The organism is Haloquadratum walsbyi J07HQW2 (genome assembly GCF_000415985.1).
Classification (GTDB): Archaea; Halobacteriota; Halobacteria; order Halobacteriales; family Haloferacaceae; genus Haloquadratum; species Haloquadratum walsbyi_B.
The window spans coordinates 1,123,071-1,175,015 of record NZ_KE356561.1 but is presented as its reverse complement, the minus strand read 5'-3'; the positions used below and the strand labels follow the sequence as shown (position 1 = coordinate 1,175,015).

General features: G+C 47.1%; 37 protein-coding genes and 2 pseudogenes (1 of these 39 cut by a window edge). 17 read left to right on the top strand and 22 right to left on the bottom strand.

Translation table 11 applies throughout. The features are described 5' to 3' along the window. Positions 1-689, bottom strand: a 689-nt coding sequence (locus J07HQW2_RS05295; protein WP_021054374.1) for a glycosyltransferase family 2 protein, incomplete at its 3' end; no start/stop codon positions are given. Positions 690-845: 156 nt separating this feature from the next. On the opposite strand from J07HQW2_RS05295, the gene J07HQW2_RS05290 reads away from it, so the two are divergent. Continuing rightward, a complete protein-coding gene (locus tag J07HQW2_RS05290; protein WP_048075157.1) occupies positions 846-1,706 on the top strand; it encodes an alkaline phosphatase family protein in 861 nt (286 codons plus the stop codon). On the opposite strand, the gene J07HQW2_RS05285 is transcribed toward J07HQW2_RS05290, so the two are convergent. Then, positions 1,703-3,052, bottom strand: a complete 1,350-nt coding sequence (locus tag J07HQW2_RS05285) for a sulfatase-like hydrolase/transferase (protein WP_021054372.1) — start codon at positions 3,050-3,052, stop codon at positions 1,703-1,705. The two genes, J07HQW2_RS05290 and J07HQW2_RS05285, sit on opposite strands and share 4 nt — an antisense overlap. A gap of 683 nt (positions 3,053-3,735) precedes the next feature. Between J07HQW2_RS05285 and J07HQW2_RS05275 the strand changes: the two genes are divergently transcribed. From J07HQW2_RS05275 to J07HQW2_RS05265, 3 genes are all read left to right on the top strand, one after another. After that, positions 3,736-7,020, top strand: a complete 3,285-nt coding sequence (locus tag J07HQW2_RS05275; RefSeq protein WP_021054370.1) for an oligosaccharyl transferase, archaeosortase A system-associated — start codon at positions 3,736-3,738, stop codon at positions 7,018-7,020. Positions 7,021-7,296: 276 nt separating this feature from the next. After that, the gene (aglM, locus tag J07HQW2_RS05270; RefSeq protein WP_021054369.1) at positions 7,297-8,604 is read left to right on the top strand and encodes a UDP-glucose 6-dehydrogenase AglM; all 1,308 of its coding nucleotides are present in this window, start codon (positions 7,297-7,299) and stop codon (positions 8,602-8,604) included. A gap of 186 nt (positions 8,605-8,790) precedes the next feature. Beyond that, positions 8,791-9,774: a DUF368 domain-containing protein gene (locus J07HQW2_RS05265; protein WP_048075156.1), complete on the top strand. Its 984-nt coding sequence runs from the start codon at positions 8,791-8,793 to the stop codon at positions 9,772-9,774. 626 nt (positions 9,775-10,400) lie between these two features. On the opposite strand, the gene J07HQW2_RS05260 is transcribed toward J07HQW2_RS05265, so the two are convergent. Continuing rightward, positions 10,401-10,967, bottom strand: a complete 567-nt coding sequence (locus J07HQW2_RS05260; protein WP_021054366.1) for a class I SAM-dependent methyltransferase — start codon at positions 10,965-10,967, stop codon at positions 10,401-10,403. Positions 10,968-11,339: 372 nt separating this feature from the next. Between J07HQW2_RS05260 and J07HQW2_RS05255 the strand changes: the two genes are divergently transcribed. Beyond that, a complete protein-coding gene (locus tag J07HQW2_RS05255; RefSeq protein ID WP_021054365.1) occupies positions 11,340-11,555 on the top strand; it encodes an HEWD family protein in 216 nt (71 codons plus the stop codon). Between the two features lie 102 nt (positions 11,556-11,657). Here J07HQW2_RS05255 and J07HQW2_RS05250 read toward each other — a convergent pair whose 3' ends face one another. The 8 genes and pseudogenes from J07HQW2_RS05250 to J07HQW2_RS05215 form a co-directional block, all read right to left on the bottom strand. Beyond that, positions 11,658-12,362 (bottom strand): HAD-IIB family hydrolase, encoded by a 705-nt coding sequence (locus J07HQW2_RS05250; protein ID WP_021054364.1) that lies wholly within the window; start codon positions 12,360-12,362, stop codon positions 11,658-11,660. Between the two features lie 182 nt (positions 12,363-12,544). Further along, on the bottom strand, positions 12,545-13,795 hold the full coding sequence (locus J07HQW2_RS05245) for an FAD-dependent oxidoreductase (protein ID WP_021054363.1): 1,251 nt from the start codon (positions 13,793-13,795) through the stop codon (positions 12,545-12,547). Between the two features lie 220 nt (positions 13,796-14,015). Next, positions 14,016-14,484: pseudogene (locus tag J07HQW2_RS05240) on the bottom strand (PTS-dependent dihydroxyacetone kinase phosphotransferase subunit DhaM). Next, a complete protein-coding gene (dhaL, locus tag J07HQW2_RS05235) occupies positions 14,484-15,227 on the bottom strand; it encodes a dihydroxyacetone kinase subunit DhaL (protein ID WP_021054360.1) in 744 nt (247 codons plus the stop codon). Before dhaL ends, J07HQW2_RS05240 begins: the two are co-directional and overlap by 1 nt. Beyond that, positions 15,220-16,227, bottom strand: a complete 1,008-nt coding sequence (dhaK, locus tag J07HQW2_RS05230; protein ID WP_021054359.1) for a dihydroxyacetone kinase subunit DhaK — start codon at positions 16,225-16,227, stop codon at positions 15,220-15,222. The genes dhaL and dhaK overlap by 8 nt, the downstream gene beginning before the upstream one ends. A 203-nt stretch (positions 16,228-16,430) precedes the next feature. Beyond that, complete coding sequence (ileS, locus tag J07HQW2_RS05225) at positions 16,431-19,592, bottom strand: isoleucine--tRNA ligase (RefSeq protein WP_021054358.1); 3,162 nt, start codon at positions 19,590-19,592, stop codon at positions 16,431-16,433. Between the two features lie 298 nt (positions 19,593-19,890). Beyond that, on the bottom strand, positions 19,891-20,349 hold the full coding sequence (locus J07HQW2_RS05220; protein WP_021054357.1) for a DUF7992 family protein: 459 nt from the start codon (positions 20,347-20,349) through the stop codon (positions 19,891-19,893). A gap of 135 nt (positions 20,350-20,484) precedes the next feature. Beyond that, complete coding sequence (locus tag J07HQW2_RS05215) at positions 20,485-21,018, bottom strand: bifunctional nuclease family protein (RefSeq protein WP_021054356.1); 534 nt, start codon at positions 21,016-21,018, stop codon at positions 20,485-20,487. A 358-nt stretch (positions 21,019-21,376) separates the two neighbouring features. Between J07HQW2_RS05215 and J07HQW2_RS05210 the strand changes: the two genes are divergently transcribed. From J07HQW2_RS05210 to purM, 3 genes are all read left to right on the top strand, one after another. Further along, positions 21,377-23,041 carry a TraB/GumN family protein gene (locus J07HQW2_RS05210; protein WP_048075155.1) on the top strand — a complete coding sequence of 555 codons (1,665 nt, stop codon included), beginning with the start codon at positions 21,377-21,379 and terminating at the stop codon, positions 23,039-23,041. 85 nt (positions 23,042-23,126) lie between these two features. Further along, a complete protein-coding gene (locus J07HQW2_RS05205) occupies positions 23,127-23,801 on the top strand; it encodes a zinc metalloprotease (RefSeq protein ID WP_021054354.1) in 675 nt (224 codons plus the stop codon). 791 nt (positions 23,802-24,592) lie between these two features. Further along, positions 24,593-25,624 carry a phosphoribosylformylglycinamidine cyclo-ligase gene (gene purM / locus J07HQW2_RS05200; RefSeq protein ID WP_021054352.1) on the top strand — a complete coding sequence of 344 codons (1,032 nt, stop codon included), beginning with the start codon at positions 24,593-24,595 and terminating at the stop codon, positions 25,622-25,624. Between the two features lie 258 nt (positions 25,625-25,882). Here purM and J07HQW2_RS05195 read toward each other — a convergent pair whose 3' ends face one another. The 3 genes from J07HQW2_RS05195 to J07HQW2_RS05190 form a co-directional block, all read right to left on the bottom strand. After that, the gene (locus tag J07HQW2_RS05195) at positions 25,883-26,428 is read right to left on the bottom strand and encodes a CBS domain-containing protein (RefSeq protein ID WP_021054351.1); all 546 of its coding nucleotides are present in this window, start codon (positions 26,426-26,428) and stop codon (positions 25,883-25,885) included. 261 nt (positions 26,429-26,689) lie between these two features. Continuing rightward, positions 26,690-26,812, bottom strand: a complete 123-nt coding sequence (locus J07HQW2_RS17860; RefSeq protein WP_303703979.1) for a hypothetical protein — start codon at positions 26,810-26,812, stop codon at positions 26,690-26,692. Positions 26,813-27,111: 299 nt separating this feature from the next. Beyond that, on the bottom strand, positions 27,112-27,471 hold the full coding sequence (locus tag J07HQW2_RS05190; protein WP_021054349.1) for a DUF555 domain-containing protein: 360 nt from the start codon (positions 27,469-27,471) through the stop codon (positions 27,112-27,114). 377 nt (positions 27,472-27,848) lie between these two features. On the opposite strand from J07HQW2_RS05190, the gene J07HQW2_RS05185 reads away from it, so the two are divergent. Then, entirely contained in the window at positions 27,849-28,028 is a 180-nt protein-coding gene (locus J07HQW2_RS05185) for a hypothetical protein (RefSeq protein WP_021054347.1), read from the top strand. A 401-nt stretch (positions 28,029-28,429) separates the two neighbouring features. Continuing rightward, a complete protein-coding gene (gene psmB / locus J07HQW2_RS05180; protein ID WP_021054346.1) occupies positions 28,430-29,161 on the top strand; it encodes an archaeal proteasome endopeptidase complex subunit beta in 732 nt (243 codons plus the stop codon). A gap of 283 nt (positions 29,162-29,444) precedes the next feature. On the opposite strand, the gene J07HQW2_RS05175 is transcribed toward psmB, so the two are convergent. Beyond that, the gene (locus J07HQW2_RS05175) at positions 29,445-30,977 is read right to left on the bottom strand and encodes a glutamate-cysteine ligase family protein (protein ID WP_048075493.1); all 1,533 of its coding nucleotides are present in this window, start codon (positions 30,975-30,977) and stop codon (positions 29,445-29,447) included. 200 nt (positions 30,978-31,177) lie between these two features. Here J07HQW2_RS05175 and J07HQW2_RS05170 point away from each other — a divergent pair, with 200 nt between their 5' ends. The 4 genes and pseudogenes from J07HQW2_RS05170 (at position 31,178) to J07HQW2_RS05160 (ending at position 35,482) form a co-directional block, all read left to right on the top strand. Next, positions 31,178-33,040 carry an ATP-dependent DNA ligase gene (locus tag J07HQW2_RS05170; protein WP_021054344.1) on the top strand — a complete coding sequence of 621 codons (1,863 nt, stop codon included), beginning with the start codon at positions 31,178-31,180 and terminating at the stop codon, positions 33,038-33,040. Between the two features lie 211 nt (positions 33,041-33,251). Beyond that, positions 33,252-33,401, top strand: a complete 150-nt coding sequence (locus tag J07HQW2_RS17855; protein WP_021054343.1) for a hypothetical protein — start codon at positions 33,252-33,254, stop codon at positions 33,399-33,401. A gap of 3 nt (positions 33,402-33,404) precedes the next feature. Beyond that, positions 33,405-34,622, top strand: a pseudogene (locus J07HQW2_RS19915) (RNA-guided endonuclease InsQ/TnpB family protein). Between the two features lie 143 nt (positions 34,623-34,765). Beyond that, positions 34,766-35,482, top strand: a complete 717-nt coding sequence (locus J07HQW2_RS05160; RefSeq protein WP_021054340.1) for an MBL fold metallo-hydrolase — start codon at positions 34,766-34,768, stop codon at positions 35,480-35,482. Between the two features lie 20 nt (positions 35,483-35,502). Here J07HQW2_RS05160 and thiD read toward each other — a convergent pair whose 3' ends face one another. From thiD to J07HQW2_RS05135, 5 genes are all read right to left on the bottom strand, one after another. Then, positions 35,503-36,333, bottom strand: a complete 831-nt coding sequence (gene thiD / locus J07HQW2_RS05155) for a bifunctional hydroxymethylpyrimidine kinase/phosphomethylpyrimidine kinase (RefSeq protein ID WP_021054339.1) — start codon at positions 36,331-36,333, stop codon at positions 35,503-35,505. Between the two features lie 372 nt (positions 36,334-36,705). Beyond that, complete coding sequence (gene thiM, locus J07HQW2_RS05150; RefSeq protein WP_021054338.1) at positions 36,706-37,572, bottom strand: hydroxyethylthiazole kinase; 867 nt, start codon at positions 37,570-37,572, stop codon at positions 36,706-36,708. Then, a complete protein-coding gene (thiE, locus tag J07HQW2_RS05145; RefSeq protein ID WP_021054337.1) occupies positions 37,572-38,243 on the bottom strand; it encodes a thiamine phosphate synthase in 672 nt (223 codons plus the stop codon). Before thiE ends, thiM begins: the two co-directional genes overlap by 1 nt. Positions 38,244-38,471: 228 nt before the next feature. Beyond that, positions 38,472-39,566, bottom strand: a complete 1,095-nt coding sequence (locus tag J07HQW2_RS05140; protein WP_021054336.1) for a DNA topoisomerase IV subunit A — start codon at positions 39,564-39,566, stop codon at positions 38,472-38,474. A 330-nt stretch (positions 39,567-39,896) separates the two neighbouring features. Beyond that, complete coding sequence (locus J07HQW2_RS05135; protein WP_021054335.1) at positions 39,897-43,784, bottom strand: ATP-binding protein; 3,888 nt, start codon at positions 43,782-43,784, stop codon at positions 39,897-39,899. A 171-nt stretch (positions 43,785-43,955) separates the two neighbouring features. On the opposite strand from J07HQW2_RS05135, the gene gyrB reads away from it, so the two are divergent. Together gyrB and gyrA are read left to right on the top strand one after the other, a co-directional pair. After that, positions 43,956-46,517: a DNA topoisomerase (ATP-hydrolyzing) subunit B gene (gene gyrB / locus J07HQW2_RS05130; RefSeq protein ID WP_021054334.1), complete on the top strand. Its 2,562-nt coding sequence runs from the start codon at positions 43,956-43,958 to the stop codon at positions 46,515-46,517. Beyond that, positions 46,517-49,081 carry a DNA gyrase subunit A gene (gyrA, locus tag J07HQW2_RS05125; protein ID WP_021054333.1) on the top strand — a complete coding sequence of 855 codons (2,565 nt, stop codon included), beginning with the start codon at positions 46,517-46,519 and terminating at the stop codon, positions 49,079-49,081. Before gyrB ends, gyrA begins: the two co-directional genes overlap by 1 nt. A 124-nt stretch (positions 49,082-49,205) precedes the next feature. On the opposite strand, the gene J07HQW2_RS05120 is transcribed toward gyrA, so the two are convergent. Next, positions 49,206-50,123 carry an NAD-dependent epimerase/dehydratase family protein gene (locus J07HQW2_RS05120; RefSeq protein WP_021054332.1) on the bottom strand — a complete coding sequence of 306 codons (918 nt, stop codon included), beginning with the start codon at positions 50,121-50,123 and terminating at the stop codon, positions 49,206-49,208. Between the two features lie 81 nt (positions 50,124-50,204). On the opposite strand from J07HQW2_RS05120, the gene J07HQW2_RS05115 reads away from it, so the two are divergent. Beyond that, positions 50,205-50,738: an Rrf2 family transcriptional regulator gene (locus tag J07HQW2_RS05115; protein ID WP_021054331.1), complete on the top strand. Its 534-nt coding sequence runs from the start codon at positions 50,205-50,207 to the stop codon at positions 50,736-50,738. Between the two features lie 370 nt (positions 50,739-51,108). Here the strand turns inward: J07HQW2_RS05115 and J07HQW2_RS05110 are convergent, their stop codons facing one another. Continuing rightward, positions 51,109-51,945 carry the 3' portion of an NAD(P)/FAD-dependent oxidoreductase gene (locus J07HQW2_RS05110; RefSeq protein ID WP_021054330.1) on the bottom strand. 360 nt of this gene lie beyond the right edge of the window, so 837 of the gene's 1,197 nt are visible here — the last part of the coding sequence; its start codon lies off the right edge, out of view; the stop codon is at positions 51,109-51,111.

Here is a 51,945-nt window from a genome sequence, read left to right as displayed (position 1 = left end):
ACCATAATTTCGGCTTTATGCATCATATCAGCGTTGGAACTCATTGAGTCTGCTCGCCGAGTATACACGGCGAGTGGTTCTGCAACTCGACCGGGGGTGTACTCGTGAAACAATCGAATAATTATGTGACGGTCCTCAACAGCAGGAAGAGATTCGTCAAAACATTCTGTCTCCAGACACCTTCGGCGGACCACAACGCTCAAGATTGGGACACCGCCCTCATATAAAAAATCAATGTGGTGTGTTTCTGGGTCGTTGATAGGGAGTGACTTAACTCGACGGCGAATTTTTTCTTTCTGTATATATACATCACTGTATACCAGATCAACACCGTTGTTGAGTACATCAAGTTGCCTGTCAAGTTTCTCCGGGAGCCATTTGTCATCAGCGTCTAAAAACCCGACATACTCTCCTTCAGCGAGGTCGATCCCTTTATTCCGAGCTGCCGCAAGCCCGGTCGGCTTCTGAAAACTATATTTAATCCAGTCAACCTCGTCTGCGAGAGATTTAAGCCAGCTAACGCCAGAACTGTCGATGAGAATCACCTCGACATGTGAATATGTCTGTGCAGCAATACTTCTTAAGGCTGAACCAATGTATTCGCTGTCCTCATACGTCGGTAAGATGACAGACACAAGAGGTCCATCCTCATCAGATCGTGTTTTTGACAAGGAGCCACGAATGCTCACGTATATTTAACAAGATACTGATTGTATAAATAACTATTTATATGTTCAGAAATCATCGTATATGTGAATTTCGGTCAGCGAATCAGGGACGCGTACTCGGAACTGTGTGAGAAATATGATGATCCGATATGGCGCCGGAGCCGAATCACTCAGCATGTGGTTCGACCGATACATCGGGTGTATCCGAGAGATAATAACACCACATCGGTTATCGAGGAAGACTGGGATACACTAATTATCCTCGACGCTTGCCGAGCTGACCTGTTCGAAAAAACAATTAATCTTGACCGTTTTGATCGCTATGAGCGGCGAGTCAGCGCCGGTAGCATGACCCGTGAGTGGGCGCAACACAACTTCGCTGGCAGAGAACTCGGCGATACAGTATATGTATCTTCGAATCCGTATATATCAACGATTGCAGGAGATGTCTTTCACGAACTACGAGAGGTGTGGCGAAACAAATTCGATGATGAGGAACGGACGGTTCTCCCGGACGCAGTCTCTGAAGAGGCTCGGCATGCTCATCTGGATAACCCCAACAAGCGTCTGGTCATTCACTATATGCAACCGCACTATCCTTTTATTGATCGACCGGATCTCAGGTTTCAGAGTTGGCATCCTGACGAAATAGTCGATGGAGATGCCGGCGGCGAGAGACCACATGACCCGTGGCAGGCTTTGGCGATGGGGCTTGTCGACCGTCAAACCGTTTGGGAGGCGTACGCCGACAATCTCAAACGAGGAGTAAATGAAGTGTTCACCTTCGCCGCTACTCTCAATGGAAAAACTATTGTAACCTCTGACCACGGCAACATGCTCGGCGAGCGGGCTTACCCAGTTCCGATTCGGTTATATGGTCACCCAGAAGGGATTCGTCATCCAGCCCTCACCGAGATCCCTTGGGCGGTCATCAACAGTGGAAAGCGCCGAGACATCACCGCCGAAGAGATAAAACATACCGATGCAATTGATTCACGGGTAGTCAAGAGTCGACTTCAGGATTTGGGCTATGTCTAAGCATATCCAAGATCCTCAAGCTGTCTTTTCACCGACGCCGGTAGTTTATTATCTGACCCATACTCACGATTATCGAGCGACTCAGCGTACGACTTGACGAGATTTAGCAAATCTGTCGTGCCCTTAGCTGGTGAATTAAATCCTTCCATCGTTTGGTAGCCATAGCCGCCCGCATCAACGACACCAAATAGCTTCTCATCGTATGGATCTGGGCTGTAACCAGCGTTTATAATTCTCTGTCGGTTCTGATGGCTAACCCCATGATACTCTGTGTAGATGGACCGGTCTTCGGGTTCGGATACACTACCCTCGCTGATTAACGCACGATTGCTGTCACCAGCCTGAACGCCGGTAAGTTCGGCAATCGTATGAAACACATCGGTGAGACTCACCGGTGTCGAAGTATTACCATTATGAATTTCATTCCCAGAGATAACGAGCGGGACATGTGTCAACTCTGGATAGAGACCATACGCATGTTGATAAAGACTGTGATGATCAAACAATTCGCCGTGGTCACTAAGCGTGATCACCACATCAAATGAGTCTCGTAGTTCTTCGAATATATTCTCATATATATCCGAGAGATACCGGACACTATCGTCGTATGCCTGTTTGAGTCGCTCCGGTGTTGCGCCTTCCGGTGGGTGACCGGTGATAGTAGCAAGCAGAGCTGCGAAAGTTGTCCAACTGCGGTCATCATCCCACTCCGTAGTCCAATACTCTCTTGGTGGATCGTATGGAGCGTGAGTCTCCATCAGATTGCAAAAAAGAAACTCATCGTCATCGAACTGAGTCGATTTAATCAATGACAGAGCTCTTTTCGCTCCGTCGTCGTCAGGATCTGAACGGACACCAAGGTCTCGAAGTTTGATGTCTAGACCGCGTCGAAGCGATGGAAGAGTCGCAATGTCACTGGACAGAATCTCTCTGAGTGCAGCCACATAGCGTGCTAATCCCTGTGATTGGTGTTCAGAAATAAATTCTTGCCAATCATAGACCTCCCGCTCCATATAATTGAGCCGGTAGCTGCCGTAGAACTCTTTGAAGCCTCTATCAAACCCAAAAATTGGCGAAATATTAGGGTTGGCCGAAAATGCCTGTGTTCGGTAACCTACCTTAGATAGCAATTTTGCGAGCGTTGGCTCCGGGCAATCAAGTGATTGATGTTTTGCGTGGACACCAATTTCGCCTGGTGAGTGACCGGTAAAGAGCGATCCGTGGACCGGGACTGTCCAGTTGGCTGGCGACCACGCCTGCTCAAATCGATGACCGGGGAGCCAACCGAACTCCTCGCGAAACGCGTCAAGCCGGAGCGTATCAAGCACCACGAGGGCGACATTCATATCAGAAGTAGTCTGATGATATTATAAATTCCTTATCATGACACGACTTCTCCCGAAATGAGCCTCTATGTCTGATGATAATCTTTACGGATAAAACGCTGATTTGTTCAGTAATCGATTTAAATCTAAAACATATAATAAAAACTAGAATTTAGTTATTATACTGTATCTTAATATTGTAGTGTTCCTGTGAGTGAGTTTTGAGTTAATGTTGGAATCAAATGTCAGGATTCGCAATTCAATCCTTTGCAGGTGCCGGATGTGCTTCCATAGACGCCTCAATCACCGTATCTACATCTTATCGATCATCTGCCAATCTTATATCTGCGTTGATCTAGTACTTTGAGTATAAACTTATCGTAGTTTTTTATCTGAATGAGCTTCCGTGCTCATGGATATGTTTCTATTTTTCAACAGTTCGTTACACAAAACTGTGTCACTGAATACAGACACGCAGGTGATGGGGCAGAATATCAATTTTTTATCATATCCCTCAATATTGGCTATCAAATTTGCTTCTCATCTACTCGATATACAAAAATCAATATTTCGAACTCCTGAATCAAAAACCGAACTTGGAGACAGTCCAGTTGATGTACATTATAATTATGATGGCGCTAACCAGATTGTGAATAACTCAATTCACAAGATTTATTCACGCTTTCCGAATCATTCAGTTTATAATGGGCTCGCGCAGCAAGACTGATGATAAAAATAGCCAGTCTCTTATTGATATACTCACAGACTGGTATCATCTCCCTGTACTCCTCCTCATCGTTGGCACGATGTTTGCCATCCGAGCGCAGACATACTCAAATTTCATTCGCGAGGGTGAGGTCTTCTTCTCCGGCAATGACGCATGGTATCACCTCAGAGAAGTTACGTACATCACAAACCACTGGCCTTCGCCGATACCGTTTGACGCCTGGACAGGATTTCCATACGGTCAGTGGGTCGGACAATTTGGAACGCTTTACGATCAGGTTATTGCGACCGTTGCTCTCCTGCTAGGAGTCGGATCGCCGACTCAAAAACTGATTGGAGAGATATTGTTGATCACCCCAGCAGTTGCAGGGGCACTCACGGCAATCCCAGTATTTTTGATCGCTAAATCGCTTTCTGGACGCATTGCTGGGATATTTAGTGCCGCCGTATTGATGTTACTCTCTGGAACATTCCTCAACCGTACTCTGGTAGGAGTTGCTGATCACAATGCGATTGAACCACTCATGATGGCTATCGCTGTCTTTGGACTCGTAATTGCTTTCCAGAAAGCAGAAGCAACGATGCCAGTTTGGGAAGTTGTTCGTGAAGAGGTGTTTGATAATCGTGAAATTGATTCGATTATGGAGCCTATCAACTGGAGCGTCATCGGGGGGGTTCTTACAGGACTATATCTCTGGACGTGGCCTCCAGGAGTGCTTGTGGTTGGCATTGTCGGTGTTTTCACAATCCTGAAAATATCAAGCGATGCCGTCAATGAGCGGACTCCAGAACCGACTGCATTCGCAGTGGTCGTCGCCATGATTATTGTTGCCGTCATGTCCTTCATCGCAATTGACCGCATTAACTTTGACACGACATCACTCTCATTACTCCAACCTATCGCTGCGATTGGCGTCGCCAGCTCAGCTATCGCCCTATCCTGGCTTGCCCGTGTATGGGAGCGAAAAAATATTGACGCATCATTATACCCCGTCGCTGTTGGGGGACTCGCGATTGCAGCGACAGGCGCTCTTTCCTTACTTCAGACTGGAGTGATTGATCTCGTTACTGGGAATCTTCTACGCATCGTTGGCTTTTCTTCCGGTGCGGCAGCACGAACGGTTGGTGAAGCACAACCATTTGTGTCACCGGGGTCGCTTCGACGATTCGGTGTCTCGATTCCTGGGCGGATTGCCGTTGAATATGGACTGACGTTCTTTACCGGTCTCGCTGCTGCGTTCATACTTCACGCAAAGCCACTGTTCAAAAAGGGGACGCAGCGAACATACGCGTATCTCGGTATTGGTGCTTCCATTATTGGGTTATTGTTCCTTGCAAGCTTTATTCCGGATGCACTCGGGACAATAACTGGTCTTAACGAGCAGGTTGCTGCTCTCCTCGTTGTCTCAGCAATTATTGGTGGTGCAACGTTTCTCGCATCGTATGACGGTGATAAGCTGTTCATCATTGTCTGGGCAGCGTTTATTACCGCGATGGCATTCACACAAGTCCGATTTAATTACTACCTTGCTATTGTTGTTGCTGTATTCAACGGGTATCTATTCGACCAGTTACTCGAATATCTTAATCTCAAACGCTCGGTCACATCACTCAGAAATGATATTGACGGATATCAAGTCCTCGCTGTTGGTGCTGCATTCTTATTGATTCTCGGTCCTGGACTTGCTGTCCCGATTAGCCTTGGAAATACTACTACATCTCCTGCGTGGGAAACCGCTCAAAACAATGGTCCCGGCGCAGTCACGGTTTGGGATGACTCACTCGAGTGGATGCAGGGGAATACCCCTGAAGAGGGTAATCTTGGTGGCGCTGGAAATGCCGATGAAATGGAATTATACGGAAGTTATGATTTCACAGATGACTTTGCGTATCCGGATGGCACATACGGTGTTCAGTCATGGTGGGACTACGGTCACTGGATTACTACCCGTGCCGAACGCATCCCGAATGCAAATCCATTCCAACAGGGAGCAACTTCCGCGGCGAACTTCCTCCTCTCAGCAAATGAAACGCAGTCACATACCGTACTCAATAAACAGAGTACCGAAGGTGATCAAACACGATACGTGATGGTTGATTGGCAGATGGCAACACCTGGATCAAAATTCGGTGCTCCAACGGTGTTCTATGATGCTGAACCCAATGTATCTCGGAGTGATTTCCTTCGACCAGTGTATCAATTCAATCAACAGGGTCGATTCAGTGGAACTACTTCTATCCGGTCAGAGCGTTTCTATAACAGTACAATGACGCGGTTGTATTATTATCATGGAAGTGCTCGACAACCGTCACCGATTGCCGTTGACTGGGAAGATCGTCGCGTCCAGACGAATGATGGTGGAAGCACCACAGTCGCTGCAAATCCTCGTGGAAATCAATCAACTGTTAGAACGTTCAACAGTATGCGAGAAGCGGAGGCATTCGTTGCAAATGATACCACTGCACAACTCGGCGGAATCGGTCCATTTCCAACACACCGCGTTGAGGCATTAGATCATTATCGTCTCGTTCATGTGAACAATCAATCAGCATCACGGTCAATCCTCCGAACGACCTATCGAGGTGCACAAGCTGCAGGTATCAACCCACGAACGACGGTGCCATCAGAACCAGCATATGTGAAAACATTCGAACGCGTTCCTGGTGCGACGATAGAAGGAACCAACGCACCGGCTAATTCAACAGTGACCGCACAGGTCGAACTCACTATTCCAAATAAAAACTCAACATTTACTTACACTCAACAGTCACAGACAACAAACTCAGGTACATTTAGTATGACTGTTCCATACTCAACAGTGGAGCATAATGAATACGGTCCCGAGAATGGATATACCGATATCAGTGTTCACGCGAATGACACTTATACAATCTCGTCTGCACCATCATTCAACGAATCTGGATATGTCGTTAGCTATCAAGCAAATGTCTCTGTGCCGGAAGGGCTCGTCAACGGTGATCAATCAGGAGCAATTGATGCCGAGCTTGAGCGTAACGCACGAGAACTGAGTATCGGTGGGTCTGGCTCCAGTTCTAATTCCGAGTCTGACTCTGAGACGGTGACAGGCGACGATGCATCTGGAAGCGGCGAGAGCAGTTCATCCGATGGTGACTCCACCGATTCGAGTTCAAGTTCAGGCGCAGACTCAACTTCAAGCGATGAAGGATCTAATTCGGAATCAGACTCACAGTCATCGCTGGACTCGCCCATCGATGATACGAGCGTGAAACGGGCAGACTAGATACTATCATCATTATCTTAGGGTCGGCATTAGACGGATGATAGTTACCATCTAATTGCGTAGTCGCAGTCTCTGAAGATGTGCCAACGCAGTCACACGGACATCACAATTGTGCTATCTATCTCATACATTAGAATGCACAATAGCAAATAATCATAATTCAGCGCACGTGTATCGTGATGACGACATTCTTACTGTCCGTCTTTGATACTCTCTCAGATCTCAGATCCACCAAAGTCGATATGCTCAAACAGGATGGGGCATACTTGATGTATAATGGATATTAGTATCGTTGGGAGTGGCTATGTTGGGACAACCGTTGCCGCCTGTTTTGCCGACCTCGGGCACACAGTGACAACTATCGATATCGATGATTCAATAGTTGCTGCTATTGAGGAAGGTGACACGCCGATTCATGAACCTGGATTGGATGAACTCGTTGCCGAACATGGTGGAGACCGATTACGTGCAACGACAGCGTATGATATCGTCCCTGAAACCGACCTCACGATGCTTGCACTTCCAACACCGTCTCAGGATGACGGTAGTATCGACCTCCAGTATATGAAAGCTGGCGCGGAGTCAGTGGGCGAAGCCCTCAAAAACAACAACTCAGGACAACCAGATCCACATCTTATCGTCACAAAATCAACCGTGATCCCAACGACAACTGATGAGCAACTTGCGCCCGCTATCGCTCACAGTGGTCTTGACCGCACGCAGGACTTTCTCGTCGCTTCAAATCCTGAATTTCAGCGGGAAGGAAGCGCTGTGGTCGACTTTCTCAATCCACATAAACTCGTCTTTGGAACAGCTGATGAACGTGCGCTTGAATTATTACACGAACTATATGAGCCGCTTCACGAGCAAGCAGATGATAATATCTCGATCGTCGAGACCGATGTTGCAGCAGCGGAGATGATTAAATACGGAAATAATGCATTTCTTGCAAGTAAAGTCAGTCTCATTAACGATCTTGGAAACGTCTGCAAGGAATTCGACGTAGATACATATGAGGTTGCAAACGCAATTGGACTCGATGATCGGATCGGGGCACGGTTTCTCCGAAGTGGGGTTGGTTTCGGCGGGAGTTGCTTTCCAAAAGACACGAACGCCATTATTGCTGCTGCAGAGAAGCGCGGATACACCCCACCAATGCTCAATGCCGCTCTCAATGTGAATGATACGCAACCTGAACGACTGCTTGAATTGCTGAAGAAACATACAACTATCACTGATCATCGAATTGCTGTGCTTGGGCTTGCATTCAAACCTGGAACAGATGATATTCGTCATACCCGCGCTGCGCCGGTCATCGACCGACTCTGTGATCACGGTGCTGATGTCGTTGCATATGACCCGGTTGCAATGACAAACATGCGTGAACAGTATCCTGAAATCACGTATGTTGAGACTGCTGCAGACGCACTCGCTGACGCGTATGGAGCTGTTGTGGTCACCGGCTGGGATGAATTCGCAGCGCTTGACACAGAATTTGATACAATGACAAACTCGGTCGTTATCGATGGTCGGCGAATCGTTAATCGCCGCGATGGAATTACGTATGAAGGATTGACGTGGTGAACGAACGCGCACTACCATCTGATTAATTTAGATTCACCAAACGATATGATAAATTGATTATCAAGTATATCAGTTATTGGATATAATATTTTGATAATATACTGCCCCGGTATGAAGATGATATGTCCCCGTATATGAGCGGATAAAACCGAAGATACAGAATACCTGCATATCGGATTTAAATATATGTCGAGTGATTCAGACGGGATATCATCTATGCCATGGTGGCTCGTCATCTATTTCAAAGGAATCTGTATGGGAGCAGCCGATGCAGTCCCAGGCGTCTCTGGAGGGACAATTGCACTCATTGTTGGAATCTATGAACGATTGATCACCGCTGTCACTGCGATTACTCCACTCCAAATACGAGCTATCCTCTTAGCCCCTCACCCTCGTTATCGCGATAGTGCATTCACTGCCCTTCGCACGATTGATATTTGGTTTCTCATTGCACTTGTTACAGGGATTTTTTCAGCAATTATTACACTCACACGCATTGTTCATGCTGGGATTGTCTCGTATCCGACAGTGACCTTTGGGTTCTTTTTTGGGCTAATTGCGGCCTCTGCATGGGTCCTTCGACAGTCACTCACCATTGACACATCTGGTCGAATTGCAGCAGCAGTAGGTGGATTTCTTATTGCGTTCATTGTCTCCGGGCAGGCTGCTGGCGCACTTGGTCAGAGCCTTCCTGTTACGATGCTTGCCGGTGCAGTTGCAGTAAGTGCGATGGTTTTACCTGGTATCTCAGGATCACTGCTACTCGTTATTCTTGGACAGTATGAGTATATGACGGGGATACTCTCAATATTCATTGACGCCACCGTGTCGGTACTTACTGGTGGATCACTTGCTCCATTCATACAGACTGGGACAGTCGTTGTTGGTTTTGTCTCTGGAGCTGTTTTTGGATTATTTAGTATTGCTCATGCCGTTCGGTGGGCGCTTGAGCGATATTATGAAGCGACATTTGCGTTTCTCGTTGCACTCATTGTCGGTGCACTTCGCGCGCCGATTGTTCGAGTCGGGACACGATTAAGTGCCGATTCTGGAGCTGGCTGGACTCCATCAGCAATTGCTCTTTTTACAACTACTGCGCTCATTGGTGTATTCATCGTTCTCTTATTAGAGCGTGCTGCTGGAATCGGTGATGTTGATATGAAGATGTAATATCAATCTGACGTGCTCATAAGAACGTCTTCAACAGCAGTGTATACTCAAATAACTCGACTATAATTAAATATCGAATTTAATATAAAAATCTATACTGTAATCTCATTCGCATGTATTCACAGTCAGAGGCGTATAATTGGCGACACCGGTCGCTAAGGAATATAATTGTTCAGGCAGAAGGAATCCAGACCGGGCTGTGGCAGGCACCCGTCGACTGACGACGTTCGATGCTGGCTGACAGGTAGTACCCGGTCCGGCATGGTAAGCTGTATTACTGATAGTAGTCGACGGGATAGGATAATTGTCGTGACGGCGTCATGTCCTTCATGAATAGCCGCCGAATGATAATGTCCTGTTGTAATCACTCCCGTGCGACGGCAATATTTTGCACTACGGTACTCCCACACGACTGACAGCGATCATCAGCGCTGGTAAAACGAGTTCCGCAGGATCGACACTCCCGTAATGATGACGTGGTGGCGTACGGATCAATTGTCCCGTGATATATCACCATACTCACTACAGCCTGATACTGGCATAAGAATATTTCCCTGATAGAACACAATATGGGCTATATCCATATGATTGCCTAATATTCTTGATGAGTGTACAAAATACGGAAGCTATCGACGACCAATATGAATAAACGTTTCAATTCGGCTTGTGGCATCAACAGTTGTGAATCCGGCGGCAGCGGACTCCCGCACAGCGTCGGCAAGTTCATATCGCTCTGATCGTGGTGGTCCGGATTCACCACTCCCACACTTCGACCAATCAACAGTGACAATACGTCCCCCTGGACGAATAACGCGAGCCAATTCAGAAAGTGCATCAGGATCAGCGAACTCATGATACGTCATCGTCGAAAACGCTGCATCAAGTTTGTTCGACTCAATTGGGAGTGAAGACGCTTCAGCGGTGACAAAGGAGACATTCGCTGGGTGCCCCTTCGTGCGGTATCTATCATGCATGCCCGATTGCACATCAACAGCATATACTAAATCTGCACATGGAGCGACTGCATCGGTGTAAAATCCAGTTCCACTCCCGATGTCAGCGATTACAGCATCGGTGTCGGTCGTTGGACCGATGTCAAGAGCAGCAAGCAGCTCCTCTCGCGAGCAGTATTCATACCGTCCTGGATCCTCAAGCGCGTCCGCTCGCTCAATATCAAAGGTGTGATGTCCCATGTAATCGCCTTGTATGGTATGCCGAAAACGCTGCCGTCTTGTCGTATCGGTATTATATTCTAAGTATATGTCAAATAAATACTATTTATATAATTACAGAAGAATATAATTTAGAATTCGTAATTAAAGATGTATATATACTATCATAAACCAGGAGATCCGCTCAGTTTAGCTATCTTGACCCTGAGACCTTCCGCTCAGATTAATTATCAATCAGAGATAGCGTACGGTAAGTTTATATAGCTAATCTATATAGTAAACTTTGAACTGTTAATATATGACATCACATGACATGCCGTCTGATAATTTCGTACATCACCGAATGAGGGCGGACGTGCATGACACATATATCCAACCCATACTATGAGAGTTATGACCTCACCTATCGATACCCCGGATGAACGAGTGTGTGAACGTTGCGGTCGAATCGAGCAATGGAACGATAACGCGATAGCATGGAGTGTTGCCGAAGAAGATGGCAACCCTATTGTTGGAAGCGTTTATTGTATTCATGAATGGGATATTAATGGAGCCTTTGTTCCTGTCTCCGACGTAGACGGAGACGCAGACGTAGATGTAGAAGCCTGATCAAATACTACATATTGAGCTGTTGATTATATACTAGTTGTAGAAGTAATATATATTTTAATTGGTTGACATATTTGGAGTTATTTAATATAATATGATTTCTTAGGAGGGTTCAGTCCTGTCTTGAATGCGATCAAGAACTGCTGCAGTTCCATCGAAATATGATTCCTCTAATACTTCATCAGCAGCCTCCTGAGCCGCGCTATCAGCATTTTCAACAGCGTATGACTGACCAGCCACTCGGAACGTCGAGACATCGTTTTCACTGTCACCAACAGCAACGAATGAGTTAGGATCAAGCGCTAACGTATCACAGACAGCATTGAGTCCGTCGCCCTTCTCAACACCTGGTGTCTTAAGATGATATGCATAACCCGTGTCAATAACTGTCAGATCAAATTCTGCAGCAACCTCACGAAGTAATTCTTCATCGGCTGAAAGATCGATAGCAATCTCGGTCTCACGCCACTTATTCACATCATCAAACGTGCCCCATCCAATATCACCACCACGCTCTTCAAACGCGACAGCGGCTGCCTGTGCCTGTTCACTATCTCCCTGATAAGAGACGGTCTCATCAGCGAGCACGACACCACCATTTTCTGCAATCACTGTCTGCTTGATCCCAAGGAAATGACAGAGACTCACTGGATACGGGAATGCTTTCCCAGTCGCCAGGACGATTGGTGCATCCCAGGATTGAACATATGCTGGAACACGCGGGTCTAATCGCCCTGGCGCGTCGGTGAGTGTCCCATCAATATCGAGCACAAGCGGCGGGACTGCCGCGTCCGGGTCAGTAAACATATATCATCGAAAAGAGCCTCACTGACAAAGTAACACCGCTTGACGAGCATCAGACAGTGACTCGTAATAATAATCTCGACAGTTTGTGATTCAAAAAGATGATGTCCTGATCCACAAATATCGACTTGCGTTTGGGTTTAGACCCAGACTCACACTCAGACCCAGACCCAGACGATCTCTTCTCAGTCTGCAGCGGACTCCGGTGGTGTAGCAGTTACGATATCTCGGTCGGTTGGATTGACCGCATCGAATTCACCAACTAACGCATCAAGTTGCTCTGGATTATCTGAGGCATACAATGATCGCTCATCTGTTTCACAAGATTCGTTCACACCGAGCTTTGTACAGATATGGTCACTCGCTTCTTCTGCCATCTGTCGATACGTGGTGAGTTTTCCACCAACAACCGAAGTAACATTTGCGGGTTCGCCACGCTCAGCATGATCGATGACGAAGAAGCCGCGTGAAATACCACGACCATCATCACGCTCGTCTTCATCAGGTTCATACAGTGGGCGGACACCCCACCAGGTTCGGACTTCCGGAGCATCTGCGATACTCGGGATCAACTCTGCGCATTCATCGACGGATCGCTCAATCTCCCAGTCAGCCTCCTCATAATCGTCTGGATCATCAACTGCAACACTCGTTGTCCCAAGCACGACTTCACCATCATGTGGAACGATAATGTCACCATCATCGGGGTCACGACACCGGTTCAAAACCGGATCAAGACCATCATGCTCGACGGAAATCATCACTCCGCGCGTTGGTTGCATTGAGACATCGATCCCAAGGTCAGCGCCCATAGTCTCTGCCCATGCTCCAGTCGCGTTAACAACCTGTGTTGCTTCAACGGTATCATTAAGCTCGCCTCCGACGTGCAACTCCGTAATTTCATCATCAGCAGTCGTGACCGACTCGACGGGTGCATGTGTGTAAATCGACGCGCCATGTTCACGAGCGTCTGCGGCATTCGCGACGACAAGCCGTGATGGATAAATAACCCCATCAGGGACGGTAAATGCCCGTTCAACGTCTTCTGTTAGTCCAGGAACGCGTTCATGTGCTTCTTCAGCACTAATCCTCTCAGTCGGGATATCTAGTTCATCACACGCATCGAGCTTTTCTTCAAAATACTCAGGATCATCTGATTCAAGTTGAATGAATAACCCTCCAGTCTCACGGATGCATCCTTCAGCGATATCTCTGAGGATCCGACTCTCGCGGATGCACTCTTCAGCACCAATCGGGTCAGACTCTGCATACCGACCACCACTGTGTAATAATCCATGCGAGCGCCCAGAGGTGCCTCCACCAAGTCCTCCACGCTCAAACAGTGAGACATCAACACCGCGAAGGGCTAAATCGCGAGCAATTCCGGCACCAGTTGCACCACCACCGATTATAGCTACATCCGTTTGAATCGTCATATAACACGTTGTGTGTCCCAATGGAAATACAATTAACGATTATGTCATCCAGTTCCTTACCGTGTAGAACACATTCATGGAGTGTATATATCATATAATATCTTACATAACGACCGTCTTGATACACAGTCACTGCTCAGTGAGATTAATATCAACGTAGCTCCCTTCTCAGGTATGAACCGAAGCATAGATACGCAAACCACACACTCATCGCGAGATCTTATCCACGTTCTTGATCGACTTTTGAGTATTCACGGGCATCCTCGGCTGCAGCGACGACAGAGTCGGCGGTTGCCTTCGAAGAAGATGCCTCAACAGCTGCATTGAGCGTTCCTTCGAGAACAGGGGCATCTGCAATATGAACTGCATTGTCGACTGCGACCATTTCGATCGCTAACTCAGCATTCATGACCGCACTGCCAAGATCCACAAGAAGGACGACATCATCTATCTCACCCTGAGTCACATCCTTGCCCTCAGCTTCAGTATCGTCGTTGTGTGAGATCATCGTTGGCGTCTGCAGCTTTGGTTATTGCTTTGGCAATCGCATTTGGATCCGTTCCGATTCCGCCATCGATATCGCCACCAGCAACGACGATACGGGTATCACTACTCCCCATTTCAACAGCAATTTCGCGAATTCCTTCAGCTGCGCGTGCACTATGTGACACAACAATAATTCCAACCATTATTTGTGCTCAGTATCAGTTGCTTCGACATCATCTAGCCTCTCATCCGTCTTTGAAGCGCTCTCAGCAACCGCTTCAATTTCGGTCTCACCCTCAAGATGCACTGTAGCAACTGCAAGTATCTCTTCAAGAATATACAGTGTGCTCGTCGCTCCAGGGTCCTGATGACCGACAGAGCGCCATCCAAGGAACGATGCTCGTCCCTTCATTGCCCTCAGTGGAACAGTATATTCGACACCTCGCTCGGCTGCATCAACTGCCTTGGCGAGTGCAGTCAGCGGCGGTAGCTCATCTTCTTCAATTGATTTTTTATAGGTATGGACTGCAGGAGTGAGTGCATCAACCATCGTCTTATCACCAACTGTTGCGTCCCCCCGATCTTTTACCTTCTCAAGATACGCCTCAGCGAATGCAACGGATGATTCGGCAGTGATACCCTCTGTAAGTTCCTGACTCGCTGTTAGGAGTGTCCCACCGTATAACGGACCTGAGGCGCCACCAACATTACTGATTAACGTTGTCCCAACTTCTTTGATAATCGTATCAATTGATTCACCCTCTAATTCTTCGAGTCCTGCGCGGACTGAGCTAAATCCTCGTGTGAGATTCGCACCGTGGTCAGCATCCCCAATTGCCGAGTCTAATTCTGTGAGATGATCCTGTTCGGATTCAATACGGTCTGCAACTGCTCTTATTGCCTCAAACACAACCGGTCGCTGTCGTTCATGAATATCCTCACTCATTATCGCCAGCCCGTGTTAGCGCTGGTGTGTCTGCAGGCGCAGCAAGCAATTCTTTGAGTTCATCATCAACTATACAGACAGTAACAGAACATCCGCGCATATCGAGTGATGTCATGTAATCACCGACCATGGTTTCCCATATCTCAAGACCGTCACCTTTGAGCGTTGACTGGACAGCATTGTTCACGATGAATAATTCTGATAATGGTGTCCCGCCCATCCCATTGACAATCACGGCGACCTCTGTCCCATTCTCAGGATCAAGATCTTCAATTACGTTCTCTGTGAGATGCGTCCCTACCTGTTCAGCACTGAGTTGATCAGTTCGCTCTGTTCCAGGTTCGCCATGAATCCCGATACCAAGTTCAATTTCATCCTCACCGAGGTCAAATGTCTCCTCACCTTTCGCTGGGGTTACACAGGAGGTAAGCGCCATTCCCATTGTTCCAATATTATCAACTACCTTTTCACCGACTGCAGCGACCTCCTCAAGTGATCCTCCTGCAGCCGCTTTTGCTCCAACAGCTTTATGTACAAAAATCGTCCCGCAGACGCCTCGTCTTCCGCTTGTATAGAGTGAATCCTCGACAGCAACATCATCATCAACAACAATTTGTTCAACATTGACATCCTCAATCTCAGCCATCTCAGCGGCTGTATCGAAATTCATCACATCGCCTTCATAATTCTTCACAACGCAGAGAACACCCTCGCCGGTATCACAGGATTCTGTTAATGCATTTAATTCATCAGCAGTTGGTGAGGTGAATATCTCTCCTGCTGCTGCCCCATCGAGCATTCCATCGCCAATGTATCCCGCATGAGTCGGTTCATGACCACTTCCTCCGCCAGTGACAATCCCAACTTTTCCATCGATTAGGGTATCTCGTGTCAGCACCTTTGTGCCATCAACCCGAGTGAGTCTGTCAGGGTAAGCCGAAACCATCCCGTCAAGCATCTCATCGACGTAATCATCAGGGTCATTAATGAGCTTCTGCATGCTGTATTCAACACTATACTGCGGTATATAAAAACGTTCGCGGGAGATACTCATGATTCATACCCGTTCTATATCATCTCAAAGAGAATGCAAACAGACATACAAATGAGCCCAACACCCAATCTACGGCGGATCTAACGAGCAGAGAAGGCTATAGTCGGATTATCTTATATATCGGAGTGGAATGTCGTTAATCACTCAATCTATGCGTTGAGTGGACTGACACCAATCGTTACTGTGACGCCTTCAACATCCCATTCTTCAATAAGTGTTTGACCGTTCTCACTTGCGCCATCAATGTTATCAACGAATGCGTTTGTTCGCGTCTCTGTTGCGACTGTGTCTCGTCGTTGAGCAACGAGATTAGCCACTCGGTCGTCTGCAACATCAACCGCAGTTTGAATCTCGGTATCGACGTCAAGGGCTAATTCCTTTCGCATCTGCTGGATTCGGCGAATGACATCCCGAGCATATCCCTCAGCCTCAATCGATTCGGTGAGTGAAGTATCAACATAAACTGTCCCACCATCGAAATCCGCACCCGAAATATACTCTGGTGGTTCAGCCTCAAAGCTGATCATCTCCTCTGTGATTTCATACTGCTCGCCATCAATTGTTACGCCTTCTGTGAGTATCTCGCGTGAAGCACCCTCAACTGCGTCCATCACACGCTGTGCATCTGCTCCGAACTCCGGACCGATGACACTCATTTCCGGCTGTGCACGCTCAATTAGTTCATCGAACTGTGTTACCGTCTCAATAGCCTCTGTGTTGACGCGGTCTGCAAGTAATCCAGATAGCGACTCAACTGCGTCGGTCACTGAATTAGTCTCTGCCTCAACAACTACCCGTGGTACGGGCCACCGAAGTTTCCGCCCACCCTGTTGGCGCGCATTTGCCGCTGCCTCCTCGACATTTCTGAGTACCGCCATCTCAGATTCAAGCGTTTCATTCTGCCATTCCACGTCAACAGTCGGGTATGAGAGTGCATGTACTGTCGTTTCTGATCCATTCAGATGCTGATACATCTGCTCCGTGAGATATGGTGCAATTGGTGCGAGGAGTCGAATTGTCTCATCTAAAATCGTGGTGAGGGTCGCATACGCCCCACGTTTTGACGCAGAATCCTCATCTGCCCACATCCGTTCACGAATCGCCTTGATATAAAATCGCGAGACATCATCAGTGATGAACTCAAGAATTGTATTCACTGCTGTATCAATCTCATAATCCTCCCATGCAGCCCGTGTTTCTTCTTTGACTGACTGTAATCGTGAAAGTACCCATTCATCCACAACGGTCAACGTTCCTTCAGAAAGATCAGCTTCTACCGGATCATATCCGTCGAGATCCATATACGGAAGTGGGAATCGGAAAACATTCCAGAAGATATTCAATGTCGACTGCATCTCGCCAAGACCATCCCACTCAAATGAGAGATCAACGCCCTGTTGATCATGACTCAAGAGATATGCTCGAAGTGGGTCCCGACCAGCGCGCTCGATTGCCTCCTCTGGCGTGACAATATTGCCACGTGACTTCGACATCTTCCGACCATTCTCATCATTCGCAAAGCCATGCATCATCACTTCTTCATACGGTACCTGTCCCGTCGCAGCGGTGCCCATCCCTAATTGTGACCAAAACCACCCACGTGTCTGGTCGTGTGCCTCAACAATGAAATCTGCTGGCCATAACTCATCATATGCATCTGTTTCACCCGGATAATCGACTGTCCCCCATGATGCGACTGAGGAATCAATCCAAACATCGAACACGTCAGGAACGCGCTCATACCTCGTACCATCCTCAGTAATCGTCAGCGGATCAACTGCTGGCCGGTGCAGATCAATATCTGTCGGATTAACATCTTGATCTGCACGCTCAGCTAATTCTTCACGAGTACCGATAACAATCCAGTCGTCTGTCGTGCCGTCATCCTCACTGTCAGTGTTATCGACAGCCTCCCAGATAGGTAATGGAATCCCCCAGTATCGTTGTCGGGAGACGTTCCAGTCAGGGGCGTCCGCAACAAAATCACGAAAACGATTATCGCGAGCCCACTGTGGATACCATTCTGAGTCGTCAATATTTGCTAGTAACTCTTGTTTGATATCGGTGACTGTGATGAACCACTGATCAGTGGCAAGAAAAATAATATCTGTATCACAGCGCCAACAGTGTCCATATCGATGTTCGTGTGTTCCCGACGATACTAACACGCCCTCATCATCAAGATCCTCAATAATCTCATCATTTGCATCACGGACGAACGTGCCAGCGTACTGACCGGCTGCATCGGTGAACTCACCACGCCCATCAACCGGCACGAACGTTTCAAGATCGAGTTCTTGACCACGGGCGAAATCCTCCTGACCATGTCCTGGGGCAGAATGAACAAGCCCTGTACGGTCAGCTTCGACATACTCGGCTGTATATACTTGACCAGCACCCGCGAAATCGGCGTGTGTCTGAACCTGGTCTGCGAGTGGGTTGTCATACTCCCAGCCAGTGAGTTCATCGCCACTGTATTCTTCGATGACAGTGTAATCATCATATCGACCACGCTTCAGCACTTCCTCAACGCAGGGTTCAGCGATATAGAGTAACTCTGAATCATCACCCTGCTGTGTGCGAATAGCCTGATATGTCAGATCTTCATCAGCCGCGACGAATGTATTTGCTGGAATCGTCCACGGCGTTGTCGTCCAGATAACGAGACTTCCTTCTTTATTTGACAGCGGGAAGCGAACATAAATTGAGGGTGATGTAATCTCATCATACTCAACCTCATTGGCTGCAATGGCAGTTTGACATCGCGGACAGTAGCTTACAGAGCGCTTTCCACGCTCAACTAGTCCCCGCTGATCAACCTGCTGGAACGCCCACCATGCTGCCTCCATATACTCCGGTGAGAGCGTTTCATATGGGTCATCCCAGTCCATCCATACGCCAATTGACTGGAAGTCCTCATCCATCGCCTTGCGATTATCCACAGCAAAGCGCTTGCACTCTTCGATAAAGGACTCCATCCCGTATTCTTCGATATCTCGCTTGGTCTCAAAGCCGAGTTCTTCTTCGACTTTGACTTCGATCGGGAGTCCATGCATGTCATAGCCCGGTCGGTCAGTGACATGATGTCCGGTCATCCGTTTATATCGGATAATAGCATCTTTAAGCGTTTTATTCCAGGCTGTGCCTAAATGCATCTGCCCAGAGGTATAGGGCGGACCATCAACAAAATAGAAGGACGGGTCCTCGGCGTGTGCCTCCTTTGTTGCCTCATATGCGTTTGTGTCGTCCCAGTACGTCTCAATAGCGGTCTCGACATCCGCTGGTGTGTACTGGTCGTCGACTTCATCCATATATAGATTGATGCTGACGGACGTATATCAGTTCTCTGTAATTCGACGCTTGTTCGTGAAGAGACATCACCCTCTTGGGATTATATCCAGATAGCTGATCCGTAATGTGATTACAATCGGTCAATATCTATGCCTGTCGTCTGAGAAAATAACTCATGACTATGATCATTAATTACGTGAAAAAATACTAATTAATACGAAATGAAACTGAAACTAGTCCAATGGTCAGCAATTCAACTTTGAGTTGAATTATACAAACGGTGAACGTATCAGATGATTACTAGTTTCCATGTTATCATTAGAAGTCTGGGAGATCCTCAGGAGCCTCATACTCTGATTCCCAAGTAATATATTCATCTTTGAGTATTTCACACGTCAACTGCCCAAGTTCGGTCAATCCAGCGTTGATACTCGATATTGTCTTCCAAGAATTAATTTCGGGGTGAATATCGCGTTCTTTCCAATCTTCGGGGAGTCCAGGGGCATGATATCCGACCCTATCCGCGAAGTCATCCCAGAAGAAATCAAACTGTGAAAGCAACTCCATATCAAGGACAATTCGCCACTCATCCTCAGTGAGCGATGTATCAGCTACCCACAATTCAAATGCGTCCGCCCATGCTCCATCACGAAGCAGTTCACCAAGTTCTTCACGACGATAATCAGTATCCCCGACTATCTCAGCATCGTCGTAATCATTCGGATCAACGTTGTCTGCTAGTGACGGTGCTGTCGGTGCTTCGACGGATAATGCCATAGGTACATTTCTTCATAGACGAAAATAAGTCGTCGGTCAATATAACCACTTGCTGTTATATTATGTGTGCTGACTATCTGATAATGCTAGAATTAAACTCAAATTACTCGATTAATTCTCTGTGGTTTCCAGTTTTCAGATTCCGTCAGGATCAGACTCTGTATCGACATCCGTGTCAATATCTGATTTGTCATATTCATCAAACTCTGATGGGTCAATAATATCTTGTTCCTCACTTGCAGCTTCAAATCGTGATGGTGGCTCCCCAGCGTAGTCTAACACATCATCAGATATTTCGATTTGACAGTCCGCGCGCACAGCAAGTGCAATAGCATCACTTGGTCGTGCATCAAATACATGACGTCGTGACTCACCATCGTCATACCGTTCGGTATCAATTTTTGCATAAAATGTTCCATCGGCGATATCATCAATCCGCACACCATCGAGCGCCCCTCCAAAGTCAGTAATCATCTGAATGAACAAATCGTGTGTCAGCGGTCGTTCAAACGGCTCACCGGCAAGTGCGAGCTTAATCGCCCGTGCCTGATCGGCTGTCACTGCAATTGGGAGGTACTCATCTCTTGCAGCAAGAAGCACGGCTGATATTTCCTCACCACTGGCATCGACGCCAACACCGACACCTGCAACATTTGCTGAGTGATTCATATCTGTATTAGCGACTCAGAGTACGAATAATTGCGGGATATCATCACTACTACAAACTACTACTTATGAGTATATTATCAGTATATAATCGCTCATGATGTACAAGAATAAAATCAGAATGGTGACATATCCAGTTACGATAGATATACCCACCACATAATGGTATTCTCCCGCTGTAATTGCAGATCACACTCACGCTGCGTCAACCGTGAGGTGTCTTAATCAACCACTGATGATATAACAATATCAAATTACGAGAAAATTGCAACTGTACATAGATATGACATTATGAACCGCCTACTCTTGCTGATCCTTCGACAGGAGTAAATCCCATCATAAAATAAATATGAACAGTAATATGAGTCAGGAAGCGACCGACACTGGTCGCGTTCGTGTTGTCGGGACCGCGCATGTTTCGGCTGAGAGTGCTGAGAAAGTTCAATCAGTCATTACAACCGAGCAACCGGACGTCGTCGCTGTCGAACTCGATGAGGGACGGTATCGACAGTTACGCGGCGATGAGCCAGATGACCTTGCGGCTGCTGATCTTCTCCGTGGCAATACTGTTTTTCAGTTTCTTGCATACTGGATGTTATCATACGTCCAAGCTCGGCTTGGTGATCGATTTGATGTCCAACCCGGGGCTGATATGCTTGCAGCCATTGACGCAGCAGAATCGACTGAAACGGATATTGCTCTTGTTGATCGCGATATTAACGAGACGATGCGCCGCTTCTGGAACCGAATGACCCGGATTGAGAAAATTCAACTTATTGGGGGGCTCGCTGTAGGCGCTGGTAATGGTCTTGGGGTTGGGCTTGTGGCAGGTGTTATTGCAGGCATTATCTTCGGTCCACTAATTGCACTCTTCGGCAATACGATTGGGATTACCCCCATGTTATTGACTCGTGTCGCTGGTGGTGCGATACTCGCGGGCGCAACCGCTGTTCTGGTCTGGATTAGTACGGCTTCTGCCCTCTCAACCGAAGATCGATTTCTCGCCGCTGTCGGTGGTGGTATTGCCATCGGTGGTATTGCGGGCTTTGGACTTGGTGTTGCCGAGCCGATCACAGCACAATTAGACCCACTTATTATCCAAATTCTGGGAAGTGTTGCACTTGGGCTGACTGCTGGAATCGTCTCTGGTACTCTTCTGGGAGAACTTACCGATATCTTTCGAACAGAGCAACCTGAAGAAAGTCTTGAGGACTTCGATGTTGCAGAGATGACAGACACTGATGTGGTGAGTGCAATGATGGCTGAATTTCGGCAGTTTTCACCTGGTGGCGCAGAGGCCCTCATCGATGAGCGAGATGCGTATATTGCGAATCGTCTCGTTGAACTCCGCAATCGGGGACAGAGCGTTGTCGCTGTCGTTGGGGCTGGTCATCGTGAGGGGATCAACCGTTATCTCAAACATCCTGAAAGACTTCCTCCACAAGAGTCACTGACTGGAACCCAAAGTGGACGCATCCCGTGGAGCAAACTTGTTGGTGGAGGCATCTCCGCTGTCGTGATTGGATTCTTCGTCCTCCTTGCTCTTTCATCCGCTGGGAATCAGACACTGTTACGATTGTTCGGTGCCTGGTTTTTGATTAATGGTATTTTCGCTGCTGGACTCGCAAAGGCAGCAGGTGCCCACTGGTCATCATCACTTGTCGGTGGTGCCATCGCGTGGCTCACTTCAATTAATCCGTTTCTTGCACCTGGATGGTTCACTGGCTATGTTGAACTTCAGCATGACCCGGTCAACGTTTCTGATATTAGCACGCTAAATGAACTTCTCTCCGATGAGGAACGTCCAATTGGCAATTTGATCACTGAATTACTTGAGGTACCGCTATTCCGACTTATTATTGTTGTTGCAGCAACGAATATTGGGAGTATTGTCGCCTCAACAATATTTGTCGCATATCTACTTCCGTTGTTTGCGCTTGATCTTGGCGGGGTCTCCGGCGTACTCAGTCTCTTGATCGAGGGAGCACGCAATGGTTGGCAGATTATCTGGACGAATATCACATAGCCGTTCTGTTGTTTGCTGATATATCTAAAACAAATATCGACTCTCGCTGCGTCGCCCACGTTTCAGTATATCTAACAGCAATCATATGCCTCTTGATGTCACATTGTATGATATGGCATATTCCCGCTCATCGCCAGAACTCTCATTTAGTCGTCGGGAACTCCGTGATCTTGGTATTGCGCTTGTTGCGCTGAGTATCGCGTTCGCGATTTTCTTTGCTGGTGGCGGCGCGCGCGCACTTTCAGGGATCCTTGACCGCGGTGTCGTTGTTCCCGTTTTCGTCAGCCTATTGACTGCTGGACTTGGATTCTTACTCCATGAGATTGCACACAAAGTTGCTGCGGTCCGATTCGGACAACTAGCAGAGTTTCGTGCTGACTATGGTATGTTATTTCTTGCAATTGTGAGTTCACTTGCAGGTTTTATTTTTGCAGCCCCGGGAGCTGTTCATCATCAAGGTCGTGTCACGTCACGACAACACGGATTGATTGCCCTTGCTGGACCGATGACAAATGCCGCGTTGACCGTTATCTTCGTTCCAATCTATCTGGCAGGCATGATGTTTGATTCATCTCTCATAATTCTCATTGGATCCCGTGGGCTCATGATAAATCTTCTACTGATGGCGTTCAATATGCTTCCTTTCGGTGCTCTTGATGGTCGAACCGTCTATCAATGGAGTACAACTGTATTTGCAGTTGTGTTTATTCCTGCACTCTTATTGACGATTGGCGCATTCATCAGTGGTTTCGGATTATAGACTAAACTAAACTAAACTGAGTTGACTTGAAGAAAAACTGAGATACTATCTCATATCTCCCAGGAAATCATCACATACTGTCTACTGAGATTGTATTACACATCAGTAATCACTCAGTTCTATACGTTAATTTAAATACTATCACTGATGTGACACTACCGGTATGATAATATTGGAGCTATCCATGTCACTAGGGATTAGACGGCTGGTAGTCATGACCAATGCACAATGCGATGGCATTAGATATCATAAGGGCGATGAATACGGTCGTTTCAGTGGTAGTTAATCCCCCAATCAGTAGTGGGAGATATCCGACCGGTAAAATAATTGCACTCCAAAACATGGCGACTTTGGTATGACGTACACCGTATTTAATTACTGCTTGAATCGTGCTGTGATTTCCAGAGGGCTGATTGTCTGTGTAGGGGAGACTCGACATAGTCAAAGTTCAATCATACAAATGCTTGGAAGCTACATATAATGTAACGAGCGTTTACTTATTTTGTAACACTTTAGACCGATCCTGAGATATTTTACTGATCTTTTATTATAACCTAAGAGCGCCGAAGACGTTTTATAAACTGCTTGTACACTTTCTTATGATGCGAATAGCTGAGAATCGACTCAGCAATGGCTCGGCTGATACACGTTGAGTTCCACATTCGCTGCAAGGAAAGACTGGTAATAACGCGGTCTCAGTGTTAATTTGGTTATATACTAGACAAAAGGTTAGGGTATACAGCGTATCGAGACTACCCAGACTTTTGTCTTATCACCGCGGGAATATGTATATGAGTGATCCGTCTGATAACAAAGCAGCGTCCAATACTAATCGTGATACAGCTTCAGATAGAAATAAAGACCCTGATGAACTCACATACGCTGCGGCGGGTGTCGACATCGAAGCGAGCGAAGCAGCCACTGCAGCACTTATTGATGCTGTTGGTGAGTCCGCTGGTGACTATGCTGGGCTGATTGATATTGGTGATCGATACCTCGCACTTGCAACCGATGGTGTTGGTACAAAATTGCTCGTCGCAGCAGCGATTGATGATTACTCGACAATTGGAATTGACTGCGTCGCAATGAATGTTAACGATCTCGTTGCTGCCGGCGTCCAACCGGTCGCATTCGTCGATTATCTCGCTATTGATGACCCTGATGAGAATCTGACAGAACAAATTGGCGTTGGACTTGATGTAGGTGCTGACATTGCAGGTATTACACTCATTGGTGGAGAAACAGCTATTTTGCCAGAGGTAGTCGATGGCTTTGATCTCGCAGGCACGTGCGCTGGCTTAACACCGAAAAATGAACTTTTTCAACAGACGGCTCAACCTGGTGATGCACTTGTCGGGTTTGCATCATCAGGCATTCACTCGAATGGACTCACACTTGCTCGGACAGCCATTACCCGCGAACATGAGTATACGACTTCCTGTCCGTTTGGCGAATATGAGACACTGGGTGCAGCGCTTCTTGAGCCAACGCAGATATATACAGATCTTTTAGATCCAATGCGTGCTCACGATGTGCGCACAGCTGCACATATCACCGGGGGCGGGCTAAGAAACATCGAACGATTGGGCTCACACCGCTATACTATCGATAATCCACTTCAAATCCATCCTATCTTTGAGTTTGTCCAGTCGGCTGGTAGCATCTCTGATGAGGAAATGTATCGAACGTTCAATATGGGGATTGGACTGGTATGCGCTATGTCTGTGGAAAACGCTGAGATGCTGACAGAAACAACAGATGGAGAAATAATTGGACAGGTTGAGACCGGTGACGGCGTTACTATTCGTGGAATTGAGTTGTGATTATATGGAAATTTCAAAAAGAAATATTGAGTAACCTACTTAGGTGAATTCATTCTGCTCGATCTATCAAATACACGAATATATCATAACATGCGCTACATGTTCGAGTAGGTCTCGCACGTTCTAAATGAGTAACTACCAACTCCCTGTTCAACTCTGAGCATCAGTCGACCTGCATATTAAGCGACACAAGAACGCTCTGGATTACTGTAGGGTCATATCCAAGCCCAGAGACACTCACTCTACCGAATAAAAAACTCAGACTCGAGCGGCGACATCCGCATCAGTAATAATGCCAATCGTTTCACCGCCTTTGACAACGAGCACTGCTGCATCACGATCAAGTGCAGAGTCAATCTCCTCAAGCATTGCTGTTGGTTCCACTGTTGTCACTGACTCGCGCATCACCTCAGCGACTGGGAGCGTTCCGACTCTATCAGCCTGTTTTGGCGCATGTCGAATATCACTGTTTGAGATTATCCCTTCTGGTTGACCATCACGAATAACTGGAACTTGTGAAAATCCCTCCTCACGCATCGTATCCCGTGCCATTTTGACTGACTCGTCTGGAGCAACACTAATTACATTCGTATTCATCAGGTCATCCGCACGAATGACCTCTCCTTCAGCCTCATCAAGTGCATTGACAATACGTCTCAGTGTCGATAATCGTGGGTCGACATCACCACCTTCAATCCGAGCAATCAGAGGCTGTGAGACACCTGCCATCTCGGCGAGTGAGCTCTGTGTTAACTCAAGCTCATCTCGGCGCTGTTTGAGGTCTTCTCTTGTCGGGAGTTCCATGCCTGTGATTACTCGAAGTTATACGAAAGTGTTTCGGGCAGGTGTATGACCACAGATATATGTTTGACATCCTCCTCCGCGTAAACGCGGAGGAATCCTGAGTGTGTGAGCGTGTGTGAGTGTGAGCGGTGGAGATTTCAATTTTAGGGTTACAGTTCCACCGAACCCCAGTACGGTGAGAATCCGTGTGGGGTTCACGGACTGTCACGGGTAGAGTGGGACTGCTGACGATGGGAGTGCCAAGCCCCATCCCCGGTACTCCTATCCTCTCGTCCATCGTGTTCGGACTCCCACAGTTGGTTGTGCCGTTGGGAGTCCGGCAGACTTCGACAGACTTGGAGTTACTGTCTGTGGTGCTTCCAGCAGTCGGGCAAGGCACTGCATCGGTTCATTATCGGAACCGACCGTTCACCAGACTGGGTCCGATTACTGTCTCATTGCTTGGGGCGGACAGGGCAGGCCGCCATCGTAATCGGAGGACTGGCGGAAATCACTCTGTTCTGAGCCTGATTCCTATCGGTATGTACTGTTGCCTGTCAGTTTCAGTTGCGGATTGTCAATCTCACCGCAACTATCGCCGGGTAGATTACCTCCGAGTTGTCGGATTCAGCCTGCGGCTGAAGCCGCAGGTATTCTCCTTGACCCTTATAATTACTCTTGATTCAATCTATTTTTATCATATCTCACCGCGTGTCATCTTCGTCTGTTTCAATACAGTCGATCACTGACAGTGGGACATCCCTCAATGCACCGCCAACCTCACTTTTCGCAATTCGGGAAGCATGCTTCTCACCATCGGCGTTGAATACTGTAATCTCTAATAATAGCCCCACAAGTGCTGTGTCTGCAGCGATAAATGCTGAGTCAAATGGTTCACCACAGGCCGGACACGGTGTTGCTCCCACCTCAACCTCAACGTACTCTTTATCTCGATCATTAAGCCGCTTTCCTGCCTCGCTGACGGCAACACCAATAGCATCATCAATGTCACTGACGTCGCGAACGAGCCATGCGGCTTCCATCGCGACAAGATAGTTAGTCATACACTGGTATACCACCCGAGACTATCGTGTCTTCCGGTTCGTCAATGTCGCTCAGTGATACCGGGCGTAATTTTGGTATCGACATTTGCATAAATGCAGTATTCATGTGTTGGATTATTCCTCAAGTTTTCGTTATACTTTCTTGAAATATCTCTTGATCAGTGTTCTCCAAATCTTGGTGCGGATGCGACTTGGGACCCACACATAACTTATGGGAATTACTCATGAAATGCCAGCGTTTGTGCTTGGACGCATGATTCTACTGCTGCAGTAAATGGATCTGCCCCTCACTAAGTAAATCAACAGACAGCGGCGATCACATCCATTTTGCATATAAACAGATTTATATACAGGAGCTACCCGTTGTCTCCAAGACGATGATGACAGACATGCGGCGGGCGAGTGCGTTCGTATTCTATCAGATAACGGTCCTGATTGGCATTGTGGCATTACCATTTGCACTTCTTGCGCAGCGATTCGGTCTGACGCTTCCTATCGGACATGCTGTTGATACTGCAGCTCAAACGTATGAGCAAACTACCGATCAAGATGACTGATTACGACCGTATATTAATTGAATGAATATCCGTTATGATCAAATAACGTGCTGTTTGAATGATTGATTTCTACGTCCTCTTACTACGTTTATAATATAGATTCAGCGGTAAATACATCTCTCAGCTCACCTGCGATTAACCTCGTTCGCTATTTGTGTAAGAAAATGAACGCAGGTAACTGATTTATTTATATATCAACATGAAATCAGGCAGTTGCAGTATCGATTAACTATGACATTCTCCGGATCCTCCGAGCATAATCAGTGCATTTCAGTTGTGTAGTTATTCTCTAATTCAACAGATCTGACGACCTAAATCACGTGAAGAAGGTCAACGTCCTGAAATGACTGATGACAGTAAGAAGGGTGGCATTTATGAGCGGCGGGCAACAAAGATAATCAATGCGTACGCCCATGAATAATGACGTCTCTGGACGACCAGATTCCCTGAATGGTGACCACGGTGATGTCTTTTCACCAGAACTTGGTGAGTTCCCAAATGCCGGTGACCGCGCTGATGATCTCGGCGATATGGAAACAAAGACTGGAACGACAACAGTCGGGCTTAAGACTCAAGAAGGGACTGTCCTCGCAACAGATATGCGAGCAAGTCTTGGTCGAATGGTTTCATCGAAGGATGTCCAGAAGGTCGAAGAAATTCACCCAACTGGTGCATTGACGATTGCTGGGTCAGTCTCAGCCGCGCAGTCGCTTATCAGTTCAATCCGAGCAGAAGTTCGACTATATGAGGCACGACGCGGTGAAGACATGAGCATGGAAGCACTCTCAACGCTCCTTGGAAACTTCCTTCGTTCAGGCGGCTTTTATATTGTCCAACCGATTCTTGGTGGCGTTGATGACGACGGACCACACATCTACAGTATCGACCCTGCTGGTTCGATCATTGAAGAAGAGTATACAGTTACTGGGTCGGGAAGTCAATACGCACTCGGTGTTCTTGAACAACAGTATGACGAGGACCTATCGGTTGAGGAAGCAAAAACAGTCGCTGCACGTTCAATCGAAAGTGCTGTTGAACGTGATCTTGCTTCTGGAAATGGAATTAATGTTTGTGTGGTTACCGAAGACGGTGTCGAGATCACACAGCATGAGGAGTTTGAAGAGGTTATCTAACTTGGGAATCGTCGTCCAGTTATCATACTTGTAGTTGTCTGAATTCCGATATCCTAGCTTATTATCCAATTACTGCCATGTATTCATGATTATCTTATATAGTCAGTAATTGCTTGATTACATCAGTTAGGGAGCGCTCGGACAGAATTGTCATCCGATAAGATTGATCCATTAGACGTTGGAATGATTTGAATATGCTATCAGAATCCTGAATTAATGTTTGTATGTTTGCTCTCAAAAATAAAGCAAGAGAAGTGAATCAACTTCTATCTGGGTGGATCGCTTAATCCCACGTCAAGAATGAGCTATCAAGTAGTGTTTCTCGTTGTTTCTTCACGTATGTCCGCTGCATCTCTGAAACGGCAGTAGCGAGGTCTACTCCATCAGTAAGGTAATCGCGAACCTCATCGACTTTCCAACTCGCTGGCGTCGTCTGCGTCTTGACACGGTGTCGTAATGGTTCAATATACGTCTCTGCAGTCGATTCAGAGCAGCCACTAGCTGTCAGTCCGTCAATAGCATGTGCAAAAATATCGTCGTAGATAACTTCCTGATCAATTGTCTCGACACCATCGTTACATATCCACCGTTGCCGGCTTTCAAGCCCCGATCGCATCGCAGCGTAGAAATTCTCTCGTGCAGTCGACCAACTTTGATTAATAACAGGATGTTCCCGTTGTGCGAGACTCTTCATCAAGCCAGCGAATGTTGCTTGGAATGCCATCGAATCACGAACGGTTGGTTGTGCGGGAAGTGGACGGAACTCAATGCGAGCATTCGCCGAGGATTTTGATGCACCATCAAATACAGGACGTATCCACCGCCAGTATGTTCCATGCTTTCGTCGCAGCGTAGCGAATCTATCATCAAAGCGATCACCTCGCGGAACTGGCATCGGAACAATTGTCGCATCATCCGCAACCCGATCAACTGCATCTTCAACCGTATCAAGATCTTGTGGGAATCTGACTTTCTCAGTATCAGTGGTGTTCAAAATCGATTCAAAGACGTGGATCCGGTTTTCAGCATGCCCATCAGACAGAATTCGTTGCGCGCCAACATTATCATATAGATCTGGCGGAAAGAATGGTGAGTTGACTCCAAGGGCAAGCAGTGGTCCAGCAACACGAAGAGCGTAATTAAAATATGTCGGTAAGTCAGCAGCATATGCAACCTGGAAGTGTGGTTGTATTGAACTGATCAGGGATTCTGGCATAACCGTATCAGCTGAGAGTGAGACATGCGGTGCATCAAGCGTTACACTGTCTGGAACTCGTGGTCCATTTGCCATCGCATGATACCGCACTGACCTACTCATATTCGTCGCAATTCGGATACCATCATCATCGACACTATTCGTGAGATACTCTTGTGCTGTCTCACCTGCTGGCGGAATAGTCCATAGTCCATCACTGACAAGTCGAATCCCCTCAGCACTTGTGCACTGCAACGCGGCGCGAAGTTGGGCGCGAACTTCTGATTCCTGCGCATGTAACCCACTTGCATTCATTGGCTGCGGATTTGTGGTCATCTCTGCGTTATGCAATCCGAGCTCTTTCTCAAATCCAACGTGCTCAAGCAAGCGCCGTGGAACACGCATTAACGCATGCGTGTCACCATCATCAGAGGCTGCCCACCGACCATCAGCCACTGCATAGAATTCGTATTCCAATCCAATGATAGCTTGATGATTGTCAAAGGTGCCTGCTGCAAGCTCATCCTTCACAACGTCCGCATCAGCTAGTGCGCGGTCATTGAAGCCCTCTGCATCGACGGCAAGGGCATCACGGACCTCTGCCGCCAACTCATCAGTCATACGCGACGATGGACGACCCGACGGCTTGAATCCAGTGGATTCAGACTGACATGTTGTTATCGACATATAAGTATAAGTTTCCAACCGTTTGTTCACACAGATTGTGCTTGCTCAATCAGTCGTTAAGACATATGTCATCGAATCAATCAGATTCTGTGAGCCGCTGCACTCTTTTAACAGAGTAGTAATTATAGACATTGATGCAGTTTGAGGACTTTGCTGACCATGTCATTACGATTGAGGCTGAACCCGCAGATTTAGAGACTATCTCGCTTGTCAGTGAACTGTTTATGACGGCTGGACATGAAGGTGAAAAAACACTCCGTATTGTTGTTCGGTTCATCAAAGGAACGGTGTTCCCTGCATGGTCATCACAGACGCTTGATATTGGACCTGCTTTGTTGCATGAGACGATCGCTCAGGCTGCTGGAGCAAATATTGACGCAGCGGATGTGGAAAATCGTCTTGCAGATCATGGTGAGATTGGAGCTGTTGCGGCGAGTTATGATCTAAATGGACAACAAGGATTGTCTGCATTCACCACATCAACATCAGATCCGCTAACCGTAAGCCGCGTTGATGAAACCCTCCGTGCAGTTGCCTCAACAAGCGGTGATGGAAGCCAAAGCCGTCGTCAGAATCTACTTTTCAAATTGTTTTCTAAGACATCCTCATCAGAAGCCCGAATCCTTGCACGACTTACTCTCGGTGAAATGCGAATTGGTGTCGGAACTGGTACGGTCCGTGATGCCATTACATCAGGATTTATGCAGTCAACGACGAGTAATAATCATGCCAATGATATTGATACAAATCCGAAAGATGGCGAGGATGCTCAATCGGTATCGCTTGAATCTCAGCTAGGAGCACATAGCAAGAATGATGCTAATGCGAATGTGGATGCATCTGAGAGCACTTGTTCTAAGAACACCGATCTAGAACCCTCTCCCGACCTAGATCCGGCTACTGCCGTCGAACATGCACTGCAGGTATCAAATGATTATGGCATGGTAGCCACTGTTGCACAAGCCCAGGGACAGGCGGGACTTGCGGATATCAGTCTCGAAGTAGGGCGACCCATCCAAGCGATGCTCGCACAGGCAGCTGATGGTGTTGATGCGGTCGATACATGGGATGCGGTAGCTGTCGAGACGAAGTTCGACGGGGCACGAGTACAGATACACACAGACGGTGAATCAGTCTCACTATACTCACGCAATATGGAGGATGTCACGGATCCACTTCCAGAGATTGTCGAATTTATTTCTGAGAGAATCACCGTCCCTGTCATTCTTGATGCTGAAGTCGTCGCTGTGAGTGATGATGGCGATCCTTTGGCGTTTCAGGAGGTTCTTCGTCGGTTTCGACGCAAATACGACATTGATACAATGCGTGAGTCTGTCAATCTCAAAGTGCATGTCTTCGATTGTCTCCATATCGATGGCACTGATTTACTGGATGTCTCACTCCGGGAGCGACGAGACAAACTCTGTGAGCTATTCGATACGACTGACGCCTTATCACCATTCCAACTCACTACTGACCCTGATGTAATTACACAGGCACGGACGCAAGCGCTTTCAAATGGACACGAAGGCGTCATGTTGAAAAATCCAGACTCAACATACAGTCCGGGATCCCGTGGGCAACACTGGCTCAAACACAAACCCGATGTTGAGACGCTTGATCTCGTTGTTACCGGTGCTGAATGGGGTGAAGGTCGTCGTGCAAATCTGTTTGGAACATTTGTGGTCTCCGCACGAACAACAACGGATGAATCAGAGTTCAAATCACTTGGAAAAGTCGCAACGGGACTCACAGACGAACAACTCACTTCCCTGACTGAACAGTTGCGTCCGCATGTCCGTTCAGAGGATGGACAAAGCATTCTGATTGAACCCGCGATTATCATTGAAGTTGGATATGAAGCAATCCAACGCTCACCAACTTACGACTCCGGACTTGCCCTCCGATTTCCGCGTGTTATTGCCGTTCGCCATGATAAAGAACTCAGCGATGCTGATTCTCTCACCCGGATTAAAGATCTCACAACGGATGGATAGATCAAATCAGGCTGAATCTCACAACCACTGCACTTTTTCATTGCGGTAATCAACGTCACTAATCTTCGGTCCTGTTTAGCAATTTGTGGGCGCTAAGCCCCCGTCCTTGAGCAGCAACACAGTGAAGCAGCGCAGTAGGGCGGGGATACAGCGCCGCCATCATTTCGGATATACTGTTTTATTGTAAACTCACAGGCTAACATGAACCACAATGTTCAATCGTATAAGTTACGTAATTTATGATACGGCAAAGCGCAAAACAATCTCTATCCGCGAAGATCAACAAGAGTGGATTCAGGAGAACCTCTCTTCGTTCGTCCAAGAGAAACTTGACGAACTAATTGAACAACGTGAGCGATAACTGATGCAATACGCCTACAGGTTCCGGCTCAATCCAACTACCGACCAGCGTGACTTGTTAGATTATCATAGAGATACCTGTCGACAACTGTACAACCACACGCACTCAACGAGTGCGTCAAGTCCGTGACCAGCTTAGTGATCTCAAAGACCGGTGAGACGTGCTTACCGACCTGTATTCGACAGTCACACAAGCTGCTGTGATGTGTATTGAGAACAGCATCAAAGCTCTCTCACAACTCAAACAGAACGGCTACAACGTCGGAAGCCTCAATTGGAAGGCACCAGGCGAGCTTCGGAGCTTTATTTATGTGCAGTCTGGGTTTGAGTTTGACAAGAAGAACGGTCAGACAGTGCTCTCACTCTCGAAACTTGCAGACATTCCACTCACTATTCACCGCGAGGTTTCTGATGAGGTAGACGTAAAAAAGGTTAGTGTTAAGGAAGAAACGACTGGTGAGTGATACACTTCATTTGCTGTCAACGGTAAAAAAGAATAACCCAAACCACACAACCCGATTGTTGTGCTGATATTGACGTTGGAATTCTCAAGTACGCTCACGACACGGACGGGCGTGCCGTTGGCTCACTTGACCTACAGGATGAACGAGAGCGTCTCAAGCGTGAGCAACCGTCGTTCTCACGGACACAATAGGGGGTTAAACAACTGGAAGAAGCAACGAACAGGAGTAGCTGAGTGCTACGGATAAATCAAGCGCAAGCGTCGTGACTCTTTAGACAAGCTGTCGAACTACTACGCTACCGAGCACGAGTTTGTATCCGTTGAGAAATTAAACATCAAGTCCATGTTGGAGTCGAGTAGCAACAGCTAAACACGGCGTCGGCAGCATGGGACACTTTCACCAGTATGTTGGAGTGCAAATGCAAGCGTGAAAGCACGCACTTTGCTGAGGTTGAGCCAGCGGGTACAATCAAGAAGTATGCTTCATATGGCGTTAAATCAGATAAACCCCTATGGGTGCGAGAACACACGTACTTTGCGTGTGGGTTTGAGATCGACAGAGACGCGAACGTTGCAGTTAATATCTTGTCTCATGGTTTTGACGAATTAGGACTGGGATAGTCCAAATTAACGCCTGTAGAGACTGTACTCCCTATATTCACTCATCGAGTGTGTCCGATATCGTGGATGGAGAGCGCGTCGTGAAAACAGGAAGCCTCCGTGATCAAGAAGCGAACAGTGAAACTCGTAAGCGAGTAGGATGGGGTAGTTCACGTACATGCCATGTAGTCCAGTATACTCAATTTGTCCAATCACCGGGTGAAATATGATTCTCGGCCATCGGTGCTCACACTCATGAGTTCTCCAGAGGACTTTTGAGACCGGTTTATTGAATATATATGATGACTGTTCGCGTTGGCTCTCTCAGCATATCGTGGCTCGGATATGCAACGGTTAGAATCGAGAATACAGATGGATTTGTGACCTATATTGATCCAGGTCGATATGATGTCCTGGATGGCTACTACGCTCGCGATGGTGACCTTGTGCTCATCACTCATGATCATCACTATGATTCTGATGCAATCAAGCAGGTCGCCACCGAGACCGCAACTATTGTTGCATTCGAGGGTATGACTACAGAACAGATTAATCGCGACGTCACAGCCGTCTCAGATCTATCATATGAGATAATCCGCATTGGCGCTGAGTCTCATTGTGTTGTCGGTCCAGTTGATGTTTGGAGTGTTCCGGCATATAACAAGCCAGATGGACCGACTGCAGACGCAGATGGATCTGTCGTACATCCGCGTGGACTCGGCTGTGGGTATCGGCTTTCGACTGATGATCTCTCGATTTTTTGGCCTGGTGATTCGGATGTATTGACTGGATTCGAGCGATTACCAACCGATATTTTTCTAGCGAATATTGGAGGAAGCGTCGTTATGGACCGGCATGCTGCAGCATCCCTTACTGCTACGCTCAATCCACAGCTTACAATTCCAATCCATTATGATACTATTGATCTGCTCACAACTGACGCTGACGCATTTGTTCTCGATGTTGCACAACAAAACTGTCCTGTTGTCATTGAAGACCCTGCCGAGCGACCGAATTGACTCTTCCACGCGTATTGGAATCAACTGGAGTATTCAGTATCTTCGGCGAGCTCAACAAGATGATTAACACTTCCATTCGAACCCACCGTGGCTGCGTTCTGTAGTGCAGTTTGTACAAAATTCACCCCATCTGTTACAGCCGTCTCAACATCAACGCCATGAGCAAGTCTAGCGGCAATCCCACTTGCAAGTGTGCATCCAGATCCGTGAGTGTGTGCTGTCTCAACGCGGTCGCCTGTGACTGTGAGTTGTGTCCCTGCATCTGCAGTTATAAGTATATCTTGAACAGTATCCGCATCATCTCTCACATGACCACCCTTGAATAATACTGCATCAACACCCCACGTAAAAAACTGCTCAGCAGCACGCTCGCGTGCGCCAGCAGTATCAGGCCATACGCCAGTGAGTGCCTCTGTTTCATCGGCATTCGGTGTAAGCAACGTTGCATGTGCAAATAAGTCAGTATATGCATCAATAGCGTCTTCTGCGAGTAATCGATCACCTGATGTTGCTACCATTACGGGGTCGATCACTACTGGTCCGTTATATTCTGTAAGACAATCATCAACAGTCTCAATTGCTTCAGCGGTAGCTAGCATACCAAGCTTGATCACATCAATGTCAATGTCTTCAATTATGGATTTGTACTGTGCACGAATCTCTGCAGGCGGAAGGACATGTGTTGAGTCAACACCCTGTGTATTCTGTGCCGTTGTCGATACAATGACTGACCCACCGTACACGCCAAACCGTGTCATGGTTTTTAAATCCGCCTGGATTCCAGCACCGCCACTAGAGTCACTGGAGGCGATTGTGAGTGCGTATGGTGGTTTTGTGGGAGCCTTACTCATATATTATTTATTTTCATTTGATCGCATTATATTCTATTGTGTTGCAGTATATGATGTCGCGTTAGATATCAATCCAGTGAAACTGCGTGTTGCTGAGTTTACTCACGGTAAGGATCGCCTTATGACCGTATCCGTGAGGAGAGCGCTTAGTAGCCAGTCCACTCTTTCCGTGAGCATTAATGCGAGTTCATGCACTAACAAACGCACATTAACACTCAAATAATACTGACATGATCCAAAGCCGACATATGTACCCATTTCATCACTCGCATCCGCCTGAACAGGACTCAAAATAGGGTCTTTCTGAATATTGAGTAAGTGCTAGTCTCTCAATTCCGTCTATTCTGTGCATCTCATCGATATAATGACGATTCACTCTATCTCTGCAAGCACACGACTGACTCGGCTATCGATATCGACAGACGCTGTCGTTTCAGGGTTGGACCCAGCCGCAGCATCAAGAAATGCTGTCTCATAGCTTGCCGGACCAGCGTACTCACCAAACTCTCCACTTGCTGCGGTCTCACCGGCAAGTCCAAACGCAATCGTTCCTGTTAGCGCGGCTGTCAGCGGGTCATCTAATGCCCCACAGAATGCAGCAATTGTCCCACCAAGCATACATCCTGTTCCGACAAGAGTCCCAAGCATCTCATCGCCGACACTCAGTTCAAATGCTGTGTCTGTTGTTGCAACAATATCCGTTGCTCCCGAGGCGACGACAACTGCCTCTGTACGTTGAGCACACGCCATGGCTGTCTCAGCAGCATCAGGATGTTCACCGACTGACTCAACACCCCGAACTTCAGCATCTTCACCGGCTAATGCTGCAATTTCACCACGATTTCCATTGATGACGTCAACATCAAGATCAACGCTCAACCGCTCTGCAACTCGTGATCGCGTCGTTGTCGCACCAGCACCAACCGGGTCAAGAACTAATCCTGTACCGTGCTCAGACGCTGCCTGCCCGGCAGTCATCATTGCTTCTTCACCTGTTTCACTTACTGTTCCCATATTTAACAGACACGCCTCCGCAACACCAACCATCTCATCAAGCTCCCTCACGTCGTCCGACATAACTGGTAATCCACCCCAGTGTAAGATGATATTTGCAACTTGATTTACAGTCACGTCGTTCGTAATAGCATTGACGAGCGGTGTCGTCTGAGCAAGCTCTGTTAGCGCATCCTGGACAGTTATCTCCACTTCTTCACCGAGTTTTGTAGTATTGTCACTCATTATGCTGATGTCTCCTCATTACCAATTTGTCTCTCTATACTGGCTTTATTCACCGACTCTTGCAGTTTGCGTGTCGCTGCAGTTGGATTGTCAGCAGACGTAATGGCGGAGACAACTGCCACGCCATCTGCGCCTGCTTGTATAACTTCCGATGCGTTCGATGGTGTAATACCACCAATTCCGACAACTGGAATTGAAACCGCCTCTATGATTGCGGTCACAGCCTCCGGACCTATTTCAGCGCTTTCAGCTGTGACATCTTTCGTGCCTGTCGGGTACACAGCCCCAACACCGAGATAATCTGCACCGACACGTTCAGCTTCCTGTGCTGCTGTTGGGGTCGAGACTGATCGCCCAATAATTGCGTCCTGACCGAGAACCTCGCGGGCAGCCGTAACTGGAAGATCTTCATCACCGAGATGAACGCCGTCAGCATCAATTGCAGCAGCAAGGTCTACCCGATCATTTACGAGAAAAGTTACTCCTGCTTGAGCAGTTTGCTCACGTATGTTCTGACCCATCTTATATCGTCTTCGAGCAGTTGTGTCCTTCTCACGTAATTGGACAACATCAACGCCTCCAGCGATAGCCGCCTCAACAATCTCGGTCGTCGATCGCCCGGCTGAGCGGTCCTCCTGTGTGACGAGATACGTTTGTACCGGTGTATTCATTCGTAATATTATGAATTTACATCTCACTGAAAAAAGATGTTCTGCAATTCAATGGGCTATGTTTTGCTTCTGCTGTAGTTGCTCTTGACACATGATAAAAATTCCCGACCTAATGTAACGACCGCGGGTCGCACATAACCGATACTAAGATGTATCCGAAGGAAGTATTTCTATAGAATATAATCCAGTCGATAATTGAGGAGGTATTTCAGTATCTTTCTATCGGGATTACAGAACTCCCATATCATCAAGTCGCTCTGGAAGATATGTTTCAGTCACAAAATCAAGTCCACGAGATGCAAGTGACTGCTGTTCAGCCTTCTTCTCAATATCTAACTGTAGTTCAATCTGTTCAGTCCAATAGTCTGATTGGAATCGTGGGTCCTCAAGTTCCGACTCAAGTGCATTTATATCAGAATCTGCAAGTGGGTCCGTTGGAAGTTCATATTCGACAATATCGGTTGGCTGAATTCCAATAAACCGTGCTTCTGGTGTCGCAAGATACTCCGAAAGATGCGCGGATTTAATCGACCCATATGCGACTGATCCATAAATTCGGTATGACCATGGGTCACCATCAGTAAACACGACAACTGGGACGGTCAACTCATCGTGAAGTCGCTTTGTAATTCGTCGCGTTGCTCGTGCAGGCTGACCTTTTAAATGCACAATAAGACAGTCGTACATGTCATCAAATCCATTTTCGATCAATCGGTCACGCATTCCACCAGTTTCGACACAGAGAACGAAATCAATCTCATGATCGAGAAAATCAATCGTGTCTGGATTGTTTGGAATCTGATATCCACCTTCACCAACGTCCATTTGACAGTGAATTGCTCGCTCACCCCGACGGGTCTGCTCGCGTAATTCGAGTGGTCCCATTAGTGTCGCACCAGACTCCTCAGGTCGCATGTGGAAGTCCTCACGCGTCACTTGTGAGACAATCTCAAGATCCTCGACGAGTTGATTCGATTCATCCTGACCAGAAAACTGTGCCTCTTCATTATCCCAAGACTCAGAGAGATAATACAACTCACGGAGCGTCGATGACCTATCTTCTTCAAGTTGGTCAACAAGAAACTCAATTGTGTATGCTGCTTTGAGTAGCTTCCTGGCTCCGCGGACACTATTCGCTGAACGTGTTGAGGTACGGTCTCCGTACACCCATACCTCTGAATCTTCATCAAAGACGATATTCGTCTTTGTCCGCGTCGGAATTTCCATCGTTGGAATGTCTCCGCTCTCGAATTGATCATAGAACTCTGCTGCGAGGTCAATGAGTCGCTCTTGGGCAAGTTCCTCGTCTTGTTTCGTGCTCATAATAGATTTCTTGTAATTATTTTGATTTCAGTGATAATTGAACTCATGGTCTCAATGTAGATACATTTCATGCGTCTCTCTTATCATAGTTACTCGTATCTGCACCTGTATTTATGACCGCATTTTGCGTGTAATATTTCTGTTGTTTGATACAAATCCACACACTACCGGCTTACAGCTCGCTTGACTTTCCATATCTACCGTTTTATTACCATTTGGTATCGGGTTTTGGGCTATTGTGTGCGAAATAAGAGGATATACTGTTTTGATGACCGCCGAGGTGATTACCTTTGAATATGACTGGCTGCCCTATCCGACGGCAAACACCTCTCACGCATCAATCGTCAGTTTTTCACTTTCGACACCATCGACATCAAGCTCAAATGATGCCTCCGCTGGAACCTCATACGTCACAGTGACTGACTCACCAGCACCAACGACTGGCTCCCATGTCACGAAGTACTCATCCTCAAGTTCGACTAATTCAATCTCATCCGGAATCGTGTCCGGTTTGGTATCGACAATATCAGTCAGTGTTGGTGATTTCTGACTATCTGAGTAATTCTGCACTGTCAATGTGACCGACCCATTGTCAACGTCACGCTCAATATTGACGTTATTCATGATTCGCGCCAGTGCGTTATCTATCTCTGGTCGGTCATTTTCTGTCACGTCTGCTAGTTTATTCGCCATCTCCGGGAGTATCCGTCCAAGCACGTCCTGCTTTTTTCGCCGTTTCTGCATCGATCGGCGTTTGTTGAGATATGATTTAAGATCGCGCGAGGCTTCTCGGACCGCGAGTTCAATCTCATCCTCAATTGCTGGAATATTTGCAAGTGCATCTTTCGATTCACTCGTGAACGGTACATTTGTTGATGCCACATGTATCATCACCACGGCTGGTCCACGAGGCATCCCAGACCCACCTGGTTGGTCAAGCCCGTAGTTTCGCCATCCAATTGACTTGATGACATCTGTCGTTGCACATGCGCCCCGCTGATAGACCAGCGGGACTCGGTTTGCGAACCGGAGAAGCGAGATGTTCCCATCATTGAGCTCACCACCATACGCAATGCCAGCTTCAACGACGAATGGATCCCCACCATGAACCTCTGCATCTCGTGTCGCAGCCGCATAGAAATCAGCATCAAATTCTTTTCGCAACCCTGCCTCAACGAGTGTTGATGTAATAGGTGATAAACAATCAGTCGGTGGCGCCAAGATATCTGTTGATCGCATCGCATCAAGCAATTCTGAGGCAATATTACGGTCGTCTGCAATGGTCTTGACTGCCGGTAACTCATCTTCAACCGTCTGCATAGCCTTCCATACCGCGTTGACTACATTCTCACGGGCAGTCTCGCCGAATGAAACTTCCTCAGAAACAATCATATCAGCTGAACGGTCAACATACTCACGAACTGTATCTTGAGTCGCACGAAGAGACGTTGAGTCATCAGCAAACTTTGCTGCAACGCGGTCTGCGACACCTCGAACTGTTGCATGGTTTTTTTGTGTACTTGTTGCATCCGCAACGAGTGGATAGATATCATCATCAATATCTACGGTGAGCACATCCCATGCTGCATCAACTGCATTTTCCCGAACTGTTGTACCGAATGTCGTCTCAAACTCATCCTCAATATCCTCAGCGACGGTATCAACAATTTTGACAAGTTCGGCACGCGTCGTTCCAGATCGTTGATTGAGCGTCTTTGCAACACGGTCTGCGAATTCAGCAGTCGCAGACGCACCTTTGTTTACTACCGCAACTTCAATGATTGATTCAAGTGACGAGGGTAATGTATCATCAGTATCGTCGACATCAGCTACATCACTTGGTATCGTTTCCGGAGCAGACACAGGAAGAGCACGACCAAAGTGACGGTCACGAAATCGATTGAGGATTTTTGTTGCTGTTTTTGATCCAACACGAGTGAATTCCTCACGAAGAAAGCCAGACACAGAGTATGACTCTGTTGCTTCAAGCATCTTCAACAACGTTCCTAATTCAACACCATGTGGATGTGGTCGAATCTCTTCAGTTTGTGCCGGTAGTTCAGCACCGTCGACCCGCTCGTACTGACGAGGCTCCTCGAGCCCGGGTTCATCAAGTGTGATCCGTGCATGTGGGTTGACAACCGCCGTGTCTTTGACGTAATCCCGAAGCTGTCCACGAGCCCGCATGTTTGCTTCCATTTCTAACTCAATCCGCGTGCCATGGGTTGGTGATAGCGATGCAGCACCAGGGTCACGCTCCCGATCGGCACTCACCTCTGGTTCGTTTGTGTCTGTATCAATAATGAGTTCAAAATATTGTGCTGTATCGGAACTCTGTGTTCGCGTGGTTATCCTTGCTGGCTTCCCTGAAGTAAGCTGTGAGTACAACACCGCTGCAGAGATCCCAATTCCTTGTTGTCCTCGACTATTCTTTACACAGATTGCTCCATCATTTGTGACCACAAAATTCTCATCATGACCGCTTGCACCTGGAACGGAGATATCATATACATATGGCGGTGCGTCAATTTGCTCAATGTTGTTTACCGACAATAAACAAAGGTCTCCGTTATGCTGTTGATAATCTGGTTCGTTATCAGTTACCACTTCAACCTCAGCCTGATCAACCGATACCTCATATACCGTTCGTTCACTCTCAGCTGCAATAGTCTCAGTTCGTGTATCTGTTGTTGCAACTACCCCATTCATATTCCACAACGTGGTGAGCTGTCTGGCAAATGTTTCACTCGATGTTGTATATGTAGCAACATCATTGCTAGCAGCTGTTTTGTTTGGCGTCTCGCTATGTTGATATAATTTAGTTAGTAACTGCTGTTGGTGTTCAGAGTCACACTCAAAAATAAACGACGGGAGCCGTATCTCTCCAGCACTCTCACAGATGAGCGATATTATCGATTCAAGCGGTGTTGTTGTGCCCTCTGAGAATTCATCTGGCGTGCTGTTATCTAGCTTGCTATTTGATGTGTGTGATACTGCTGGTGTAGATTCTGATGTAATATATTTCGTGAGATGAGAAGTTACTATATCATCGATAGGAACCGACACTGGCAATCGTGCTGTCTCGCCGTCCGGATTGATTATCTCAAGAGTATGATCGGCAACTGTAGACGCTTCATTACACTCAATTATCTCTTTGACTGATATGCGGCTCTCGTTATTTTTGTGGCTACTATCGAATATATCAGTTTTTGAGTGTTGCCGGTCTGCACTAAAATGAGCTTGTTGTCCACTTGATGATGCAACTCCAGTAGATGCCATCATCGATGAAGATGAACTCATTTTTGCTGCGCATGACGAAGTATGATGATCCCCCACAGAGGAATGAGATGCTTCATCAACTCCATGAATTTGGAATGTATACTCACTTTCTTGAAGATCAGCTAACTGAATGTAATCAAGAATATTAATGATCTGTCCTTTCTCACCCGCCTGTGGCTCCGTATCCACGGCTTCTCTGACATCTGTAGATTCTGGAGTCACCGGAAGTTGCTTTGGCGCGAGAATGTTATCCCCTGGTGAGAGTTCGCTAGCATTCACTTCTATCGTTTCGCCACTGGAAGAAAGTGAAAATAGACTATGATTACCTGTTATCTCAACTGTTCGACCACATGCTGTTGAAACCCGATACACGTCCTCATCTGTCCGGTGACGAATTGCATTTGTCACTGGTTGCCACGTCATTTCATGTGTCGTTCGATTGAATGATGGCACTTCGATATTGGAGTCTGCCGGAATAGGAGCTGATGCCGGCCCATCCTCAAGTAGATGTGAATCACATAACTCACTGATTGAAGTAAATGTAACATCACCATCGCGACGAACTAGAAGCGTCTGATTGGGTGTCAGTGACTGTTCGCGAGCATGAAATCGCGACCCATACAGTAGCTTTCCAAAGACTTTGGGTACTTGTTCGCGTGTTATCCCTGGACCGTTATCTTCGACAATGAGGGTATAGTAATCACCGGATTCACGAATTTCAATAGAGATATCTGGTTTAATCCCGGCTTCTTCGGTGGCATCAAGAGCATTGTCAACCGCTTCCTTCACAGCGGTTACAAGCCCTCGAGCTCCCGAGTCGAAGCCCAGCATATGCTTGTTCTTCTCGAAGAACTCGGCGATCGAAATTGCTCGTTGGCTCTCTGCCAACTCATCGGCAATCTCGCTCTCTTCGCCGAGTTCCGACTGAAACGAGGTCATTCTGTGGGAACTGATATCCGACCGATAGTTAAGAAGGGTTCGGGAGTGCGGTGAAGCTAAATTATAACATGGACTGAGTTCCATGGTACCGATAGATGAGCAGGCGGTCGTAAGCCCGCGCCCGCGCGTGCGAGGGTTTATGAATAAAGATGGCTTAATACAAATAGATTAATGTCGCATGAAACAGAATACGGAGCCGGCGATATCCAGGTTTTGGAGGGTCTGGAAGCAGTGCGAAAACGCCCGGCAATGTATATCGGTTCGACGGACTCACGGGGGCTCCATCATCTCGTCTACGAAGTCGTTGATAATGCAATCGACGAGGCACTTGCTGGCCACTGTGACCAGATTGATGTGACACTCCATGAAGATGGCTCAGTCTCGGTTACGGACAATGGCCGCGGAATTCCCGTTGATACGCATGAACAATATGATCGCCCTGCCGTTGAGGTCATTATGACTGTTCTCCATGCCGGCGGGAAGTTTGATAATAAATCATATCAGGTATCGGGAGGACTACATGGTGTTGGGGTCTCTGTCGTTAATGCACTTTCACGGTGGCTTGAAGTCGAAATCAAACGTGACGGTGCTCTTTGGCGAGATCGGTTCGAGCACGGTGAACCTCAGCCTGATAGTTTTGAGCGGGTTCGAGATCTTGAACCTGGTGAAGAGACCGGAACAACAATCCAATTCTGGCCAAGTGAAAATATATTTGAAACGACAGTCTTTGAATTCTCAACGCTCGAAAATCGTCTTCGTGAACTCGCCTTTTTGAACTCTGGTGTCGAAATCTGTCTTACTGACGAGAACGAGGGCGTCGATCGCACGTTTTGCTTCAATGGTGGGATCCGCGAATTTGTCAAGTATCTTGACGAGACAAAAACTGTTCTTCATGACTCAGTTGTTCATTATCAAAATGAAGAGGATGGGATTGAGGTTGAAGTTGCACTGCAAGCCACCGAAGAGCTTCAAGGCTCAATTCATGCCTTTGCAAATAACATCAATACCCGCGAGGGCGGGACACATCTCACAGGATTCAAAACAGCACTGACGCGAGTAATAAATGACTATGGAAGCGAACATAATCTTCTCAGCGACTTTGATTCATTACAGGGTGAGGATGTCCGTGAAGGACTCACTGCTGTTGTCTCAATAAAACACCCAGATCCACAGTTTGAGGGACAAACAAAGACAAAACTTGGAAATAGCGATGTGAGAGGCATCGTTGAATCGACAACACACGAGCAACTCGGCACATATCTTGAGGAAAATCCCGATGTTGCCAAAGTTATCGTACAGAAAGCTGTTGAGGCTGCGAAGGCTCGAAAGGCTGCAAAACAGGCTGAAGAACTAACGCGTCGGAAATCCGCACTCGAATCAACATCGCTCCCCGGAAAACTCGCTGACTGTCAAAGTCGGGATCCGGCTGAATCCGAGTTATTCATTGTTGAAGGAGATAGTGCTGGTGGATGCTTTAGCGGTGATACCGAAATTGCACTTGCATCTGGGGGTTCAATCACGTTTGAATCACTCGTTGACGCATACGAACGTGGTGAGACGCATTACTGCTATACCATTGACGATGATGGTCGAATCAGGATTGAAGAGATCACGAATCCACGTCTCACACAGAAAAACGCATCATTACTACGGGTTACGCTCGATAATGGTGAGACAATTCGGTGTACACCAGATCATGAGTTCATGCTTCGCGATGGAAGTTATTGTGAAGCACAGAATCTTGTTGAGGGTCAATCATTGATGCCACTGTATCGACGTACGGCTGAAACGGTCACTGTCGGCGCTCATAGGAATACCCATGAGATGCTAAAGCAGCCGTCAGATCAAGATGGTTGGGAGTCAACATATCGGATTGCTGAACGATATAACCGGACACATGAGGCGGATAATGCGGTGGATATGACCCAATACGTGCAATTAAATCCCCATTCACAATCAGAACCGCAGACCGAGACCCCTCAAACATCAAAGCGTGCAGATGTACACAACCACACTGTTGCCTCCGTTAAGCAGCTTACAGAGACAACAGATGTATATGACATTGAAGTCCCTACAACCCACAACTTTGCACTTTCATCGGGGGTATTTGTTCACAATAGTGCGAAACAGGGACGTGATAGGCGCTTCCAAGCTATCCTCCCATTGAAGGGGAAGATACTTAATGTCGAGAAACACCGACTTGATCGGATATTAGAAAATAATGAGGTCCGTGCACTCATCACTGCGATTGGCGCTGGGATTGGTGATGAATTCGATGTTGATGATGCTCGATATAATCGTTTAATTATCCTTAGTGACGCCGACGTTGACGGGGCACACATTCGAACTCTGCTGTTGACACTGCTATATCGACATATGCGTCCACTTGTTGAAGCAGGGTATGTTTATGCTGCTAAACCACCACTGTACCGAGTTCGATATAATGGTGAGACGTATGATGCCATGACAGAATCAGAACGTGATCAGATTATCTCGGAGGTTTGCGATGGCAATCCAACTCAAGTGCAACGATTCAAGGGACTTGGCGAGATGAATCCAGAACAGTTGTGGGAAACAACGATGAATCCCGAAAATCGCGTTCTTAAACAGATTACAGTTGAGGATGCTGCTGCTGCTGATAAGATGTTTTCAGTGTTGATGGGTGATGCCGTCGAACCGCGAAAGCAGTTCATCAAAGATCGGGCAACAGACGCTGAGTGGGTGGATATTTAATGAGTTCAGACGCTCCCGAACGATTTGATCCTGAGACAGGAATTGCTGCTGAGGTTGAGACAGCACGAATTGAGCGGGAAATGGAACAGTCGTATATCGACTACGCAATGTCAGTTATTGCGGGTCGAGCGCTCCCGGATGTTCGTGACGGACTCAAACCTGTCCATCGACGGATCCTGTATGCCATGCATCAATCGGGAATTTCCGCTCGATCTGCCCATCGTAAGTCATCATCAATTGTCGGTGAAACGATGGGTGATTACCATCCACATGGAGATTCCGCGATTTACAATACGCTTGCACGGATGGCACAGGACTTTTCGATGCGATATCCACTTGTCGATGGGCAAGGAAACTTTGGCTCTGTTGACGGTGATCCACCGGCAGCGATGCGATATACCGAGGCACGTATGTCGCCAATTGCTGAGGAGTTGTTGGACGATATTGAGATGGACACCGTTGAGTTCACAGCAAATTACGATGATCGACTCACAGAACCCTCCGTGCTTCCGGCAGCGTTTCCAAATCTCTTAGTTAATGGATCATCCGGGATTGCAGTTGGGATGTCGACCAACATTCCACCACATAATCTTGGTGAGGTAATTGATGCAACAATTCATCTGATTCATAATCCTGACTGTACGATTGAGGACCTGATGAGTCATGTAAAAGGTCCGGACTTTCCAACTGGTGCAAACATCGTTGGACAGAATGCAATTCATAAAGCATACAAAACCGGGCGTGGACGACTCCGTGTTCGTGCGGAATTCAATGTCCAAGATGATCGGATCGTCATAACAGAACTACCGTTCCAAACAAACAAGGCACGATTGGTCGAACGAATCGCTGATAACGTTAACGCTGGGACAATCGAAGGCATTCGCGATCTCAGAGATGAATCCGACCGAGATGGGATTCGTGTTGTTGTTGAAATCAAGCGAGGCGCAAATCCGGATGTTGTGAAAAACCAATTACTCGAACACCATTTGGAATCGACATTTGGAGTGATCAACCTCGCACTTGTTGATGGACAACCGCAGGTGCTCACACTCAAACAAACACTCCATGAGTATCTTGAGCATCGCCGCACTGTTGTTCGTCGTCGATCACAGTATGAACTTGGTGAAAAACGCGACCGTGCGCACATTCTCGAGGGTCGACTTCGTGCCCTCAAGCAGGCTGATGATGTTGTCGATATTATTCGAAACTCAACAGATCGTGACAGTGCAAAGGCTGCACTTCGTGGTGAGCACGTTGTTGAATCGGATGAGCACAGTGAGCCATTACCAACATTTGATTTCTCTGAAGCTCAGGCGAACCATATCGTTGCGATGCAACTCGGCTCGCTCACGTCACTTGAATCCGACGAGATTGAAGACGAATATGAATCTGTTCAACAGCGTATTGATCGTCTTCAAACAATCCTCAGCAACCCTGATGAGCTTGATGCTGTTGTTGAAGATGAACTCGCTACGATCCGCGATGGGTATGCTGATGAACGACGAACAAGCATAATTGAGGATGATGGGGCAGTTACGCATGAGGACTTAATTGAACAGGAAAATGTCATTGTCGTCGTTACTGAAGACGATTATATAAAACGGATGTCAGTTGAAGACTTCCGTAGTCAACATCGCGGTGGAAAAGGTATCATCGGGACATCACTGAAAGATGGTGACAATGTATCATCAGTATATGTTGCAAATACGCATGATTATCTACTGTATTTCACCAGCCATGGGCAAGTATATCAGCTCAAGACATATCAAATTCCAGAAATGTCACGGACTGCTCGTGGAAAGTCAGCAGTAAATCTCTTAGAATTGGATGATGGTGAAGAGATCACTGCTGTTGTCAATACCGCTGAGATGGATATTGATAATGGTAATGAGCGATACTTTACAATGGTAACCCAATCAGGGTATATTAAACGAACGAGTGTAAATTCCTTCCAGAATATCCGAGCAACGGGTATCATCGCAATAGATCTTGATGCTGATGATGAACTTATTGATGTTGAGGTGACAGATGGAAGCCAGGATATCATCCTTGGGACCCGCAAAGGGATGGCTATTCGATTCGATGAGATCGATGTCAGATCGATGGGACGGTCAGCTCGCGGTGTTCATGGAATCAAACTTGAGGATACCGACGCCGTTGCCGCGCTTGCTGCTATCGATGAGGACCGTGATGAGTGGGTCCTCACCGTGACCGAACATGGATATGGCAAGCGGACTAACATTGATCGGTACCGACAACAATCTCGTAATGGTAAAGGGCTCATTGATATCAAGACAAACGACCGCAACGGTCGTGTTTGTGAAGTTGAGACAGTCGGAGCAGATAGTGAACTCTTTATTATGAGCCGCAATGGGCAGATCCTCCGAACCCCCGTCAGCGATATCTCAACGGTCGGTCGAAACACATCGGGAGTCATTGTCATGGATCTAGATACGAATGATACTGTTGCAAGCGTTGACATTCATCCAAACGCAGATAACACATCGGAAACGGATGATAATAAGAGTGAAAGCAAGAATGCGTCAACAACACCGGCTCAATAATTAACGCCCTGACAGAGTTCTGATCAACGGTATTTTTACTGCAGCGATAATGAAATATCTCCTACGATATTTTCTCCAGTAAGCAATCGCAATCACCATCACCATCACCATCTCTCACAGTAGATCAATCTAGATATGCTTCACAAACTCGTGAGACACCCTCCTCAAATGTAATTTCAGGAGTCCACCCAGTCGCCTCGCGTATCTTTGTGCTATCAGCCATCGTATCATGAACATACACATCAAGTGGATTTTCAATATATTTAGGATCAATATCGGTCCCAAGTTCGTCATTGATCATATCGACCATGGTATTGAAATCATAACTTTCGCCCGTGCCAAGATTATAAATCCCCTGTAGGTCGTATTCGGCAGCGGACTCGATTCCGCGGACGATATCATCAACATGTGTGAAATCGCGTGTTTGTGTCCCATCCCCAAAGAGCGCTGGTCGCTCGCCATTTGCGATTTTTTCCGCAAACTGTGCGACAGTATTTGCGTACTCGCCTTTATGTTCTTCTGCACCTCCGTACCCTTGATACACAGAAAAAAACCGCAGTCCTGCAAGTGTCATGTCATAGTGATGATTAAAATACTCCGCGTAGGTCTCACGAGCTAATTTTGATGCCTCATAACATGTTCGTGCTTCAATTGGTAGATCTTCTGGCGATGGCTCCGTCCGCGAACCATATATCGATGAGGTTGATGCGTACACGACTGTTTGACATCCATCCTCACGTGCTTGCTCAACAGTATTGACGAATCCTTCAACATTCACTCTGGTTGCTTGTCGTTTGTTTTCTTCGACCATTGTGTATGATGAGTATGCAGCAAGGTGAAACACAACATCGATCTTAGTAGTTGGTAGCTCATCTTCAAGCACGCTAGCATTTACAAAGTTCACTGTTTCATTGAGATTTGACGGTGTTCCGAGATGAAGATCATCTACAGCTACGACATCGTTGGTTTCTGCAAGATGATTCGCCAGATTTGAGCCAATAAAACCCGCTCCGCCAGTTACAAGAACACGTTTGTCACGCATATACTATATCTATGATAGGAGTCACAAATTGATATCGAATCATCCACCGGATTTAATACCGTCTATAGTAAATGATTAGTTATGTCATCAATAGAGCTAACATCAAGCCAGAAAACTATCTTAACGGCACTGATTAATCTTCATCGAGACGATGAGGAGGCTGTAAAGGGTGAAACCATTGCGGGTGAGGTAGACCGTAACCCCGGAACAATCCGAAACCAGATGCAGAGTTTAAAAGCATTGCAACTTGTTGAAGGCGTGCCAGGTCCAAAAGGGGGATACAAGCCAACGGCAAATGCATATGAGGCACTTGATGTCAATCAGATGGAGAACCCGGCATTTGTTCCATTATTCCATGAGAACGAAGAGCTTGACAACGCAAATGTTGAAGAAATTGATCTCTCATCTGTACACCATCCTGAACTCTGTCGTGCAGAAGTTCATATTCAAGGCTCTGTCCGCGACTTTCATGAGGGTGATTCGATGACAGTCGGTCCAACGCCACTTTCAAAACTCATTATTGAGGGAACAATCGATGGCAAGGACGATACAAGTAATATCCTTATTCTCCAGATCGACGACATGCGTGCACCTGCTGGCGAGACGTCACATTAAGTTCTGTCTGTACTAGAGTCTCCTAATTTCTATATCTACCGTAGTATTTTCCTGTCGCCTTGTCAGTTCTCAGGACCCACAGGACAAGCAGCATTTAAAAGAAGTAATAAGTAGAAAAAGTATCATATATCCAATAATAGATTATCTATTCATCATAAGAACTGATCGAATGAATGAGGTGTTATATTATCACTCACTTATTGTTCATCTGATTACTCACAGTATAAATATAGGTAGTGAACGGCTGTTATCAGTAATTTCTAAAGACATATTTTGAACACGTGTTCTGAATTATCACGTAGTATATCGCAACATATACTATGATATCAGTGAGATTATTGCCGGGCTATCAGCGGTAACTCCAGATTATTTACATGCTTTCCCATGCTTCGAGCGCATGGCGAGTCGAAGCGACATCAGCAATCCAGCGGGCAGCGATTCCCTTTTTGAGCGTTCGAGCCGCTGTACCACCAAAGACATTAATTGGTAGTTGACCGAGCACAGGGAATTTAACACCATGTGCAACAGCATCATCGCCAACAGAAATGACGGTCCCTTTATCATCATGTCTCCACGTCTGAAGCGGCTCTCCATTGATCGCTCGTGCAACGTTCTCACCAGCTACTTCAGCAGCTTGCCATGCGGCTTGTGCCGTTGGTGGTGCGACTGAATCAGATCCTTGTTCAATAAGTGCTGTGTCACCGACAGCAAAAACACGGTCAGTTGATGTCTGGAAATCCGCACCAGCGAACACGCGCTGTGATCGGTCATCCTTGTCAACTTCAACATCAGTAACCTCATCTTGACCAGTTATCCCGCCTGTCCAGATGAGCGTGTCGTAAGATAGCTCCTCCGGATCACTATCATCGTCGCCACCGACATACACGTTCTCCGAGTCAACTTCTGAAATAAACTCTCCAGTGAGTATATTCACGTTACGCTTTTCTAACCGCTCTCTGAGGGCTCCTTGCAATTCTGTATCGTTCCCTGGGAATACTTCATCAAGACCCTCAACAAGTGTGATCTCTATTGGTGCACGATGCTCGTCACGATATTCTGCAATCTCTCCGGCTGTCTGAATGCCTGAGAGACCTGCCCCTCCAATAATAATTTCTGCTGGGTTCTCTTGAGTCGCCTCCTTCGCAGCGGTAGCGACGTCAGAGTGAATCGCTCGTACATCATCAAGACCTTTGAGTTCGTGAGCATG

Excerpts from the sequence above, each read along its gene's own strand:
- J07HQW2_RS05285 (WP_021054372.1), bottom strand. The coding sequence starts at position 3,052 with ATGAATGTCGCCCTCGTGGTGCTTGATACGCTCCGGCTTGACGCGTTT.
- J07HQW2_RS05275 (WP_021054370.1), top strand. The coding sequence starts at position 3,736 with ATGGGCTCGCGCAGCAAGACTGATGATAAAAATAGCCAGTCTCTTATT.
- aglM (WP_021054369.1), top strand. The coding sequence starts at position 7,297 with ATGGATATTAGTATCGTTGGGAGTGGCTATGTTGGGACAACCGTTGCC.
- J07HQW2_RS05265 (WP_048075156.1), top strand. The coding sequence starts at position 8,791 with ATGTCGAGTGATTCAGACGGGATATCATCTATGCCATGGTGGCTCGTC.
- J07HQW2_RS05260 (WP_021054366.1), bottom strand. The coding sequence starts at position 10,967 with ATGGGACATCACACCTTTGATATTGAGCGAGCGGACGCGCTTGAGGAT.
- J07HQW2_RS05255 (WP_021054365.1), top strand. The coding sequence starts at position 11,340 with ATGACCTCACCTATCGATACCCCGGATGAACGAGTGTGTGAACGTTGC.
- J07HQW2_RS05250 (WP_021054364.1), bottom strand. The coding sequence starts at position 12,362 with ATGTTTACTGACCCGGACGCGGCAGTCCCGCCGCTTGTGCTCGATATT.
- J07HQW2_RS05245 (WP_021054363.1), bottom strand. The coding sequence starts at position 13,795 with ATGACGATTCAAACGGATGTAGCTATAATCGGTGGTGGTGCAACTGGT.
- dhaL (WP_021054360.1), bottom strand. The coding sequence starts at position 15,227 with ATGAGTGAGGATATTCATGAACGACAGCGACCGGTTGTGTTTGAGGCA.
- dhaK (WP_021054359.1), bottom strand. The coding sequence starts at position 16,227 with ATGCAGAAGCTCATTAATGACCCTGATGATTACGTCGATGAGATGCTT.
- ileS (WP_021054358.1), bottom strand. The coding sequence starts at position 19,592 with ATGGATGAAGTCGACGACCAGTACACACCAGCGGATGTCGAGACCGCT.
- J07HQW2_RS05220 (WP_021054357.1), bottom strand. The coding sequence starts at position 20,349 with ATGGCATTATCCGTCGAAGCACCGACAGCACCGTCACTAGCAGACAAC.
- J07HQW2_RS05215 (WP_021054356.1), bottom strand. The coding sequence starts at position 21,018 with ATGAATCACTCAGCAAATGTTGCAGGTGTCGGTGTTGGCGTCGATGCC.
- J07HQW2_RS05210 (WP_048075155.1), top strand. The coding sequence starts at position 21,377 with ATGAGTCAGGAAGCGACCGACACTGGTCGCGTTCGTGTTGTCGGGACC.
- J07HQW2_RS05205 (WP_021054354.1), top strand. The coding sequence starts at position 23,127 with ATGCCTCTTGATGTCACATTGTATGATATGGCATATTCCCGCTCATCG.
- purM (WP_021054352.1), top strand. The coding sequence starts at position 24,593 with ATGAGTGATCCGTCTGATAACAAAGCAGCGTCCAATACTAATCGTGAT.
- J07HQW2_RS05195 (WP_021054351.1), bottom strand. The coding sequence starts at position 26,428 with ATGGAACTCCCGACAAGAGAAGACCTCAAACAGCGCCGAGATGAGCTT.
- J07HQW2_RS17860 (WP_303703979.1), bottom strand. The coding sequence starts at position 26,812 with ATGCAGTGCCTTGCCCGACTGCTGGAAGCACCACAGACAGTAACTCCA.
- J07HQW2_RS05190 (WP_021054349.1), bottom strand. The coding sequence starts at position 27,471 with ATGACTAACTATCTTGTCGCGATGGAAGCCGCATGGCTCGTTCGCGAC.
- J07HQW2_RS05185 (WP_021054347.1), top strand. The coding sequence starts at position 27,849 with ATGATGACAGACATGCGGCGGGCGAGTGCGTTCGTATTCTATCAGATA.
- psmB (WP_021054346.1), top strand. The coding sequence starts at position 28,430 with ATGCGTACGCCCATGAATAATGACGTCTCTGGACGACCAGATTCCCTG.
- J07HQW2_RS05175 (WP_048075493.1), bottom strand. The coding sequence starts at position 30,977 with ATGACTGATGAGTTGGCGGCAGAGGTCCGTGATGCCCTTGCCGTCGAT.
- J07HQW2_RS05170 (WP_021054344.1), top strand. The coding sequence starts at position 31,178 with ATGCAGTTTGAGGACTTTGCTGACCATGTCATTACGATTGAGGCTGAA.
- J07HQW2_RS17855 (WP_021054343.1), top strand. The coding sequence starts at position 33,252 with ATGTTCAATCGTATAAGTTACGTAATTTATGATACGGCAAAGCGCAAA.
- J07HQW2_RS05160 (WP_021054340.1), top strand. The coding sequence starts at position 34,766 with ATGACTGTTCGCGTTGGCTCTCTCAGCATATCGTGGCTCGGATATGCA.
- thiD (WP_021054339.1), bottom strand. The coding sequence starts at position 36,333 with ATGAGTAAGGCTCCCACAAAACCACCATACGCACTCACAATCGCCTCC.
- thiM (WP_021054338.1), bottom strand. The coding sequence starts at position 37,572 with ATGAGTGACAATACTACAAAACTCGGTGAAGAAGTGGAGATAACTGTC.
- thiE (WP_021054337.1), bottom strand. The coding sequence starts at position 38,243 with ATGAATACACCGGTACAAACGTATCTCGTCACACAGGAGGACCGCTCA.
- J07HQW2_RS05140 (WP_021054336.1), bottom strand. The coding sequence starts at position 39,566 with ATGAGCACGAAACAAGACGAGGAACTTGCCCAAGAGCGACTCATTGAC.
- J07HQW2_RS05135 (WP_021054335.1), bottom strand. The coding sequence starts at position 43,784 with ATGACCTCGTTTCAGTCGGAACTCGGCGAAGAGAGCGAGATTGCCGAT.
- gyrB (WP_021054334.1), top strand. The coding sequence starts at position 43,956 with ATGTCGCATGAAACAGAATACGGAGCCGGCGATATCCAGGTTTTGGAG.
- gyrA (WP_021054333.1), top strand. The coding sequence starts at position 46,517 with ATGAGTTCAGACGCTCCCGAACGATTTGATCCTGAGACAGGAATTGCT.
- J07HQW2_RS05120 (WP_021054332.1), bottom strand. The coding sequence starts at position 50,123 with ATGCGTGACAAACGTGTTCTTGTAACTGGCGGAGCGGGTTTTATTGGC.
- J07HQW2_RS05115 (WP_021054331.1), top strand. The coding sequence starts at position 50,205 with ATGTCATCAATAGAGCTAACATCAAGCCAGAAAACTATCTTAACGGCA.